Here is a 56,227-nt window from a genome sequence, read left to right on the forward strand (position 1 = left end):
CCGGCGCCGACCGAGACCAGCAGACCGGAGACGCCCAGGATCACGCCCGCGAGCGCCATCGCCCGGTTGGTCGCCAGGCCCTTGCGGACGTAGCCCAGCCCGATGACGCCGAAGACCACGGCGAGCAGGGCCGGCAGCCAGGACAGCCAGAAGAAGATGACGGCCAGGCTGAGGACGCCACCGACGATCCCGAGCACCATGGCCGCGGTGCCCAGGCCGTTGCGGGGCTGCGGCGCCGGCATCGGGTACGCGTACGGCGGCCAGTACGGGACGCCCGGGGCCACGGCAGGGGGCACGGTAGGGGGCGCGCCGGGGGCAGCGGCAGGAGGCGCGACAGCGGTGGCGGTAGCGGTGGCGGCGGGCGCCGGGGCCTCGCCCTGACCCGGGCCCTCACCCTCACCTTGACCTTGACCTTGACCTTGACTCAGGCTCGGCGCCGCCCATGCGTCGGTGTCGGCCGACCCCTCGGCGGACTGCGGTCTGTCGGGCGGGGCGGGAACGGTCATGCGCAATCCTTCGAGCACTTGAGATGATCAGCGGCTGTTCAGCCTAGACGCCAAAGGATCTCCTGATCCCCCCGACGACAGCGACCCGATTTCCGCGAAGCGGTCACCGCCCCGGGCCGGACCCGCACGTCGACACCCCGGGAACGGCGAACCGACCGTCGAACCCGCCCCCGGCGGCGGCGCCGCCCAAACCCTCGACCTCACCTGGACGGTCAGACCTGGTTGAGGCCGCCGTCGACGAAGAGTTCGGCTCCCGTGGTGAAGGAGCTCTGGTCCGAGGCGAGGAAGAGGGCCGCGGCGGCGACCTCGTCGGGGCGTCCGATCCGGCCCAGCGGAATCCTGGCGATGAGCTCGTCCACCCCGGGCGCCTCCTGCGCGCTCAGACCGCGGATGGCGGGAGTCTCGATCGGGCCGGGGCTGATGGCGTTGACCCGGATGCCGCGGCCCGCGAGCTCGGCGGCCCACGTGCGGACGAGGTTGCGGTCGGCGGCCTTGGTGGCGCTGTAGACGCTCATCGCCCGGACGCCCGTCGACGCGTTGGTGGAGGAGAGCACGATCACCGAGGCGCCGTCCGGCAACAGGGGCAGCGCCTTCTGGACGGTGAAGACCACGCCCCTGACGTTGATGTCGAAGACCCGGTCGTAGTGCTCCTCGGTGATCTTCCCGAGCGGGGCGAACTCGCCGACGCCGGCATTGGCCACCACGACGTCCAGCCGTCCGCTGCGGGCCTCGATCGCCGCGAAGAGCCGGTCGAGGTCGTCGAGGTTCGACACGTCGCTCTGGACGCCGACGGCCCGTTCGCCGACGGCTTCCACGGCCTCGTCCAGCTCGGCCTTGCGCCGGCCGGTGAGGTAGACGGTGGCACCTTCGGTGGCGAACCGACGCACGACGGCGAGACCGATCCCGGCCGAGCCCCCGGTCACCAGGGCGACCTTCCCATCCAGCTGTCCCATGGTTTCCACTCCCTTGACCAGCACTGCTTCGACCATCACTGGAGTCACTGCCTCCCGTGGGAGCGCCGAAGCCCCCGCCGGGAATTCCCCCGGGCGTCCCGTGCCCACCGGCGCCGCCCGGCCCCGGAAGCCGTCCGAGGCGGCTTTCCCGGCTCGTTCTCCTCGGCCGCGTGGCCGGTGAGGAAGAGGAAGACGTCGTCGAGGGTGGGCCTGCGCAGGCCGATGTCGTCGATGAGGACGCCCAGCCCGTCCAGCTCGCGGATGACGTCGGCGAGCACCCGGGCGCCCCCGCCCACCGGCACGAGGATGCGCCGGGTGTGCTGCTCCACGCTGAGCGGGCCCCCGCCGTACGGGGTGAGCGCCGCGACGGCCGCACCGATCTGCTCACGGTCGTGGACCACCACCTCCACCCGCTCGCCGCCGGTCCTGGTCTTGAGGTCGTCGGCGGACCCGCGGGCGATCACCCGGCCGTGGTCGACCACGACGATGTCGTGCGCCAGCCGGTCGGCCTCCTCCAGGTACTGGGTGGTGAGCAGCAACGTGGTGCCCTCCGCCGCCAGCATCTCGACGACCTCCCACAGCGCCAGCCGGTTGCGCGGGTCCAGACCGGTGGTCGGCTCGTCGAGGAACATCACCGGCGGCCGCACCACCAGCGCGGCCGCCAGGTCGAGCCGGCGGCGCATGCCACCGGAGTAGGTCCTGGCCGGCCGGTCGGCCGCCTCGGCGAGGTCGAACCACTCCAGCAGCTCCCGGGCGCGCACCTTGGCGTCCCTGCTCCGCATCTGGTAGAGCTCGCCGACCATCTGGAGGTTCTCCCGGCCGGTGAGGTACTCGTCGACCGCCGCGTACTGGCCGCACAGGCCCAGCAGGCTGCGGACCCGGCCGGGGTGCTTGAGCACGTCCACCCCCGCCACGTGGGCGCTGCCCGCGTCGGGCCGCACCAGGGTGGTGAGCACCCGCACCGTGGTGCTCTTGCCGGCGCCGTTGGGGCCGAGCAGGCCCAGCACCGTCCCCTCCGGCACGTCCAGGTCGACCCCGTCCAGGGCCCGTACGTCGCCGAAGTCCTTCACCAGGCCCTCGGCCCGGATGGCCGCCCTCATGTGCCCCTCCTCCTCCTGGAACCGGCCGGGAACCACCTGACGGCCGGCACTGGCAGGATCCCCCCGCAGCGCCCGTCGTGCTCCTCGGCGGGGCAGCGGGGGCACCGCGTGCGCGGCCGCCGGGATGCGAGCCACCCGGGTGTGGTGGAAACGTGGAGGAGAGAGCCCGGCCCCGGCCCTGCCCCGGCCGCCCCACCGGGTTCCCGAAGGCCGTGCGCACCGGACGAGAAGGACCGAGGACCCGCACCGACCTGCGGCGGTCACGCGCCGGCCGCCCGGAGGCCCCCGCCGGCTCACGCTCCCTCGCGCGGATCGATACCGGATGCGTCTCCTGCCGAATCGAGGCGGTACCAGTGGATCTCAGGATGTCGGTCGAAGCCCGGGAGGCGTTCCTCGCCGCCCCGCACGTGGGAATCCTGGGGGTGGACGACGCGCGCGACGGCGGCGGACCGCTGCTCGTCCCGCTCTGGTACTCCTACCGGCCCGGCGGGCTGGTGACGATCCAGACCGGGCGCACGACGCTGAAGGCCCGGCTCATCCGCAGCGCGGGCCGGTTCAGCCTCTGCGCGCAGGTCGAGTCGGCGCCCTACCGCTACGTCAGCGTGGAGGGGCCGGTGGTGGCCGTCGAGGACCCGCTGCCGCCGGACGCACGCGAGGAGCTGGCCCGCCGGTACCTGGACGCGGACACGGCGGCGGCGTACCTGGACGCCAACCGGGGGCAGCTGGCCGACGACGTCCTCATCCGCATGAGGCCCGAGAGATGGCGGACCGCCGACTTCGCCGCCTTCGCCAAGGAGTTCGAACCGTAGCCACCCGCGCGCGGTCCGTGTGCGGCAGAGAGCGTGACGTCCCGATGAAGACCCGAACGACGACGCATCAGGAGACGGCCGAGCACGCCGCGGCGGTGCCCTATCCACGCGATCGCTGCCTCCACGAGCTGTTCGACGCCCGGGCGGTGCACCGCCCGCGGGCCATCGCCTCCGTCCAGCACGGCCGCGGCATCAGCTACGGCGAACTCAAGCTCCGCTCCGACGCGGTGGCGGCCCGGCTGCACGACTCCGGCGTGCGGCACGGCGACACCGTCGGGGTGTGCGGGGCCCGCTCCCCGGAGGCGCTGGTCGCGTTCCTGGGCATCCTCAAGACCGGTGCGGCCTACGTCCCGCTCGACGACGCCTCGCCACCCGCGCGTCTGCAGGCGATGGCCGAGGACGCGGGAGTGCACACCGTCGTCACGCTGCCCGGCAGCTCCCGCCGCATCCGGCGCGTGCGCTCCCGCATCGACCTGGGCGGCCCGGCCCCGACCGCCCCGGCCGCGGTGCCGCAGCCCCGGGTGCTCCCCGCGGACTGCGCCTACGTGATGTTCACCTCCGGCTCGACCGGCCGCCCCAAACCCGTGGCGATCCCGCACCGCGGAATCGTCCGCCTCGCCGCCTCCGACCTGGTCCGGCAGCGGCCGCGGCCCGGTGAGCGGGTCCTGCACGCCTACGGCCTCTCCTCGGACGCCTCCACGATCGAGATCTGGCCCGCGCTGCTCGCCGGCGCCTGCGTCGTGATCGCCGACCAGGAGGAACTGCTCTCGCCGACCGCCCTGGAATCGCTGCTGCTCTCCGAGCGGGTCAGCATCGCCTACCTGACCACCGGGGTGTTCCACCACATCGCGCGCACCAGGCCCTCGGCGCTGCGGTCCCTGCGGTTCGCCTCGGCCGGAGGCGAGGCGATGGACGCGGAACTGGCCCGCGCGATACTGGCGGCCTGCCCGGACACCACCGTGGTCAACTTCTACGGGCCGACCGAGAACAGCGTGGTGTCCACCGCACACGCGCTGCACGACCTGCCCCCCGAGGCGACGGCCGTGCCGATCGGCCTCCCCCTGGAGCACTCCACCTGCCACGTGCTGCGCCCGGACGGCACGCTCGCCGACACCGGCGAGGAAGGCGAGCTCCTCGTCGGCGGGGACGGGCTCGCCCTGGGGTACCTCGGCGACCCCGGGCTGACCGCCGAGCGCTTCGTCGACGACCTCGTCGGGCCCGGTACGCGCCTCTACCGCACCGGTGACCGCGTGGTCCGGCACCCGGACGGCGTACTGGAGTACCGGGCCCGGGTCGACCGGCAGATCAAACTGCGCGGACACCGCATCGAACCGGACGAGGTGGAGGCGCGGCTGCGCGCGGACGACGCGGTGGGCGAGGCCGTCGTCGAACGCGAGGGCGACGCCCTGATCGGGTACGTGACCCCGGCCCGCCCCGGCCAGGCACTGACCCTGGACCGCATCCGCAGCGGCCTCGCCGCCTGGCTGCCCGCACCCGCGGTGCCCGCGCGGCTGGTCGAACTCGCGCGGTTCCCCGTGACGGCCGGGGGCAAGGTCGACCGCGCCCGGCTACACAGGGTGGCGGCGACCGAGCAGGCTGCCGTCCCGGCGGCGGTGAACGGCACCGCGGCCGGCCCGCAGGACACGGTGGCCCGGATCTGGCAGGTGGTGCTGGGCGTGCACCCGGCGCCGGGCGACAACTTCTTCGACATCGGCGGCGACTCCCTGCTGGCAGCCGAGGCCGTCACCCGTACGCTGGCCGCCTTCGAGCTCGACGCCCGGCACGGCCGCACCCTCGTCCACAGCCTGCTGCGCTCCCCGACCCTGGAGGACTTCACCGCCGCCGTCGCCGCCCTCCAGGGCCCGCACGGCAGGGTGAACGCCGACGCGGGCCCGGTGGACTTCCGCGCCGAGGCACGGCTGGGCTTCACCCTCCCGCCACCGCGCGGGCCGGAACCGGACTGGCACCACCCCGCCGAGGTGCTGCTCACCGGCGCCTCCGGCTTCGTCGGCGCCTTCCTCCTGGACGCGCTGCTGCGCCGAACCGACGCCCGGGTGTGCTGCCCGGTGCGCAGCCGGGCCCCCGCCCACGCCCGGCAGAAGGTGATGCGCAACCTCGCCCGCTTCGGCCTCGCCACCCCCGAAGCCGCCGACCGCATCGTGTGCCTCCCCGCCGACCTCGCCGAGCCCGGCCTCGGACTGGAACCGGGCCGCGCCGACGAACTCGCCGACACCGTCGACCTGGTGATCCACTCGGCCGCGCAGGTCAACTTCATCTATCCGTACGACGCGCTGCGCCGCACCAACGTGGAAGGCACCAGGGAGCTCGTCCGACTGGCGGCCGGGCGCCGGGTGCCGGTGCACTTCCTCTCCACCATCGCGGTGCTCGCCGGCTTCGGGACCGCCGGCGTACGGCACGTCGACGAGGACCTGCCGCTCGACCACGCCGACGGGCTCACCATGGGCTACGCCGAGAGCAAGTGGGTCGCCGAGGAGGTGCTGCGCGACGCCGCGGACCAGGACCAGGGCCTGCCGGTGGCGGTCTACCGTCCGTACGAGATCACCGGCGACCGGCACACCGGCGCGTGCAACACCGACACCGCGATCTGCTCGCTGTTCAGGACCATCAGCGAGACCGGGCTCGCCCCCGACATCCGGCTGCCGCTGGACTTCGTCCCGGTGGACTTCCTCTCCGACGCCGTGGTGCACATCGCCACCACCCACCGCGCCACCCGCCGGACCTACCACCTGACCAACCCCCGCGCCGCGAGCCTGTGCGACATGCTCGACCGGATGGACATCGCCGGCCACCGGATCTCCCGGCTCCCCTACGAGGAGTGGGTGGGCGAGCTCGTCCGCCACGTCGCGCAGCACCCCACGAGCCCCACGGCCCCGTTCGTCTCACTGTGCGTGGACCGCTGCAAGCGGGCCGACATGTCCGTCAAGGAGATGTACTTCGAGGGCACCTTCCCGACCGTCGGGCGGGCCAACGTCGAACACGACCTGGCCGCCTCGGGCCTGCACTGCCCTCCCGTCGACGCGGAGTTGCTGGACCGCTACCTGGAGTACTTCTACACCACCGGTTACATCGAACGCCCCTGCCCCCGCCACCGCCCCCGTCACCCGGAAGGGGCGCGGGCATGAGCGCACCGCCGCCCGGTGCGCGGGGGGACGGCGCCGAGCCGGACGTCCTGAACTTCCCGCTCCCGCCGCCGGGCACCATGGGGCCGCCCGAGGAGTCCGCGCGGCTGCGCGAGACCTGCCCCCTGGCCAGGGTCAGGCTGCCGATGGACGCGACCGCCTGGTACGCCACCCGGCACGAGGACGTCCGGATGCTCTTCGCGGACGCCCGGCTGATCAGACCGACCATCAACGACTGGCCGCCACGTCCCGGGCAACCCGCGGACGACGGGCCGCGCCTGGTCACGATCGCCGAACTCGACGGCCCCCGGCACGCGGCCCTGCGCCGGGCGCTGGCCGAGCCGTTCAGCTCCCGGGCCGTGCGCGACCACCTGCCGCGCATCCGCGAGCTCGCCGGGCGACTGCTGCGGACGTTCGAGGACGACGGCCCGCCCGGCGACCTCGTCGCCGGCTTCACCGACCCCTTCCCCCTGCTCGTGCTCTGCGACCTGGTCGGCATCCCCTTCGAGGACCGGGACTGGTTCCTCCCGGTGCTGGACGCGGCCCTCGGCGGCATGGTGACCTCCCAGGAGGGGCGCCGGGTCACCGACCTGCTGCGCGAGTACGTCGCCGCACTGATCGCCCGGAAGCGGGACCGGCCCGGCGACGACGTCCTGACCCGGCTGGTCCGCCGGTGCGACGACGGCGAGCTGACCCACGACGACGTGATGGCCTTCGGGCTGTCCATGCTCACCGTCGGCTTCGGCATCAGCAGCTTCTTCCTGGCCGACACCGTGCACACCCTGCTCGCCCGGCCGGGCCTGTGGGCCCGTCTGCGCGACGACCGGGAGCTGATGCCCGGCGCGGTGGAGGAGTTCCTGCGCTACATGCCGGTGATGAACGGCACCGTGATCCTCCTGGCGACCGAGGACATCGAACTGCACGGGCGGACGATCCGCCAGGGCGACGCCGTCATCCCCGTACCGGCCTCCGCCAACCGCGACGAGCGGGTGTTCGCCGACGCCGACCGGCTCGACCTGGAGCGGGCCGGCGCGACCACGGGCCGCGGAGGCCACCTCGCCTTCGGACGCGGAGCCCACAACTGCCTCGGCGCCCACCTGGCCCGCGCCGAACTGTCCGCAGGGGTCGAGGCGTTGCTCGACCGCTTCCCGCGGCTGCGCCTCGCCGAAGGACAGGAACCCGCCTGGGACGACGAATCCGTGACCAAGTCACCGCTGACCCTCCCGGTCAGCTGGTGAGCCCCGACCGGCCACCTCGCACGTGACCGCCTCGCACGCGATCACGTCGCACTCGGCCACCTCGCACGCGATCAGCTCGTACCCGACCACCTCGCACGCGATCAGCTCGTACCCGACCACCTCGTACGCGACCAGGGAGCACCGCCAGTGAGCAGCTCACCGCCGCAACCCGCCGCCGACCCGCCCGCCATCGACCTGCCCCTGCCGCCGCCGGGCACCATGGGCCCGCCCACGCAGTACGGGTGGCTGCGCCGGGAGTGCCCGCTCGCGCAGGTCCGGCTGCCGATCGGCGCCACCGCCTGGTACGCCACCCGCTACGAGGACGTCCGGGACCTGATCGCGGACCCCCGGCTGGTCCGGCCGACCATCAACGACTGGCCGCCCCGACCCGACCGGGCCGCCGACGACGAGCCGGGCCTGATCACGATGATGGAACTGAACGGCACCCGCCACGAGGCCCTGCGCCGCGCTCTGGCCGAGCCGTTCAGCGTCCGTTCCGTCCGGCGCCGGCTGCCGCGACTGCGCCGGTCGGCCGACGGGCTGCTGGACGACTTCACGGCCGCCGGGCAGCCCGGCGACCTGGTCGGCGGCTTCCTGGAGCCCTTCCCGCTGCTGGCCATGTGCGAGCTGGTGGGCATCCCCTACGAGGACCGCGAGTACTTCCTGCCCAGGGCGGACGCCGCCCTCGGGGCGATGGTCACCCTGGACGAGGGCCGCGAGGTCACCTCCGAACTGCGCGAGTACATCACGTCACTGCTCGACCGCAAGCGGCGCGAGCCCGCCGACGACGTCCTCACCGGGCTGGTCCACGCGTGCGGGACCGGCACCCTGGACGGGGAGAGCGTGGTGACCTTCGGGCTCTCGATGCTGGTCGCCGGCTACCGCACGAGCACCATGTTCCTGGCCGACGCCGTGGTGGCCCTGCTGACCGCTCCCGACCGGTACGCCCGGCTCCGCGACGACCGCGGCCTCCTCCCCGGCGCGGTGGAGGAACTCCTGCGCTACGTACCGGTCATGAACGGCGTCGTGGTCCTCCAGGCCGTCGAGGACATCGAGTTGCACGACCGCAGGATCCGCGCGGGAGACGCCGTCCTGCCCGTCCTCGCCTCGGCCAACCGCGACGAGCGGGTGTTCACCGACGCCGACCGGCTCGACCTGTGCCGGGCGGAGAACCCGCACCTCGCCTTCGGCCGGGGTGCGCACAACTGCATCGGCGCGCACCTGGCCCGGGCCCAGATGACCGTGGGACTGGAAGCCCTGCTCGACCGCTTCCCGCGACTGCGCCTCGCCGAAGGACAGGAACCCACCTGGGACGACGAATCCCCGAGCAAGTCACCGCTCACCCTCCCCGTCAGCTGGCACGTCACCACCGCTGCCGCTCAAGGGGTCGGCGATCCACCGGAACGACCGCGAAGCCGCCGGCCCCCGCCGCCGTGAGGACACCGCCGGGCGTTGCGCTCACCGCCGTCCCTGGCTGGGGGTGAAGCAGCAGAACGGGCCCCGCGAGTACGGCGGCGTCATGTGGAACGAGCAGACCTTCGGGATGCCGCCGCGGGCGACCGAGCGACACCGTGCACCCAATTCCCAACCTCAGTCGCTTCAGTCCCTGCCATCGCCCTGACCTGCGCAAATGCGCAGCGACCGAAGGGTCCGGACAGCCCGTGGAAGCCGACAGTCGCTCGACCCGCCCCGGACGACTCCACATCAGGCCCCTGAGCGAAGACAGTCAGAGCCCGAGCGGAGTCGGTTCAGGGGGCCGTCGCGGGAACGAGGTGGTCGAGTCCCTGCGCGCTGTCCGTCGCGGCCTCGACCGAGCGCGGCAACATGACGCTCTCGTAGGCGCGGACGGCGTCGTCGACGCCGGGTTCGGTGGCGAGGGCGTGGGCGAGGTCGGCGCCGTCGAGCATGGCGAGATTGGCGCCCAGTCCGACCGGGGGCATCAGGTGCGCGGCGTCGCCGAGCAGCGTGACGCCGGGGACGTGCTGCCAGGTGTGCGGGGCGGGCAGGACGAACAGGGGCCGGCTGACGAACCCGCTGTCGTTGTTGCGCAGGACGTAGCGCAGGCTCTCGTCCCAGCCGTCGAACGCCCTCAGCAGGTGCGTTCGCACGGCCCGCTGGTCGCCGAGGTCGACACCGGCGGCCATGTGCCAGTCCTCCGGCACGCGCAGCGCGATGTAGGCGCGGATGTGGCCGTTGCTGTTGCGCTGGGCGACCAGGGACCTGCCGGCGCCCTTCACCAGCATCGATCCGTCGCCGACCAGCCGCGCGAGGTCGGGGTGGTGGGTGTCGCAGTGGTCGAATCCGGTCTCGACGAAGGTGACGCCGGTGTAGCGGGGTGCGGCGGGCGACAGGGCCGGGCGGACCCGCGACCAGGCGCCGTCGGCGCCGACCACCAGGTCGAAGTCCTCGGCGGTGCCGTCACCGAAGCGCAGCCGGCAGGTGCCGTCCGCCAGCGGGGTGACCTCGCTGACGGCGCGGTCCCATCGCACCGTGCCCTCGGCGATCGAGTCCAGGAGCAGGCCGCGCAGTTGGCCACGGTCGATCTCCGGCCGGCCGCCGTCGGCGGAAGGCCCCTGCTGCGCCACGAGCGCGGCGGTGGCGAAGTCGAGCACGCGCCACGCGTCTCCTTCGGGGCGGGCGAGGGCGTGGAACCGGTCGAGGAGCCCCGCCGCGCGCAGGGCGGCCTGGCCGCTGTCGGCGTGCAGGTCGAGGGTGCCGCCCTGCGGGCGGGCGTCGGCGGATGCCTCGCGCTCGAAGACGGTGACGGAGCGGCCGTGCTGCTGCAGGACCCGGGCGCAGGTGAGGCCGCCGAGGCCGGCGCCGACGATCGCGATGCGGGGATGCCGGGGATCACGGGAAGTGCGGGCGGAGTTCATGGGAGTCCCCCTCGGGAAGTGGGTGGGCCACTGGGAGGCCCGACACCACCAAGAAAGCACACTCGCTAAATAAGCGCAACGACTAAACTTTTGCAGCGGGTGCACTATGCCGATATGGTGGGCACGTGACCGAACCGACCGGGCGCCGCGAGCGCAAGAAGGCCCAGACCCGCCAGTCCCTGGCCGACGCCGCACTCGACCTCTTCCTCGAACGCGGCTACGACCAGGTCGGCGTCAAGGACGTCGCCGACGCCGCCGACGTCTCGGTGACCACCCTGTTCAAGCACTTCTCCGGCAAGGAAGCCCTGGTCTTCGACCAGGAGGACGACATCGAGGCAACACTCGTCGCCGCCGTCCGCGAACGAACCCCCGGCACGTCGATCCCGCAGGCACTGCGCGATCACCTCCTGCTGGCGCAGACCCAGTTCGCCGTCCACACCGCGGACCCCCGGTTCGCCGACTTCACGCGCATGGTCCAGGAGACCCCCGCACTGCGCGACTACGCCCACCGCATGTGGACGCGCCACGAAACCGCCCTGGCCCGAGCCATCGCCGAGGCCGTCAACGCCCCCGAGGACGACGTCAGCTGCGCCGCCCTCGCCCGTTTCGCCCTTGAGGCCCGCGGCCTCATCCTGCAGCACGCCGACCCGCGCCGAGCCGCCGACGAGGCCTTCGCGCTGCTCGAACACGGCTGGTCAGCCTCCCACCCGGGCACCTGACCCGGCCGGCGCCGCGGTCAGGTCAGTGCTCGGTGGAGGAGGTGAGTGGCGCTCACCACAGGACGGCCTCCGCGACGCCGGCGTGGACGATGACGTCCTCGCCCCCGCGCCTGCCGTCGATCGGTCGATCGACGGCTGGCGCGGGGGCGAGGGGCCACCGGTCAGGGCGTGGTGGTGAGGGCGGGCCAGAGGGTGGCGGCCGTGACGGACCGGGCCAGGGCGGGCGCCCAGGTGGCCTCGTTGCCGTCCTCGTCGCGCCAGGACCACAGGCGGGTGGTGGCGAGGTGGAGCGGGCTGAGCTGGGTGATGCCGATGGCGCCGTGGAGTTGGTGGGCGATGCGGGCGATCTCGGCGGCCGAGGCGGATGCCTGGGTCTTGGCGGCGGCGACGGCGAAGTGGGCGGCCGCCCCGCCGGTGTCCAGGGGGGTGGCGGCGGCCTGGACGGCGGCGCGGACCAGGGCGGCCTCCTCGATGAGCCGTGCCTCCTCCTGCTTGACGGCCTGGAAGCGGCTGAGCGGGCGGCCGAACTGGGTGCGGGCGGTGGTGTGGGCGACCGTCAGTTCGACGCAGCGTTCGGCGGCTCCGGCGATCAGGGCGGCCCGGGCCAGGGCCGCGCGGAGCCGGGCCTCGTCGAGCAGTTCCGGGGAGATCCGGCGGACGTGGGAGGCGGGGATCTCCAGGGCGGCGAGGTGCAGGTCGTCGCGGGGCTCCTCGGCGAGGTTGCCGCCGGGGGTGAGGACGGCCTGGTCCGGGGTGAGGGTGAACAGGACGGGGCCGGAGGGGGCGGCGGCCAGGACGATGACGGCGGTGGCGGTGCGGGCCCAGGGGACGCGGCGCAGGGTGCCGGTGACCAGCAGGGTGTCGTCGTCGCCCAGACAGCCGGCCGAGCCGACGGAGGAGGCAGCCGGACGGGCGTAGCGGACCGTCAGCTCGGCGGCGATGGCGTAGCTGAGCGGGCCGTCGGGGACGGGGAGGCCGACGCGGCGCAGCAGCGGGCGGGCGACCAGGGCGGTCTCCGCGAGAGGGGTGGGGACGGCGCGGCGTCCTGCCTCCTGGGCGGTGGCGAGGAGTTCGGCGGTCGGGGCGTCCGGGGCGGGGAGGGCCACGGCGTCCGGGGCGGTCGCGTTGGCGACGACGGCGATGGAGTCCGCATCGGCGTAGAAGGCGGTGGTGTCGTAGGCGTCGGCGGAGATGACGGGGGCACTGGTGTCGATCGTGTGGGTGTTCATCGGTGCTGCTCCAGACCGCGAGTGATGATGCCGCGAAGGATTTCGTTGGTGCCGCCGCGCAGCGTGTAGCCAGGGCTGTGCAGCAGGGCGAAGGCGAGCAGTTCCGGGTGGGTACCGGGGGTGGCGTGCGGGTCGGCGGGAGTCGGCAGGACGCTGCGGACGATGTCGACCAGGGTGCCCTCCAGACGGGTGCCGAGGTCCTTGACCAGGGCGGCCTGGGTGTCGGGCGAGGCTTCGGTGTCCAGAGCGGCGGCCACGCCGAGGGACAGTCGGCGGATGCCGTGCAGGCGTGCCACCAGAATCCCGACCTGGGTGAGCTGTTCGCCTGTCGCGGAGCGCTGCTCCAGTTCGCGGAGCAGGGAGATCAGCAGCGGGAAGGTGGACAGGTAGCGTTCGGGGCCGCTGCGTTCGAAGGCGAGTTCGCCGGTGACCTGCTTCCAGCCGTCGCCCCGCTGCCCGAGCAGCATGCCGTCGGGGACGTCGACGCCTTCGAGGTGGAGGGCGTTGAAACGGTGCTCGCCGCTCATCAGCCGGATCGGCTCGACCCGCGCGCCCGGGGCACGCAGGTCGACGATGAACTGGCTGAGGCCGGCATGCCTGTCCTCGGCCTCATCGGTGCGGGCAAGGACGATGGCGTAGTCGTTGACGTGAGCGCCGCCGGTCCACATCTTGGTGCCGGTCAACCGCCAGCCGTCGGCGGTCCGTTCGGCGCGGGTGGCGACCGAGGCGAGATCGGAGCCGCTGCTCTTCTCGCTCATGCCGATGGAGAAGAAGCACCGCCCGGCGGCGATCCGGGGCAGGAAGAAGCGGCGCTGCTCCTCGGTGCCGTGCTGGAGGACGGACGGGCCGGCCTGCCGGTCGGAGACCCAGTGGGCACTGACCGGTGCACCGGCGGCGAGCAGTTCCTCGATCACCACGTAGCGCTCCAGGAAGCCGCGACCGGCGCCGCCGTACTCGACGGGCAGGGCCATGCCGACCCAGCCGCGCTCGGCCAGGCGGCGGCTGAAGTCGGGGTCCCAGCCGGCCAGCCAGGAGTCGGGGCGGCCGAGCACGGTGCCGCGGGCGCGCTCCTCGTCGAGGAAGGCGCGGACCTCGGCACGGAGCCGGTGGGCCGATTCGGGCAGGATGACGTCGGGGAATGCCATCGGCGAAAGCGTTGAAGGCGACATGGTTTGTTCGCTCCTGGGCTGGTGAATGGGCGTTCTCTTCGACACGGGAGTCCGGTCAGCCTGCGCGGTGCAGCAGGGAAGCATCGAAGCCGGCTTCGCCAAGGACCTCCTCGGTGTGCTGACCGATGGCCGGGCAGGGCCGTAGCTCCGGCTCCGGGTAGGCCGAGTAGCGCACCGGGCTGCCGATGACCCGGTAGCGGCCCTCGGTGGGGTGCTCGGCCTCGTACAACAGGCCGCCCTCGCGGGCGTAGGCGGTGGTGGCGGCGGAGGCCAGGTCGAGCACGGGAGCGGCTGCGATGCCCGCCCGGTCGCAGAACTCCTGCCATTGGCCGTTGGTGTGACGCGGCGTCAGCTCCGCGAGCAGCGGATAGAACGCGTCGGCGTTGCGGGCCCGGTCGGGGCCGGTGGCGAAGCGTGGGTCGGCGGCCAGTTCGGGGCGGCCCACGAAGGCGGTGAAGTCCCGCCAGTTGCGGTCGCTCTGCGGCAGGATGCACATCCAGCCGTCGGCGGTGCGCAGGGCGCGGCGCTGTGGGCTGAGCGAGCGCGGCGAGCCGAACGCCCCGTCGGCCTCCAGGGCGGCCGCGCCCAGGTGCTCGACCAGGTTGAAGGCGAGCATGGTGTCGGCCATCGGGACCTCGATGTGTTGTCCGGTGCCGCCGTGCTCCCGGTAGTGCAGCGCGGCCAGGACCGACTGGGCGATCTGCATGCCGCAGATCTTGTCGGCCAGCACGGTGGGAACGTAGTGGGGCTGGCCGGAGACCTGGTGGTTGAGCCAGACCAGGCCGCTGGCCGCCTGGATGATGTCGTCGTACGCGGCGTGGGTGCCGTAGCGGCTGTCGCTGCGGAAGCCCTGGGCGTTGGCGTAGATCAGGCCGGGGTTGACGGCCGTGACGTCGTGGTAGCCGAGGCGGAGTTTCTCCAGGGCCTGCGGGCGCAGGTTGGTGATGAGGACGTCGGCGGTGCGCAGCAGGGCGAGCAGGGCGTCGCGGCCGTGCGGGGCCTTGAGGTCGATGGCGGCGCTGCGCTTGTTGCGGTTCAGGTTGAGTGCCGCGCCGCCCATGCCGGGGTGGCGCTGTGGCGGGTAGTGGCGCGTCATGTCACCGGTGGGCGGCTCGACCTTGATCACGTCGGCGCCCAGGTCTCCCAGTTGCTGGGCGGCGTACGGAGCCATGATCACGCTGGCCAGTTCGATGACACGGACTCCGGCGAGGAGTCCTCGGCCGGACGGGCCGCTCGGCTGCTCGGACATCTTCCTGTGCCTCCTGGGGCATCGGGTGGGGTGGGTGGACGGTGGTCCGGTACGGGCGGCCGCGGACACGTGCTGCCGAAGAGGCGGATGCGGTGGAACTCGCCGCGTTCGCCGCCATGAGCAGCTGTTTCGGTCGCCAGGGCCGGCTGCCCGGAAGTGGTCTAGCGCCACCGGAGCGCAGCGGACCCGAGCGGGGACCGCCGGCCGGTCTGGGGGACCGTGCGCCCGCTGTACGCGAACGGTGTCGCCGGTTCGGTGAGCGGGCCGAAGTCGGTCCCCGTGGTCGACAGCGCGGCGAGCGGCGCGCGCCCGGGCCGGGGCAGGCCGAGTACGTCCTCCCGCGCGAGCAGACCGAGTTCCTGCACCCAGTGGCACACCCCGGCCAAGGTCACGCGGATCCGCCACGAGCCGCCCTCCGCCGCACGTCGGCGCAGGACCGTTGCGACGGCGGCGGCCCCGAGGTAGGCGGCGAGGTAGTCATTGAGCAGGTACGTCGGCGGCAGCGATGGCCGGTCGGTCCACTCCTCGACGGCGAATCCGGTTGCCGAGCAGGCGAGTTGGTCGAACCCGCCGCGTTCGCCCCAGGGGCCGTCGGCGCCCCAGGCGTGGTATTCGAGGGTGATGAGTCCGGGGCGGCGCCGGACGAGTTCCTCGGTCGACGCCCCGTGCCGGGCAAGTCCCCGGTAGGCGTGGACGAAGACGTCCGCGTCCTGGAGCGCGTCGTGGAAGGCCGCACGGTCGTGATCGTCGCGCAGGTCGCAGTAGGCGTTGCGCTTGCCGCCGCCGGTCATCGCGATCATCGGGATCGGGTCGGGGCGGTCGGGACGCGACAGGTGCAGCACGTCGGCGCCGAACTGGGCGAGGAGCCGCGCCGCGACGGGACCTGCGATGACATGGGTGAGATCGAGCACCCGTACGCCCGCAAGCGCCTCATCCGCCGCGCCGATCGGCTCCAGCGGCCGGGCCGGTCCGTCACCGACGCGTTCGATCTCGACGACCGGGCGCTGCGCGACATGGCGCCCCGCGGGGTGCGCGAGCCACTCGTCCCGGCTGCGCACCACGCAGGCGACGCCGCCCCGCGCGCAGACGGCCTCCTCCAGCGTGAAGGCATCCCAGCCGGCCACGGCCTGCGCGATCCCCACCTTGTCGAGCCCGCACCTCAGCACGGAGTGGACCGCGTCCCGCAGATGCGGATAGGTGGTGATGATGAAGATCCACCGGCCGTCGCGCGCCCGGTAGAAGTCGCTGTTGCCGAGCAGGGTCGGATCGTCGAGGAGGGAGACGAGCGGGCGTCCCGAGAGCGTCGTGTGATACGTCGCCATGAGCTGGTCGATCGCACCCCCGGCCTGCACCTCGACCCTCTGGTGCGGGTGGCCGCGCTGTTCGCCGACCGCCGCCGTCTGCCGCCCGAAGACACCGATCGCGGCCGACATGGCATCGGCGAGGCGATGCACCGAGGGCACCAGGGGATCCGCCCCGACGACGGTGACGTCCTCGGCTCCCCGGGCCGGATCGGGCTCGCCGAGAGTGTGCAGCAGCCTGGAGACGATCTCGGCGGTGGACGGCGGAGGTGTCGGCTCGGCCGTGGTCATCGTGTTCGAAGTCATGCCGGGATGCTCGTTCCCCGCACCGCACGAGCGCCCGCGTTCACGGATATCCGTGAACCGATGCGGACGTCACGTCCGCCCCTCCTGGATGTGCGCGAGGAGCCGGGCCGCCGCCCGGTCCAGACTCAGCCGCTCCGAGCGGCCACGGCGCCGGTGCGTCAGAACGAGGGCACCCGTGACGACGGGGCCGTCAGTGACGGGGATCGCGAGCGCGCTGACCTCGGGATCAGCCAGACCCTCGCTGCGGCTGATCCGCGACGCACGGATCCCCGGAAGGGCGCGGCGGAACTCGTCGACCGCCTCGGGGTCGTGGCGGGCGAGCTCGTCGAGCAGCCCACGGCGCTCCGCCTCGTCGGTGAGAGCCAGCAGCAGACGGCCCGCGGCGGTGCGCAGGAGCGGCCGGGCCATGTGCTCGTCGGCGAGCGGCAGGAGGCGGGGGATCTCGTCCTCGCCGCCGCGCGCCAGGTGCACGGCATCGAGCCCGACCCGCACCGTGAGCAGCACCGGGGTGCCCGCGACGCGGCTCAGCTCGTTGAGCTCGGCCTGGCCGATCCGCGGGACGACCCGACCGGCGATGAGGTTGAGGACGTGCGGGGCGGGCCCGAGCCGGAAGCGCCGGCCCTGTTCCAGCAGAAAACCTGTCGCGACAAGTCCGTTGACCAGATCCTGCACCGAACTCGCCGGCGCCCCGGCCGCCCGCGCCAGCTCGGCCACGGTCACCCCGCCCGGCGCCCGCGCGGCGGCCTCCAGGATCCACACGACCCGGTCCACCGTACGGTGAGGCCGCCGTCGGCCGTGCTCGCTCATCCCGCCCGCCTTGTCCCTGTCGTACGTCGCCGGCCGATCACGCCGACACGGCCCGCCGATTCTCCCCCACCATCCGGTGAGCAAGCCGGCTCCGGCCCGTTGCCGACGTCACCGGCCCGGCACCTGCACCTGCACCTGCACCTGCACCTGATCCACGCCGTCATGCCGAGGATCGTACGAACGGACGGGGCCGCGTCGGGCCCTACCGTGCCGCGAAGGCTCCGACCTTGAAGTCGGTGCCGCAGACGCTGAAGACTCCGCCCGGCGAGCCGTTCGCCTTCATCACGTTCACCGTGGTGCCCGCGTCCTTGGGCAACGCGACCTTGACGTGGGACGCCTGCACCGGGCAGGTGTAACGGGCCGACTTGGTGCCCTCGCCGTTCACATCGTTGTACAGCACGTCCGCCACCACCGCGGCGCCCGCCGGGACGTCGACCGCCTCCGAGCCCTCCTTGGAGTTGTCCCCCGAGACCGGGCTCGCCTTGCCCTGGTCGTCGTCGGCGACCACGGTCGTCGGGCCGACGATGGTGCAGGGGGCACCCGAGCTGTTGGTGATCTTGAGGGTGGCCGCGGCGGCCTGCGCGTCACCGGCGTGGCCCGCGGACTGGAGGAACGTCACCGAGGTGTTCTTGGTCGTGCAGGCCACGGTGATGCCGCCTCCGCCGGCGTGGGAGGGCGAGCTGCCTCCAGCACTCGCGCTCGCCTTGCCCCCGGACGGCGCCGAGGCCGAGGTGGACGCCGAGGTGGAGGCCGACGCCGGGGCGGGGGTGGAACCCGACGGGGCGGCTGATGATGCGCTGCTGCCGGCGGCGGCGCTGTCCTGCGTGCCGCTGACGTCGTTGCAGGCGGTCAGGGACAGGGCGAGCGCGGCGACGGCGCCGACGGCGAGCAGGGCGGGACGGGCGGGACGGGTGGTGGTGCGCATGGCTGTTTCCCCCGGTTATCGTTCGTGGGTCGCGATCCTGCACGAGGTCGTTTCCCCCTGACCTGAACGAGGGTGTTGCGGCACGCTGGCAGATCACTAACGAGCGCAGCGGCGGCGCTAACGCCCGGCTAACGCTCCCGGATCCTGGCGTGTGCCGCCGCGTGCCGGCGCCGCAGTTCGGGCAGTGCGTCCTGGTCGGCGATGTGCAGCAGGGCGTCGAGCGCGGTGACGGCGCCCGCATCGAAGCCGGTCTGCTCGGCCTCGAGCGCGGCCTGCGCGAGGCGGCGCCGCCCGGCCATGGTGTCGCCGAGCCCGGCCAGCGCCTCGCCCTGCCAGGTACGCAGGAGCACGCGCCGGGCGACCGCCTCGTGCTCCGGGCCGAGGCCGAGCGCCACCTCGGCCGCCTCGTACGCCTGCCGGTGGCGGCCCGCGCCGAGGTGGATGCGGGCCAGGTGCTGGAGCGCGAGCATCCGGGTGTGTGCGTCGTCGGCCTCGGTGGCGAGGGCGAGGGCTCGGGTGCAGGCCGTTTCGGCGGCGCCGGGTTCGTCGTCGGGGAGGGCCGCGGCGAGGTTGACCAGGGCGGTGGCCTCACCGAGTATGTCGCCGGCGCGGGCCGCGAGTTCGGGTGCGACGCGCAGGTGCCGGACAGCCTCGGCGGTACGGCCCTCCTCGGCGAGCACCCAGCCGAGCAGGGTCAGGACGCGGGCCTCCGCATAGGGGTCGGCGCAGGCGCGGGCGTCGGCGAGGGCGGCCTCCAGGGTGGGCGCCCAGTCGGCGAGGACCCGCCAGACCACGAACGGCCACTGGGTCACGGCGATCCGCCAGGCCCGATCGGGCCGGTCCTCGGCGCGGGCCGCGGCGGCGATCAGGGCGAGGTCGTCGCGTTCGGCGGCGAACCAACCGAGCGCCTCCTCGCGACTGGTGAAGTCGCGCACTGCGGGCGGCTGTTGAAAGTCGTCAGGTTGCACGAAGGCGGGCTCCCCGCCAGGTTCCGCGGCCTCGGACGCGGACAGCGCGGTCGCCACGCAGTGGTCGTACAGGCGGAGCCGGGCCGCGCTGCGGGCGGCCGGGTCGTGGCTCTGGCCGCGCGCGTAGAGCCGGACCAGATCGTGCAGGACGTAGCAGCCGGGGGCGGTCTCGGTGAGCAGGTGCGCGGCGACCAGGCGGTCGAGGGCGCGGGCCGCATCCGGCGGGGTCGTGCCGGCGAGCGCGGCGGCGCTGAACCGGTCGACGTGTGTGCCCGGGTGATGGCCGAGCGAGGTGAACAACTGCGCCGCGTCGGCGGGAAGGTGGGCGGTGGAGAGCCGCAACGCGGAGGCGACACCGATGTCCTCGGCGGCGAGCAACGCGAGCCGCTGGCGCTCGTCGGCGAGCCGGTCGGCGAGCGAGGCGAGGCCGAGGGCGGGGAGTTCCACGAGCCGAGCGGCGGCGACCCGCAGCGCGAGCGGCAGCCCGCCGCACAGCTCGGCGGTACGGCGGGCCGCTTGGGGCTCTGCGGCGGTTCGGTGCTCGCCGAGCACACGGGCGAGCAGGGCCACGCTGTCGTCGGTGGCGAGGACGTCGAGGGCGACGACGCGGGCGGCGTCGGAGGCGACGAGGCCGGCGAGGCGGGCCCGGCTGGTGACGACGGTGACGCAGCCGGGCCCCGAGGGCAGCAGCGGGCGCACCTGGGCGGAGGTACGGGCGTTGTCGAGGACGACGAGCAGCCGCAGTTCGGCGGTGAGCGAGCGGAACAGGGCACCGGCGGCGTCCGCCGACTCGGGCATCCGGCGCGGTGGAACGTCGAGAGCGACGAGGAACTCCCGCAGCAGCTCGGCCGGTTCGGGGTCCGAGGTGTCGCTGAACCCGCGCAGATCGGCGTAGAGCGTCCCGTCGGGGAAGTCGGAGCGCCGGCCGGCCGCCCAGTGCACGGCCAGTGCGGTCTTGCCGACCCCGGCGGGCCCGGTGACGACGACGACCGGCCCGTCAGGTCCGGCCGCGGCCGCGGTCAGCGCGGCGCTCTCGGCTGTACGGCCGTGGAACCCACGCGGGGTACGAGGCAGCAGGCTGGGCCGGACCCGCACCGGTTCCAGGGCGGGTTGGGGCGCATCGGCCCGGCCCGCGGGGGCACTGTCGGGGCCGAGGGCGAGGGTGAAGGCCCCGGTCAGCTCGGCGCCCGGACGGACGCCGAGCTCGTCGGCGAGAACCTGGCGGGCGCGGTGGTAGGCGTCCAGAGCCTCCGGGGACCGCCCCGCGTGGTGCAGCGCCTCGACCAGCCGGGCGGCCAGCGGCTCGCGCAGCGGATGGGCCCCGGTCTCCGGCCGCAACAGCTGGACAGCGCGCTCGTGTTCACCGCCCACGACGTACGTGTCCGAGAGCAGCTCGACCGCGGCGAGCCGCGCCTCGTCCAAGGTGTGCGCGGCGGAGCGCAGCAGCGGCGACTGGTAGGCGCCGGCCAGGGCGGGACCCTGCCACAGGGCGAGGGCCTCGATGAGCAGCGCGGCCCCGTCACCGGGGTCGGCGGCGCGGCGGGCCAGCGCCACCAGACCCTCGAAGCGGTGGGCGTCGAGCAGCGTCTCCGGCAGTTCCAGGTGGTACGCGGCGCCGCGCGTACTCAGCTCGACGCCGTATGCCGATGCGCCGACGCCCGCCAACAGTGCCCGCAGGCGCGAGACATGGCCCTGGATCACGGTGCGGGCGTGCAAGGGGGGTTCGTCGTCCCACAGCGCCTCGGTGAGCGTGTCGACGGAGACCGCGGTATTGGCCCGCAGCAACAGCATCGCGAGCAGGCTGCGCCGCTTGGCGGGCCCGAGCGGCAACGGCCCGTCGCTCCCGCTGACCGACACGGGGCCGAGGACCTGGAACTCCATGAACCGAAGCCTATCTTCCGGGGGCTACTGGGGATCGGGACATGGAACAGTACGGATACCGCACTGCTCCGCCACCGACCGGGTCGGGCCGGTAAGCATCGGCGGCATGCTGCTCGTCGGCCTTCGGCCTTCGGCCCGAGCACATCGACGCCTGGGTGAGCACGCAGCTCGCCGCCGGCCGCTGGAGCACCACCGTCCACCACGCGGCGGCCATGCTCCGCAACGCCCTGAACCACGCGGTGCGGAGGTGGCGGTTGCGCTTCAAGCCGGCCAAGCACTCCGTTCCCGTCAAGCCCCGTGCGCCGAACGCGTCTGCCGGACCCGCACGCCGCCGTCTCTCGCGACCGGGATCTCACCGCGCTGGTTCACGGCGCGCTGGATCACGGCACAGGCGATCATGCCGCCATCGAACGCCAGTCCACGCCGGCCGGCCCGCCCGCGCGAGCCCGGTCGCTGGACGGCGTGACTTGTTCAGGGATCCCTGATGGCCAATGATAATGCTCAACCATTGCCGTACCCGGTCCTGTTGCATGCACCTCGGACCCGACACCGGAGTTGCGTTATGAAGAGTCTGCACCGCAAGGTCGCCGTCGTCACCGGGGCAACAAGCGGTATCGGAGCCCGAATTGCGGAGGTGTTCGCCGCCGAGGGCGCATACGTCGTCCTCGCCGGCCGCCGCGAACGGGAAGGACACCAGCGGGCCGCGGCACTGGGCGGGTCGGCGACCTTCGTGCGCTGCGACGTGTCGGTCGAGGCAGACGTCGAGGCACTGGTCGGCCACGCCGTCGAACGCTACGGCCGGCTCGACGTCATGGTCAACAATGCAGGCGGGCCGGGGAACATGGCGTCGGTGACCGACTTCGACTCGGCCGTGTTCACCCGGACACTGGCGGTCCATGTCGCGGGCGTCATGCACGGCATCAAGCACGCCGGACGGCAGATGGTGGCCCAGCGCTCGGGAAGCATCATCAACGTGGCAAGCCTGGCGGGAAAGATCGCCGGCTGGTCCGGCCTGGACTATTCGACCGCGAAGGCCGCGGCACTCCACCTCACCCGCTGCGCGGCAGTGGACCTGGGTGAGCACGAGGTCCGCGTGAACAGCGTCTCCCCCGGTTTCGTGCCGACGGGCATCTTCGCCAAGGGCGCCGGAGCCGACGCATCGGCTGCTGACGCCTCGGCCGCGTCAGTGGCCGAGGCGTTCAAGCCACTGCTGGACTCCAGCCAACCGCTCCCCGGCACCGTCCGGACCGACGACATCGCCGCGGCAGTACTGTGGCTCGCCGGAGACGCCAGCCGCCTGGTCACCGGGCAGGATCTCGCAGTCGACGGTGGCATGACGGCCGGACGCCCCGCCACGGCTGCCCGAGCCGAACGGACCCGCATGCGCGACCTTCTCTCCCCCTGACCTTGAGGGAGCGCATCCGCCTCTACAGGTGATCTCGACGGTCGATTGCTCAAGTCGACCGCCTGGTCGCGCTGTCCGACGCAGACTTCGAGTCACGATCCTCAGCCGCCCCAGGGAGCGACCGCCACCAGTGGATGCACCGCTGAGCACACTCAACTCATGCCGTGGGAAACCACGTTGATTGCCGCGTCTTGCAGTGTCGGCAGAGTCCGCGAACGAAGATGGGGCGGCGCTCGGTGATGCCCTCACCAGCTGACCAACACCCGCCCCGCGTCGAATCCGGCGCTGGCAGGGTCCGGCCCTTGGCCGCCCGCCCCAGTTGGATCGAAAGCAGAGCTCAGGCACCACTCGTGACTGTGCGACCACCTTGAGTGTCAGAGACGTCTCCTACAGTCACTGATGAACGGTCAATCAAGGAGACACGCACATGACTTCACCGAAGAAGCCGAAGCCGCGGCGCTACTACAGGCCCGGCACCGTCGCCGGGCTCCTCACCCTGGCGCCCGGGATGTCCTTCAGGCCGCCGAGGCCCTGAACGAGGCTCGCCGCCGCAACCGGTAGCAAACCCCGCCGGCCTCTGAGTGCCTCAAGCTTCTCTGGTCGTAGATGCCCTGGTGGACCGCTGACCTCGGTCATGTCGCCGGGGCCAAGCATGCCCGACACCTGAAGCCGGATCGTCGAGGGTAGGGCCTCCGCCGCTCGCGGTGAACCGGCTCCACGAGTCGTGAGCCCCCTTGCGAGCCCTTTCCGCACCGGCCGCCAGGCGGTTGCCTGGTGCTCCGGGCCTCCGCCGGGGCTGGGGAAACCTCCTCCCGGCGGGGCCGCCACCGATTCACGCTCAGGGGTGACAACCGGATGCGCGGAATCGCAGGACCGGCGGGCGCGGACGCCGCCCGCTCCCTTCGGAAGGACACGTTCGTGAAGCTCACCGTGATCGGCTGCGGCTACCTCGGCGCGACCCACGCCGCCGCGATGGCCGAGCTCGGCCACCAGGTCCTCGGCATGGACACCGACACCGACAAGGTCGACGCGCTGAACAAGGGCCAGGCCCCGTTCACCGAGCGTGGCCTGGACGACCTGCTCGCCAAGCACACCGCCACCGGACGGCTCCGTTTCACCTCCTCCTACGCGGAGGCCGCCGACTTCGCCGACGTCCACTTCCTGGGCGTCGGCACCCCGCAGCGGGACGGCAGCGGCGCCTACGACCTCACCCACCTCCACACCGCCGTGCGGCGCCTGGCCCCCGGGCTCGGCGACGGCGCGGTGATCATCGGCAAATCGACCGTCCCGGTCGGCACGGTCAGGGAGTTGCGGCAGACCCTGGACGAGCACCTCCGCGCCGGGGTGGGCGTCGGCCTGGCCTGGTCGCCGGAGTTCCTGCGCGAGTCGTTCGCCCTCCTGGACACCCTGGAGCCGACCCGGATCGTGCTCGGCGTCGAGGACGGTGACACCGTCAGCGAGGCCGTCTTCCGGCAGGTCTACGCCGACGTCCTGGCCGCCGGCTCCCCGCTGATCGTCACCGGCATCGCGACGGCCGAGCTGATCAAGGGCGCCGCGAACGCCTTCCTCGCCACCAAGATCTCCTTCATCAACGCGATGGCCGAGCTCTGCGAGCTGACCGGCGCCGACGTCCGGCAGATCGTCCTCGCCCTGGGCTACGACCACCGGATCGGCGCCGAGGGCATGCGGCCCGGCCTCGGGTTCGGCGGCGGCTGCCTGCCCAAGGACCTGGCCGGGTTCACCTACCGCGCCGAAGAGCTCGGCGCCGACACCGGCCTGCTCCGCCAGGTCGCGGCGATCAACCGGCGCCGGCGCGAGCACACCGTCGACCTCGCCCGCGAAGCCCTCGGCAACGCCGTGGCCGGCAAGCGGATCGCGGTCTGGGGCGCCGCCTTCAAGGCCCACACCGACGACATCCGCGACTCCCCGGCCCTGGCCGTCGCCGACGCCCTCCGGCGGGCCGGCGCCGAGGTCACCGTCCACGACCCCGCCGCCATGGACAACGCCCGCAGGACCTACCCCCGGCTCGACTACGCCGACGACCCCACCCAGGCCGTCACCGGCGCCGAACTGCTGCTGCACCTGACCGACTGGCCCCAGTACTCCGACGCCGACCCGGCCGACCTCGCCCGGCGCATCGCCGTCCCCCAGGTCATCGACGCCCGCGGCACCCTCGACGCCGCTCGCTGGCGCGCGGCCGGCTGGACCTTCCGCGCCCTCGGCCGCCCCTGACCCGTACTGATGGCTCGCACGGAGCCCCGGCAGCCACGTCGGTCCCGTCCGACTCTCGCGAACCTGCCGATCGAGCACCGCCCCACCCCTTGGCCATCACACGCAGCCGACGACCCTGGCGGCCCGACGCCGCACCCGGCAGGATGGGCCCGTGCCGAAGAACCCAGCGGAATCGGTGGACGCCCTCGGCCGCGCCTGCGCTGCGCACCCGGGCGACCCCGCCGGTCCGCCCCCGGCTGACGCAGCAGCCCGGAGGACGCGGGCATGATTGCTCTCCCTGCGCTGCCCCCGGGGACCACGTGGTGCGGCACCGGCACAGGTGTCTTCCGCTACGCGGCCCGGGTCGAAGGGCACTGGTGGGTCCTGCGACTCAACGACTTTCCCGAGCATCCCCTCTACACCTTGTTCATCGACGCACAGGTCATCGGTGACGTGGCCGACGATCCGGCCGTCTGGCAGCAGTTGCCGAACTCTGCGACGCTCCCCGTTCTCCCCGTCCTCTCAGCGCCGGAGCGCACGGAGGTACTCCGCCTCATGGCCGGCCTCGGCCCCTACGGCGCCGAGGCCGGAGCCCCGTGCACGGGCGACTGGTGCACCTGCAGCATCCTCACGGACGAATACGCGGCCGAGCCCAACACCCCTCCAGCGACTTCTGCGGAGCAGCAGTAGGACGATCGGCGGCCGCAGGGCGTTGCGGACCGGCGCCGTCCGCGCCGACCGGGTCTGCTCTTCTCCGCACCTCGACGGTCCGGGGCCACCAGAGTGCCCGTGGACCCGGGCGCCTATGATCGGCCGGGGGCGGATCCGCCCGTTCGCGCACCACCCGCCGGATGCCACCGTCGGGGCCGGCCCGCGGGAACGGGCCACGGGGGTGGACCAAGGGGTGGGGGCACGGAGGGCTTTCGGGTCCGGCTGCCGCCCTGCGGACGGGGCTCCCCCGCGGGGGCGCGGTACCGGCCTCGCCGTCCGACCCATGGCACGCACCCCGGCCGGCCCACCGCACCGCCGACCCGAATGGAGACCGATGTCCGAGATAACCGCCGAGGAGCCGCGTCAGAGCACGGCCGACCCCACGGTCCTGATTCTGACCGCGATGGCGGCGGTGATGGCCGCGCTCTCGATCCGCATCCTGATGCTGGACAACGAGTCGACGGACTTCTACTACTTCCTCGGGCCCTGGTACCAGTACATCGCGAACAACGGCGGGTTCCACGCTCTCAGCGGCACCGGCTTCTCGGACTACAACGTCCCCTACCTGTACCTGATGGCCGCGCTCACCTACCTTCCGGTGGCCGCGCTGACGGGCATCAAGTGCATCTCGATCCTGTTCGACCTGGCGCTGGCGTACTACACGTTCCGCATCGTCGCTCTGCGGTCGCCGCAGCGGCCCTGGCGGGCCCTCGGCGCGGCGGTGATCGTCCTCTTCCTCCCCACGGTCGTGACCAACAGCGGTTGGTGGGGCCAGGCCGACGCGATCTTCACGACCTTCCTGGTCGGCGGCGTCTACCACATCCTGCGCGACCGGCCCTGGTGGGCCTGCTCGTTCTTCGGGATCGCGCTGGCGTTCAAGCTCCAGGCGGTCTTCCTGTTCCCGCTCCTGCTCGTCCTGGTGCTGGCGCGACGGATCCCGTGGCGAAGCCTGCTCGCCATTCCGGCGGTGTACGTGGCCCTCGACATCCCCGCCATGCTGCTCGGCTCCGACCCGTGGCAGTTGCTGACGGTGTACGCCCGGCAGCCGGACACGTACAAGGACCTCACGCTCAACGCGCCGTCGGTCTACCAGTTCGTCTCGGTGCCGTTCGAGGAGCAGGACGGCGTACGGCACGCAGGTGTGCTGGTCGCGGGCGCGCTGGTGCTGGTGCTGATCGGGCTGGCGGTCTGGGCCATCCGCCGCGCCGGGCAGGCGGTGGCGCTGGAGAACGGACCGACGGTACGGGAGGGGCGGCCGAAGCTCACGGACACGGGGCTCCTGCTGCTGGCCGCCGTCTTCGCGATCGCGGTGCCGTTCCTGCTGCCGTCCATGCACGAGCGCTACTTCTACGTGGCGGACGTGATCAGCGTGATCATCGCCTTCCAGCTGCCCGGGCGGCTCTGGTACGTGCCGGTCCTGGTCCAGCTGTCGTCCTTCGGCAGTTACCTCAAGTTCATCGCCCCCAGCGTGTCGCCGTACCTGTCGATGCCGGCCCACGGCGTGCTGATGCTGCTGGCGCTGATGGCCGTACTCCGGGCCGCCATCGGGGAGTTCCGGCGCTCGTGGACTCCGGGCGGCCTCGAACCGGCCCCGGAGTCGGCGGCGCTGACCGCGTAGGTCCGCCGCAGCGCCCGGTCACGCGCCCTCGGGCGGTGGCCTTCCTCCCCGGCGGGGGCTCCCGCGACATGATGGCCCCCTCTCGCGTCAAGCTCGGTTGACGCGAGAGGGGGCCATCATGCCGTGGCGGCACGGGAGTTGACCACGGGCGCTCTACCCTTGGGGGCATGAAACAGCAGTACGTCACCATGGTCCTCGCAGGCCTCCTGATCGGAATCCTCGCGTTCGGCGCCGGCTGGTACACGGCGCGCGCCCGGGAGACCGCTCCGGCCCCGACCTACATCACGGTCACGCCGGAGCCGGTCACCGCGGGCACGATCTCCCCTCCCGCCTCGGAACGTGTTCGGTAACCGATCGACATCGTGGCGTGATGCGCTAACGGTGATCTTCGCGGCAGGGTGTCCGCGAAGATCACCGCCATGTGCGCCTGTTCGTGCAGGCCTTCGCATGACTCGTCGTCGGCGGATCCCCAGTGGGCGGCCGGCCATCCGCGCGGACATCAGAACCGGCGAGATCCGGCCCCGGTGCGCCTATGGAAAGATCGCCGGATTCCACGGCCGGTACCCCGGCATTCTCGGGATCATCCGGCCCTGCCCCGACCTCGTCGCTCGCTGTCCGCAGCTGCACGACGAATGGATCTCCGCCCCGCGCCCTCACCAGGCCTTTCGTTCTTCGAGAATCGGTCGAGAATCGGCTGAACCCGACAGAAACCCTGCGCCGTGTTTCTCATTAGGACGTGCACCGAGGAGGGGACGCCTCCGGAGCAGAACGGAGAAAGTCCAGCCTCGTCGGCCGCACATCTGTACGACCTCTCGAATGGCCAACAGTCGGCTGTCGTGGCGTCATATCCGGTCGATCTGCAAGGAGTCATTTCAATGTCTGCTCACCCCCTCCACGGCACCGGATCGTCGGGGATTTCCCGGAGGTCGGTCCTGACCGCCGCCGGACTCGCGGCCACCGGACTGGTGCTCGACAGCGCACTGGCCGCGCCCGGCGCCCACGCGGCAACGGCTCCCGCGATCTTCTACTCGCCGCACCAGGACGACGAGGCGATCGGGCTCGCCGGTTCGATCCTGGAGCACAAGGCCGCCGGGCGACCGGTCTATCTCGTGCTGGTGACCCGGGGCGAGAACGGCGGGCTCGCCGAGTACATGAATCAGGGCGCATGCAAGAGCCTGGGCAACAACTGCTCCGCCCCCGGGCACTACCACTCCCTCGGCTGGGACGAGACCTGGCCGACCCCCGAGGTCGTCGCCGGCCGTACGGCCGAGTTCAAGCTCTCCGCCAAGGCCCTGGGCGTCGACAAGGTCATCAACTTCGACCTCTCCGACGAGGCGGACGGCGACTTCGACGGCTTCGTGCCGAAGGTCATCGCCAAGGTCCGCTCGCTCGCCAAGCAGTACCCGGGCGCCTCGCACAAGTTCGCCGCGGGCTGGCTCGACGGGAACCCCACGCACAAGGCGTGCAGCGACGCCGCCTACTGGTTGATGAAGAACGGCGAGCTCACCGACGTCCGGTTCAACCACATCTACACCTACCAGCAGTATCCCAACCCCGCCGACCGCAACCGGGGCGCCTCCTACGTCCTCAACATCCCGGACGACCACATGAAGAAGAAGCGTGCCTCGATCCACGCCTACAACACCTGGGACCCCGCGCGGAACCTCTACAGCCTCGGCTACCACAGCGTGCCCGTCTGGCTGGAACAGTCGCTTGCCGACCCGCGGGAGTTCGTCTACACGCTCCCCTCGAACTACAAGCCGGGGCCGGTGAAATAGCCGGGTAGCCGGGCAGCCGGTCGGGGCCACGAGCTCGACCGGCGCGCGGTGGGGCTACTGACGGACGGCCCAGAAACGGTCGGCCATGTCGTCGTAGCCGACCGACGAGGACAGGGACTCCGGCGGCTCCTTCCAGAGCATCTGCCACTGGCCGTCGCCCGGGTCGTTGTCCACGATCACCTCCAGCCCGCGGGCGGTGTTGACCCAGCTGCTGGTCTGGTCGCGGAACCCGTAGTCGGCGAAGTACACCGGCTTGTCCTCGTGGAAGAGGTTGAACTGCAGCCTCCTACCGCCCCAGTTCTTGTCGGCGTAGAAGCAGTAGTAGGAGGGTTCGCTGGTCGGGGCCGGGCACTTCTTCCAGTCCGCGCCCCTGGCGGACCGGCGGTGGTGGTCCCCGCTCCACGGCGGAGCTTGTGACTCCCCGGGCAGCGGCAGGACCACCACCGCCCCGTCCGGGTAGGTGATCTCGTTGGCGGCGGTCTGCTTACCGTCCTTGCTCGCGGCGAGTTGGGCGTCCACTGCCTGCTGCAGCAGGTCGCGGTCACCGCGGGCCAGGTTTCTGATGGCGGGCCGCGCGTCCTCGCCCGTACTGGGCGCGGCGGCGGCCCGCGCCCCGAGGGGCGCAGCCAGGAGCACGAAGGCCACGACCCCACGAACGAGGAGACTGCGGACTCGAGAGTGCGTCATATTCCAACGGTAGCGATACGCATACGATATGTGATGCTCGCGCCTCAATCAGGGGGCGTGAAACGGCACGCACGCGCTGATCGCTCGAAACCTGCGCCTGGGAGTGCACCTGTTGCTCGCCGCGCCCGTCCGGGTTCGGGTCACGGGCAGCCGGTGGCTGGTGGCCGGTGGGCCGGCCAACTGCGAACGTTCGACCTCACCTCGCCTCGACTGGTCACGTCCGGATGCGGAACTTCCGTGTGACATAGCCAATTTGGGTGAAGGTGCGCCCACCGATCGACGGCGGGGGGACGGGGCGCCGTAGCCTCGGTGGCGACCCGTCGCCGCCGAGGTGCGCGATCCGTTCGGGGCCACGGGAATTCGTCGACTCGGAAAGGCCATCGACAGAAATGACACTCTCATCGGGCTCATCGGGCGGGAACGACGCGACGGCCGGCGGGCCCTCCCGCCGGAAGCTCCTCAAGATCGGCATCGGCGTCGCCGTGGGGGCGGGGGCCATCGGCTCGGGCGCCCCCGCGGCGGTCGCCGGCGGTCCGAACGACCCTCCGAGCCCGACGGTCGCGACCAAGGTGAAGAACCTCAGCGGACCGGTCGAGACCGGGCCGTTCGCCTCGCCGTGGACCGACCTCGGCATCCCGGTGCTGTGTCCGGACGGCACGATGCTCTTCGTCTGCGGCGACACCTTCGACGGCGCCCAGGTGGGCGCCGCCGACTGGCGCGCCCCGGTCGGTCTGCGTTCCAGCAGCGCCGACCTGAACAACCTGCGCATCGACGGCAGCGTCGGCGGCAACCACGCCAACAGCCTGGTCGACGAACCGCACAACCCGGTCGGCGACAAGGCCACGACCGCGATCCCGTCCGACGTGTTCGTCGTCGACGGCGTGATGTACATGCACCTCATGCGCGGTGTCATCTACGACACCCACCACACCGACTTCTGGCGCTCCACCGACAACGGTGAGACCTGGCAGTACCTGTGCCAGTGGCCGGGCGACCTGTACGGCGGCCAGTTCCAGCAGAAGACGTACGCCGTGGCCGACGACGGCTACTGCTACGTCCTGTCCACGGTCTTCAACCGCGACGTGGAATCGGGAATGCTGCTGCACCGGGTACGAAAGGAGAGCCTCGGCAATCCGGACGCCTACGAGCCGTGGGGCTACGCGGACGGCGGCTGGCGGTGGGACGCGCCCGCCCCGACGACCGTCTTCGGCACCCGCAAGTGGGGCGAGATGTGCTTCCGCGCCATGGACGGCAAGTACGTCCTCACGTGGCTGAACATGGACGCACTGTCGATCAGGGCGATGGTCTTCGCCCTTCCGACCTCGGACCTGACCACGACGCTGGAGCAGGCCATGATCCTCCCCTGCGCACCGGGCCAGGAGATCGCCAACCTGGTCGCCAGCCCGTACGGCGGTTTCGTCATCCCCGGCTCGACGTTCGGCAACTTCCACATCGTCGTCAGCCAGTGGTACGACCCGACGAACTACCGGATCATGCAGTACCGGATCAACATGCTGTCCTGAGCGCGTACCGGCTTCGGGCCGATGCCGGCGCCTCGCGTCGGCTCGGCGCACAGCCCGGCGCACGGCCCGGAAATCATGTCGACCGCGCTCGTCTCCTCCGGTACGGTCGCGGGGTTGTTTTCGCTACCGGGAGCCCGTGCGGTTCGCGTGTGGTCTCCCCGGCGGTTCCCCGGCTGAGAGCAGGTATTCGTCATGGCGTGTCGTATCGGTGAGCTCGTGCTCGGTTGCCGCGACCCCGAGGTGCTGGCGCGGTTCTGGTGCGAGGTCCTGGACTTCGTCGTGCTCGGTCGCGAGGACGACGGCTCGATGGAGATCGGGCCGCGCGAAGGGTTCGGCGGTGCGCAGCCGACGATCTTCCTCAGCCGCCGGGACGAGCCGGAGGCGGGCAAGTCCCGGCTGCACATCGACGTGAACGCCACCGACCGCGATCAGGACGCCGAGCTCGAACGCCTTCTGGCGCTCGGCGCGCGCCCGGCCGACATCGGCCAGACCGGGCAGGAGCAGTGGCACGTCCTGACCGACCCCGAGGGCAATGAGTTCTGTCTGCTCAAGGCCCGCATCGACCCGCTCTGATGTGCCGGTGAGGGTGAAGGCGGAGCAGCGAGCGGGCGGCGCCCGGATTCTGCTGGTGATCCCTGCCGCGGCGCTGCTCGCTTCTTGCTGCGCGTCGGCACCGGAGAGCGGTGCGGCCGGGCAGGGTGAGGACCGCCGCCCGACCGCCACCGCGACGACCCCGGCGCTGGTGCGGACGGACGTCGACCCGTTGAAGCGCCGCTTCCCGCAGCTGGGCGAGCTGTCCGCGACGAAGTGGGTCGGCCGGGTGCTGACGAAGAACTCGGTGCCGGAGGTCCCCGGTCCGACCGACGTGAGCCTGGACGGGGTGGCGCAGCTCGATCCGGCGACGCTGGCGGCGATCACGGGCAGCGGGACGTGGCGGGAGGGTGGCATCGGGTGCGGTGTCCCGCAGGAGATCGCCGCCGAGGTCGGGGACACGACGGCGTGGCTCCACAGTGAGGCCTTCGACACGTCAGTCACGCGGACCGAGTACACGGGGAGCTTCTACTTCGACAGGCAGGCCAACCGCGTGTACTTCTGCACGGTGAACCCGAAGGAACGAACCGGCTGATTCCACCGCTCGGTGGTTCGCTGCTCGCAGGATGGCGCGGGGCCGCTGACGGGCCGCCAGCAGTAAGACGCCCAGATCAAGGTGTGTGCTGCTACTCCGTGTGGCTCCGGAGCGCGGCGAGGGTCTCCTCGACCAGCAGCCGTGCCTCGGCCACGGTGGCCGTCAGCACTTCGGCGCTCTCTCCGGGCGCCCCCAAGAGGTGGCGGACTCGCGGGCCGAAGCCGGCTGGCGCGGCCGGAAGTTTCTCGGCGACGGCCAGTGCGCCCTTCTCGTTGAGGCACCAGCGCCGGTCGTCGGCGAACATCGCTTGCACGAGTACGCCGACGGCCCGGGAGAGGCAGAGCGCGACGTACAGCGTGTCCGCCCGTGCCACGCCCTTCGCTGCGGCGCCGACCAGGAATTCCGCTTCCCAGGCTCCCGCCGTCAGGGCCTCTCGCAACGGCTCGGGGTAGGTCGCGGCCTCCTGCTGGAGGTTCGTCAGCTCGCGGGCGGGGTCGGCAAGGACCTGGCCGAGCGCCACCTCGCCCGCGTAGCAGGGCGACCAGAAGCCGAGGGGATGTCCCGCCTGCACGCCGACTTCGTACCGGCCCTCGCGGCAGTCCGCCCACACCTGCTCGACCCGGTCCACCTCCCGCAGGATCCAGTCCACCGCCACGCCGTCGACGTGCAGCCACGCGCCGCCGTTCACCCACGGCCCCCAGCCGCCCGGGCCGGCCACCTCCACCCCAGGGCCGGCCAGCGCGCGCAACGCGGCGAGATCGAGCCCGCCACGGTAGTAGACGCCGAGGTCCCAGTCCGAATCCGGCCGGTGCTCTCCGCGGGCCCGGCTGCCGCCGAGCATGACTCCGACGACGCCCGGCACCTCGGCCAGGCGGTTGGCCATCTCCTCGATGATCGCTCGCACGGGACGAGTCTGGCAGTCACCGACGTGTCGGGCCAGCCGTTTCCGCCGGTGCTCACCGGATGCGGGGGCTTCGGGGGCGGGTGCGCCCGTCGGACCGGATCGGGGTCCTGGCGCCGGAGCCGACGGGTGGGCTCCGGCGCCAGGACCTCTTCCTGATGGGGCGGTTGGCCGCGAGGGGGCGGCGTCAGACCTGGTAGCGGTCCGGGGCGAGGAGGTGCAGGTGTTCGGCGACCCAGTCGGAGGTGTGGCGCAAGCCCTCGTCCAGGCCGACCTGGGGCTGCCAGCCGGCCAGGTCGCGCGCCTTGCGGTTGTCGGAGAGCAGCCGTTCGACCTCGCTGCCGCCGGGGCGCAGCCGGGTCGGGTCGACGACGATGTCGGCGTCCCGGCCGGAGGCGACGATCAGGGCCTTGGCCAGGTCGCCGATGGACACCTCGCTGCCGGTGCCGAGGTTGACGGTCTCGCCGAGCGTGCGGTCGGCGCGGGCGATGGCCAGGAAGCCCTCCGCGGTGTCGGTGGCGTAGGTGAAGTCCCGGGTGGGGGTGGTCGAGCCGAGCCTGATCTCCCGTGCGCCGGAGTGGAGTTGGGCCAGGATGGTGGGGATGACGGCGCGGGCGGACTGGCGCGGGCCGTAGGTGTTGAACGGGCGGACGACGGCGACCGGCAGTTCGAAGGCGTGCCAGTAGGAGAGTGCCATCATGTCCGCGCCGATCTTCGAGGCGGAGTAGGGCGACTGCGGCTGGAGCGGGTGGCGCTCGTCGATGGGTGCGGTGATCGCGGTCCCGTACACCTCGCTGGTGGAGGTGTGCACCAGGCGGGCGCCGTGCCGCAGGCAGGCGGCGGCGACGTTCTGGGTGCCGACGACGTTGGTCTGCACGTAGGCCTCGGGGGCCTGGTAGCTGTAGGGGATGCCGATGAGCGCGGCGAGGTGGAAGACGGTGTCGCAGCCGGCGACGGCGTCCAGGACCCGGCCGGCGTCGCGGACGTCGCCGGCGAGCATCTCGACGGGGCTGTCGGGGTCGGCCAGGTAGTGGGCGAGGTATCCGCGCTCGGCGTACGGCTTGTAGTGGACCAGGGCCCGGACGCGGGCGCCGCGGGCGACCAGCAGGTCGACGAGGGTGCTGCCGATGAAGCCTTCGGCGCCGGTGACCAGGACGGTCCGGCCGGTCCAGTCCTGGTGGGCGGCGGGGGTGGTCGGGGCGGTGCGGTGGTTCATGGTGGTCCTCCGATGGTTCGGGGCGGGTGGTCGGCGGTCAAGCGGTCGAGCGGTCAGCGGTCGTACGGGGCGGGGCCGGGGACGGGGGCCGGGACGACGGGCGGCGCGGGCGCCGGGGTCCGGCCGATGACGCGCAGCACCTTGGCGGCCAGCAGGTCGGCGGCGCGCGCGTGGTCGCCCGGGTCGGCGGCCTGTGCCATCGCGGCGAGCCGGGCCGGGTCGGCGAGCAGGGGTTCCACGAGGGCGGCCAGCCGTTCGCCGGTGCACTCGCCGTCCGGCAGCAGCAGGCCGGCGCCCGCGTCGGAGAGGACGCGTGCGTTGTGGGTCTGGTGGTCGTGCGGCGCGTGCGGGTAGGGCACCAGCACGGCGGGCATCCGGAGGCTGGAGAGTTCGGCGACGGTGGCCGCGCCGGCCCGGCACACCATGAGGTCGGCGGCCGCGTAGGCGAAGTCCATCCGGTCCAGGTAGGCGACGGCGTGCGCCACCGGGTTGCCGTCCAGCGCCGCCCGGACCTGTGCCAGCGCGGCCGGGCCGGTCTTGATCAGCAGCCGCCGGTCGGTGCGGTGGCGCCAGCGTCCGGCCAGTTCGACGGCGGCCTCGGTGAGCCGGGCGGCGCCGAGGCTGCCGCCGTTGAAGACCAGCAGCCGGACGCCGTCCGGGACGGCGAAGTGCCGACGGGCCTCGGCGCGCAGCGCCGCCCGGTCGAGCTGGGCGACGGCGCCGACCAGCGGCATCCCGACGGTCTGCGCGGAGCGGCCGGCGGGCAGGTGCTCGCGGGTGCGGTCGAAGGCGAGCGCGATGTGCGGGGTGAGCCGGGCGGCGAAGCGGTTGGCCCGCCCGGGCACCGCGTTCGACTCGTGCACCACGCTCGGCAGACCGGCCATCCTGGCGCCGACGATCACCGGCGCGCTCGGGTAGCCGCCCATGCCGACCGCGACCTGCGCGCCCTGGGCCCACAGGATCTCCCGGCAGTCCCGGCCGGAGCGCAGCAGCGCCGCAGGCAGCAGGTAGCGGCGCGCGCCGAGGGAGGCGTCGAAGGGGATCATGTCGACGGTGTGCAGCCGGTAGCCGGCCTGCGGGATGAGGGTGGTCTCCAGCCCGCGTTCGGTGCCGACGAAGGAGATCACGGCCCGCGGGTCGGCTCTGCGCAGCGCCTCGGCCAGTGCGAGGCCCGGGTAGATGTGTCCGCCGGTGCCGCCGGCGCCGATCACCACCGACAGGGGGCGGGCCGGATCGTGGTTGGCGTGGGTGCCGTGGTTGCCGTGTTCTGTCCGCATGCCGTCGAGCTTGCTGAGGCGGCCTAAGAGACTTCTCAGAGCCGCTTGGCGGGGGTCGTCGGCATGGGCGACGGACGAGCTAAGAGGCTTCTCAGATTCGTTCTGAGAGGGTTGTCCGCATGAGCAACGGGCAGAGAGTGCTGGTCGTCGACGACGATCCGGAGGTGCGGGCCGCCGTCGAGGACGGGCTGGCCGTCGAGGGCTATCAGGTGCGCGGCGCCGCCGACGGGCTGGCGGCGCTGAGCGAGGTGGCCGGCTGGCAGCCCGACGCGATGGTCCTCGACCTGATGATGCCCGTCCTCGACGGGCTGGCCGTCTGCCGCCGGCTGCGGGCCCTGGGCGACCGGCTCCCGATCCTGGTGCTGACCGCGCGCGACTCGGTGAGCGACCGCGTCGACGGCCTCGACGCGGGGGCCGACGACTACCTGATCAAGCCGTTCGCCCTGGACGAGCTGACCGCCCGGCTGCGCGCCCTGCTGCGGCGCAGCGCCCCGGCCGCCGAGGAGCCCGGCTACCGCTTCGCCGACCTGGAGGTCGACCCGGCCACCCGGACCGGGAGCAGGGCCGGGCGGCCGGTGGAGTTCTCGCGCACCGAGTTCGCGCTGCTGGAGGTGCTGCTGCGCCACCCCGGCCAGGTGCTCCCGCGCGAGGTGATCATGGAGCGGGTGTGGGGCGCCGACTTCGGCCCCGACTCCAACTCCCTCGCCGTCTACGTCGGTTACCTGCGCCGCAAGCTGGAGGCCGGCGGCGAACCCCGGCTGGTGCACACGGTGCACGGGGTCGGCTACCGGCTGGACCGGGCTTGAGGGCGCACGCGCGCTGGCGGCGCCGGCGCCCGTTGCGCACCCGACTGGCCCTCGCCTGCACGGCCGCGGTCGCCGTGGTGGCGCTCGGGATCAGCGCGGCCGCGTTCAGCATCGTCCGCTACGAGCTCAACCACCAGCTCGACCAGCACCTCACCCAGCAGGCGACCCTGGTGCAGCAGCAGCACCGCGACCAGGGGCCGCAGGTCGTCTACGGCGAGTGCAACTTCCTGGCCGCCCCGGCGTGCGCGCAGATCGTCTCCGCCGACCCCGGCAAGGCGCCGACCGAGCAGTACCTGCTGCCCGTCACACCGGACACCCGCCAGGTCGCGAACCGGCAGCGGGCCGGCTACTTCACCGACCTCACCATCGGCGGCCACCCGGCCCGGATGCTCACCACCCCGATGATCGCGGCGCCGCCGGGCACCCGGCAGGCCGTCCAGGTCGCGCTGCGCGCCGACAGCGTCCAGGAGGGGGTGCGGCAGGCCGGCGCGCTGATGGCGGCCGTCGCGGCGGCGGGCCTGCTGCTGGCCGCCGTACTCGGGCGCGCCGTGGCCCGCACCGCCCTCGCCCCGGTCGCCCGGCTGACCCGCACCGCCGAGCGGATCGCCGACACCCGGGACGCGGGGCTGCGGATCGAGCTGCCGCCCGGGCGCCGGGAGGACGAACTGACCAGGCTGGCGGGCAGTTTCAACACCATGCTGGGCGAACTGGAGCAGTCCGTGGCCGCCCAGCGCCGGCTCGTCGCCGACGCCTCGCACGAGCTGCGCACCCCGCTGACGGCGCTGCGCACCAACGCCGAACTGCTCGCCCGCGCCGACCGGTTGACCGAGGGCCAGCGGGAGCGGGCGGCGGCCGCGCTGCACCGCCAGCTGCGCGAGGTGACCGGGATGGTGAACGACCTCATCGAGCTGGCCCGCGACGAGGAGCCGCAGCCGCTGCTGGAACAGGTCGCGGTCGGCCGGCTCGTCGAGCACTGCGTCGACACCGCGCGCGGCCACTGGCCGGCGATCGCCTTCGCCCTGGACAACGACGCGGACGGCGCCGCGGGCCATGGCTCCGCCGAGCGCACCGTCCCCGGCGTGCCGGCCCGGCTGGCCCGGCTGGTCTCCAACCTCCTCGACAACGCGGCCAAGTTCAGCCCGCCGGGCGCCACGGTCGAGGTCCGGCTCACCGCCGGGCTGGAACTGACCGTCCGCGACCACGGCCCCGGCATCTCACCCGAGGACCTGCCGTACGTCTTCGACCGCTTCTACCGGGCCTCCGCCGCCCGCGCCCTGCCCGGCTCCGGACTCGGGCTCGCCATGGCGCGGCAGATCGCCCACGCGCACGGCGCCACCCTGACCGCCGAGGCCGCCCCCGGCGGCGGGGCGCTGTTCCGCCTGCGGCTGCCGGGCTGAACGGGACGGCCCGGCCGAGGTCGGTCGGATTCCTCGACAGGAGGCGTCGATGCGTCGGATGGAGCATCCATCCGAGCTGTTCGAGGTCGGCCAGGAGATCGACGTTGCGGGATTCCCTCACCTCTCCGAGCTGACCGGCGAACCGGCCGAGACTCCGGATCTGCTTGTCGATGAAGGCGAGCTGATCACGGTGAAGGTAGCCGAGGTCGACCTCCAGCGTCACCGGGTACGGCAACGCGCGGCCGGCGGAGCGGACACATCTCACGACTGGTCGCAAGAAGCGTGACCACCCGGTGCCAACAATCACGCACCGCTGATCAGAAGACGCCAGCTCGCCTGGTCCTACTGGTTCCAAATCCTGTGTCCTGGCTCATGACCGCGCCGGAGTTCAGTGGTTGCCACCGAGAGGGATTCCTGTGAAAGTCTGATTGTTTCATCTGTTGTTTCGAACTCACCTTATGCTTACGAGGGTTGACGTCCATCGGGGATGCGGCCCGCTGTGGGCACGGGCGAGGGCAGGGCCTACCCGGGCGATCCTTTGCCAGGCCCGTACCGGCTGCCAGTGGCGCTACCCGCCCCCCAACTCAAGCTGAAATCCGACAAAGGTTCGCAGAACGCCCTCGCTGGGCGAGAAGTTCGCCAGAGGCCACCTCCAGCGCCCGGTGAAGTTCGGTCACAAATGAACTCAAACGGACGTTCTCGGGCTGGCTCGCAGCGGTGACGGTCAAAGCGAGGATCAGGCCGATGGTTTCTGTGAGAATGCCGCGCTTTCGGTACGAAGTGGCGTTTCACCCAACGGCGTTGCGGGGATGAAAGGGTCAATTCAACCGCCGGGCTGCCTATCCCTCCTCAGGGTGAGCGGCCCGTGGCTATGCCCAGTGTGCGGTCAGTCGTCGATGTGCCCCAGGGCGGGATCTGCGGTCCTGGGCGATTTCCACCCGACGGCTCGACGGGACGAGGGCAGCCCCCACCGAAGGGGTCCGCATGAGTACGGACGTTCAGATAGCAGCGCAGGAACTGCTGCCGATCCCCAGCCCTGTCGGCCACGCCGCCACCGGCCAGGTGGCGGCGGCAGGCCCCGAAGACCCTACGATCGCTGTCGGCACCAGTCCTGTCGGGCTGGCGTTCACCCCCGGCGGTGACCTCTACGTCACCAACAGCGGCTCGAACAGTGTGACGCTGATCGACACCAGCACCGACACCGTCACCATCGCGAGCATCCCCGAAGGCGGCACCACCCCGAGCTGGCTGACCGCCGCCCCCAACGGCAACGCCTACATCCCCAACAACGGCTCGGCCAACGTGTCGGTGCTGAACACCGCCACCAACACCCTCGTGGGCGCCCCGATCCCGCTGTCCGGCGGTCCGGCCGCGGCGGTGGTCGTTCCCAGCGGCAACGTCTATGTCAGCCAGTTCTTCGCGAACAGCGTGTCCCTGATCAACACCACCACCAACACCGTTACGGGCGGGCCCATCGCCGTCGGCTCCAACCCGGTCGGAATGGCCGTCGCACCCAACGGCAACGCCTACGTCGCCAACCGAGGGTCGAACAACGTCACGGTGATCGACACCGCCACCAACACCGTGGTGGGCGCCGCCATCCCCGTCGGCACCCAGCCGAACTTCATCGCGATCGCCCCCAACGGCAACGCCTACGTCGCCAACATCGCATCCAGCAACGTGACGGTCATCGACACCACCACCAACACCGTCCTGGTCCCCAGCATCCCCGTCGGCTCCAGCCCTTGGGGAATCGCGGCCGCCCCCAACGGCATCGTCTACACGGCCAACCTCGGGGCCAACAACGTGACGGTGATCGACACCAGCACCAACACCGTGGTGGGCGCCGCCATCCCCGTCGGCACCGAGCCGATCGACGTGGCGGTCGCCCCCAACGGCAAGGTCTATGTCGCCAACTTCGGGTCGAACAGCGTCAGCGTCTTTCAGGGCGCGCCCACGCTGAGCGGCATCAGTCCCAACCACGGATCCACCGCCGGCGGCACCGTGGTGACCATCACCGGCACCAACCTGACCGGCGCCAGCGTCACCATCGGCGGCAACCCCGCCACCAACGTCATCGTCAATGCCGCGGGCACGCAGATCACCGCCACCACCCCGCCCGGGGCGGCCGGACCGGCCACCGTCACCGTCGCCACCCCCAGTGGCACCGCCAGTCTGGTCAACGGCTTCACCTACGTGGCCGACGCCACCTCGCTGACCGCGACCCCAGCGCTGGCCAAGCTGTTCCCGCCGCACGTGTTCTACCCGTTCCTCAACGCCACCCTGGTCGACCTCGTCACCGGACTGCCGGTGCCCGGCCAGACCATCACCTTCAGCACCGGCAACCGGGCCCTGGGCACCGCCATCACCAACGCCGAAGGCACCGCCCAGCTTTCCGAGGCGATCACCTTCCCGCTGATCCTCGCCAACGACGGCTACACCGCCGCCTTCGCCGGCACCGCCGGCCTGCTGCCCTCCACCGCCAACGCAGGCGTCATCATCCCGTAGCCGGCGAGGAGGCAGAAGACGAAGACGGAGATCGCCCGGCCCGGTCCCTGACCGCGGCCGGGACGTGACCACCTCCGACGGAACCGTCTCTCCGTCCCGGGCTACCGACTCGGAGCCAGAACGCCTTCCCACCCGGCACTACGTCGGCACTGTCCAGCGGGTGAAACGCTGGACGTCCGAACACTGATTGATCACGGAACACGCCGTGACGGCAGAAGGTGCGGCCTCAGGCCATCGCCTGGCGCTCGCGCAGGACGACGACCCCTTCGCCGTCGAGCTGGTCGCAGTAGGGCGCGCGGCCGGCCATCGCCATGACCAGGGCCAGGGTGGTGCCGGACACCCGTGGGCCGTCACCGGCGACGAAGGGGCCGTCGGTGGCCGCCAGCCGCAGGCCGGCGGCACGCTTCTTGGAGAGGACGGGCAGGTCGGAGCCCTGGTAGTAGGCGGCCAGGGCGGTCAGGACGTCCACCGGGTAGTCCCGCTCGATGCCGAGCGGTCGGCGGATGTCCTCCGCGTGCACGACGGTCTCCCCGAGCATCGCCACTTTCGGCAGGGGCGGCTTGGTCGTACTGGTGATCACCTGGCGGAACCGCGCGAGCGTCTCGGTCGGAGCGGCGCCCATGTGCTCGGCCAGCCGCAGGGCGACCTGCCGGTCGAAGTCGAAGCGGCAGCGGATCACACCCGCCATCCACCGCACCGGGCCGAGGCTCGCCCCGGCGGTCATGTGCGCGAGCACCTCGCGGACGGTGAACCGGTCGCAGAGGGAGCGGGTGGCCCACTGCCCCTCGTCCAGTCCCGCCAGGTCGGCGGCCAGGGCCGCCCGTTCGGCGTGGACCTGCGCCCAGGTGCCCGTCGCGGGTCGAGGACTGTCGTTCGGTGTCGACGGTGGCATGCGGGCACTGCTCCTGTGCGGTAGTCGGGCGGGCGCCGAACCGGGCATCGGCGAAGCGAAGCCTCGCACGCGTGGAGCCACTGCGCATCCGCCCATCACCGCTGTACAAGGCGCGGGGCTTTGATCCGGGGGTGGCGACTTCGCCCTGCCGGCCCTCGGAGTCGCCCGCCGTGGACACGGTCCCGGAAGCGAACGCGCCCGTGGGCAGGGCCGTGGGGTTCCCGTCGACCGGGAGCGGGTAGGGACCGGTCCGCGTGTTGCCCGCGCACCAGGGTGGGCTGCCCGTACGGTGGGGCTCCCCATGTACGCCCGAGCGGGTACGGCCGTTGGCGCCCGCACACCGGGGCGCGGTGGCCAACTCCCCTGTGAGCGGTACGAGTCACGGAGGTGCAGGCGTGGAGCAGTGGTCCAGGCGCGAGGACGAACGGCTGCTCACCGGCCGGGGCCGCTTCGTCGCCGACATCGAGGTGCCCGGTTGCCTGGACGCGGCGTTCGTGCGCAGCGGCGTGGCCCACGGTGTGCTGCGCGGGGTGGACTGCGCTGCCGCCCGGGAGGTGCCGGGGGTGGTGGGGGCCTGGTCCGGCGCGGATCTGTCGGAGCCGGGCCCGGCCGGGACGGCGGCCTCCGGCTTCCAGGGGCTTCCGTCGGTGCCGTACACCTTGTTGGCCGGGCTGTCCTCGGAGGAGGCCGTGGCGGGCCGGGAGTGGCCGGCGCTGGCGAGGGACCGGGTGCGGTACGTGGGCGAGGCGGTGGCGGTGGTACTGGGCGAGGATCGCTACCGGGCCGAGGACGGGGCGGCGGCGGTGTCCGTCCGGGTCGACCCGCTGCCCGCAGCAGTCACTGCGGGCGCGGCGGCGGCGGACTCGGTCCGGTTGTTCGACGGTCTGAGCAACACCGTCTTCCGTGGGGAGGCCGGTCAGCCGATCGACGAGTCGGTGTGGCGGCGGGCCTCGGTGGTGGTGGAGGGCCGCTACCGCCAGCAGCTCCTGCTGCCGTCCCCGATGGAGTGCCGGACGATCCTCGCCGTGCCCGAAGGGGACCGGCTGACGGTCTGGTCGGGGCACCAGATGCCGCACCGGCTGCGGCGTGAACTGGCGGCGCTGCTGGGGTGGCCGGTCGACCGGGTGCGGGTGGTGGTCCCGGACACCGGCGGGGCGTTCGGGTCGAAGAGCGCGGCGTGGCCGGAGTTCGTCGTGGTCGCCCACCTGGCGGTGCGGCTGGGCCGGCCGGTGCGGTGGATCGAGGACCGGCTGGAGTCGATGACGGCCGCGCCCCGGGGCCGGGGGCAGGACCAGCGGGTGCGGCTCGCCGCCGACGCCGAAGGACGGCTGCTCGCCTACGAGTTGGAGGTCGACGCCGACGTGGGCGCCTACCCCCACCTCGGGGCCGGGCTGCCGATGCAGACCGCCCGGATGGCCACCGGCCCGTACGCGACCCCGCAGGTGCACGCGACCGTCCGCTCGGTGCTGACCAACACGATGGTGACGTACCCGTACCGCGGTGCCGGACGGCCGGAGGCGGCGATCGCGCTGGAGCGGGCCATGGACCTGCTGGCTCGTGAACTCGCCATGGATCCGGCCGAGTTGCGGCGTCGCAACCTCATCCCGCCGCACCGGTTCCCGTACCGGACGCCCACCGGCCGGTGCTACGACAGCGGGAACTACGCCGCCGCGCTGGACCTGGCGCTGGAGACCCTGGACTACGACGGTTGGCGGGCCGAGCAGGCCCGGCGCCGAACGGACCCTGACGCCCTGCCGCTGGGCATCGGCCTGTCCTGCTACGTGGAACGCTCCGGCGGGGAGCCGGGCGGGCTCCACGAGTTCGGCGGCGTCGAGGCCACGGCGGACGGCGCGGTCCTCGCCCGCTGCGGCGCGGCCTCCGCCGGCCAGGGGCACGAGACGGTCTTCCCCGCGCTGGTGGCCGAGGCCCTGGGCGTGGACGCGGGCCGGGTCCGGCTGGTCGAGGGGGACACCGACGAGCAGCCCGAGGGAATGGGCTCCTTCGGCAGCCGCTCCGCCCAGGTCGCCGGCGCGATGCTGCGGCACGCCGCGCAGTTGCTGCTCGACGAGGCGCGGGAGCGGGCCGCGCGGCTGTGGGGCGTTCCCGCCGAGGCCGTGGACTGGTCCGACGGCGCCGCGCGCCTCGCCCGTGGCGGCTCACCGGCGATCGGGCTGGCCGAGCTGGTGCGGGCGACCGGGCCGCTGCGGGTGGACGACCGGTTCGAGGCGGGCATGGCCTTCCCCTTCGGCGCCCACGCGGTGGTGGCCGAGGTCGATCCCGAGCTGGGCACCGTACGGCTGCTGCGGGTGGTGGCCGTGGACGACTGCGGCGTGCAGCTCGATCCGGTGATCGTGCGCGGGCAGGCCTTCGGGTCGGCGGTGCAGGGCATCGGCCAGGCCCTGTACGAGGGGATCCCCTACCGGGACGACGGCGTACCGCTGTTGGCCACCGGGCTGCTGGACTACCTGCTGCCGACCTTCACCGAAGTGCCGTCCATCGAGGTCAGGGACACCTGCACCCCGGGCACGGGCACGCCGCTGGGTGCCAAGGGCGCGGGCGAGTCGGGCTGCATCGGTACTCCGGCCGCGGTCGTCAACGCCGTGGCCGACGCCCTGCGGATCGCCGACCCCGACCTGTTGCAGATGCCGCTCACCCCGGACGCGGTCTGGCGGGCGGCCCGTGCCCCGAAGCTTGCGGAGGCGGCCCGGTGAAGCCCGCCGCCTTCGACTACGCCGTACCGCGCACGGTGGCCGAGGCCGTCGAGGCGCTCGGCTCCGCGGACAGGACGGCCCAGGTGCTCGCCGGCGGGCAGAGCCTGATCCTCGACATGCGGCTGCACCGCGTGCGCCCCGGGCTGGTGGTGGACATCAACCGGCTCCCGGGACTCGACCAAATCGACCCGGACGGCGGCACGCTGCGGATCGGCGCCCTGGTACGGCACCGCGCGTTCGAATCGGCACAGGCCGTCCCCGGCCCGCTCGGTGCGCTGTTCGCCCGCGCGGCGGTCCACATCGCCCACCCTCCCATCCGCTCGCGCGGCACGATGGCGGGCAGCTTCGCCTGGGCGCACCCCGCCTCCGAGTGGTGCGCCGTGGGCGCCGCCCTGGACGCCGACGTCGAGCTGTCCGGCCCGCGGGGCACGCGCACGGTCGCGGCCCGGGACTACTTCCGGGGGCCGCACCTGACCGCGCGCCGACCGGACGAACTGCTCACCTCGGTGGCCTTCCCGCTGCTCGGCGAGGACACCGGGGTCGGCTTCACCGAGCACCGCCGTACGCACTTCTGCTTCTCCCAGGTCGCGGTCGCCGCCGCCCTGACGGTGCGGGACGGGGTGGTCTCCGAGGCCCGGATCGGGCTGGCCAACTGCGCCGACCGGCCGGTGCGGGCCCGCGCTGCCGAGCAGGCGCTGACCGGCGCCGAGGCCTGGGCACCCACCGACGGACACCGGCTGCCCGACGGGCACCCGTTCGTCCGGGCCGGCGGGATCGCGGCGCAGCAGGACGCCGCACCCGTGCCGGAGCCGTACGCCGACGTCGAGTACAAGCGTCACGCCGTCGCGGTGCTGGTCGCCAGGACGCTGCACCAGGCGGCACGGGACCTGCGATCCCGCCGCGCCGAGCCGGACGGAGACCGCGTATGAGGATCACCCTGACCGTCAACGGCGAGACGCAACGCCTCGACGTGGAGCCCCGCCGCATCCTCGCCGACGTGCTGCGGGAGGACTGCCGGCTGACCGGCACCCACCTGGGGTGCGAGCACGGCGTCTGCGGGGCGTGCACGGTGCTGGTGGACGGCGAGGCGGTCCGCTCCTGCCTCGTGTTCGCCGTGCAGTGCGACGGGAGTTCGGTGGGCACCGTGGAGGGCCTCGCCGGGCCCGGCGGCGATCCCCACCCCCTCCAGCGGGCGTTCTCCGCCGAACACGCCCTGCAGTGCGGCTTCTGTACCCCGGGGTTCCTCATGGTCGCCGCCGGCGCCCTGGCGGCCGACTCCGATCTCGCGGACTCCCCCGAGAAGGTCGACGCCCTGGTCGGCTCCAACCTCTGCCGGTGCACCGGCTACGAACCCATCCGCCGTGCGATCCTGCGGGCCGCCCGCGAGCAGAACGCGCCGCGCCCGGACGACATGCCGGATGCGCGGCAGCAACCGTCCGCTCACGACCGCCCGTAGAAGACGATCACCCAGCGGTGCCGGCCGAGGCGTTGCCCGCGGCCCGGCACAGGCTCGCCCGGTTGGTCAGAGGAAGGAGCCGCCGGAGACCTCGATGCGCTGGGCGGTCACCCAGCGCAGGCCCTCGGAGGCCAGCGTGGCGATGGCGTCGCCGATCTCCTCGGGTTCGCCGACGCGGCCGAGCGCGGTCTGCCCGGCCAGCCCCTGGCGCATCTCGGCGTCATCCCGCATGGCACCGCCGTTGAAGTCGGTGGCGGTCGGCCCCGGGGCGATGGAGTTGACCCGGATGCCGCGGGGGCCGAGTTCTGCGGCCAGAGTGCGGCTCAGCGCCTCGACGGCGGCCTTCGAGGCGGAGTAGACCGAGGTCGCGGGACTGGTGTGGCGGGTCAACGACGACGAGACGTTGATGACGTGGGCGCCCTGCGCCAGCAGCGGCACGAGCGACTGGACGAGGAAGAACGTGCCCCGCACGTTCGTGCCGAACACCGTGTCGAAGTCGTCGGCCGTGACAGCTTCCAGCGGGCCGAAGACGCCCACCCCCGCGTTGTTGACCACGACATCGAGCCGCGAAGCCCCCCAGCGCTCGAGCAGTCCGCTCAGTTCGGAAGTGAAGGCTCCGAAGGAGGAGACGTCGCTGATGTCGAGGCGCGCGACAGCGGCGGTACCGCCCGCGGCTTGCACTTGCCGCGCCGTCTCCTCGGCCCCGGCCGCATCACCGCGATGGGTGACCACGACCCGCACCCCGCGCGCCGCCAGCGCAAGAGCCGTGCTCCGGCCCAGACCACGGTTCGCACCGGTCACCAAAGCGATCCTGTCGGCTGTCATCGGCTGCTCCCTCATCGCACGGCACCAGGGGGACATCGGGCACCGCCATCAGAGGCGAGTCGGTTGACTCGCCTCTCCATCGCACCGTAGGCGCGCCAAAGGTGGCGAGTCAAGTGACTCGCCTCGGAGCTAGGGCATACTGCACCCATGGCAGCAGAGCTCTCCGCGCATCACCGCCGTCTCGCCCAGCAGAAGCGCGACGCGATCATCTCCGCGGCCACGGACCTCTTCCTGAACCGCGGTTACGACGGCACCTCCCTCGCCCGCATTGCCGAAGGTGCGGCAGTCTCGAAGTCCACCCTGTTCAAGCAGTTCCCCACCAAGGCAGCCCTCTTCGAGGCCATCGTCACCGAGTCCTGGCAGCGTGACGCCGCAGGCGCCGTCGCACGACCTCAGGCCGGAGACCTGCGTTCCGGCCTGACCTCCATCGGCCACCGCTACGCCGACCTGATCGGCCGGCCCGGCATGACAGCCCTGTTCCGCATCGTCATCGCCGAGCTGCCCCGCTTCCCCGAACTGGGACGGATGCAGTTCCAGCTCGGCAAGCTGCCCTACTTCGCCTCGGTCCAGCACTACCTGGAGTCGGAGCACGAGGCCGGCAACGCCGACGTCCCGGACGCCGAGAGCGCCGCCAACCAGTTCCTCGGGATGATCGCCAACTACGTCCTGTGGCCCCGCATGCTGCTGACCGACTGGAACCCCGCAGCCCCTGACATCCGCTACGCCGTCGAGCAGGCGGTGGAGACCATGCTCGCCCGCTACGCCTCCGATCGACCAGCCTGATCCGAAACCGGAATTCGCACGCCGCCGCCCCGGTGCCGGAGGGGCCCGCGGAGGTGCGACCGTGCGGGCCATCGCTGTCGGCAAACGACGGCGAGCTCAAGCGGTCAGCACATCACCGCTGTTGAGGAGGCGAGACGGCCGGCCGTGCGCCGGGAGGCAAGGACGGATGCGCGCGCAGTCCATCCCCCCGCCCCGCGCCGGGCTAGTTTCGGCCTCCCAGGCAGGCCAGGCGACCCCACGCGATCGTCGCGGGGCACGGAGGCCTGCCGCGACCCCACACCAGACGAAGGCCGGCACGACGATGACCGATCTCCGCGACGGGCAACCACACAGCACCCCGGACGCCTTGTGGTGCCCCTTCCCCTCCCTGACGAACCCCCACGCCGAACAGGCCGACCGGCAGAGCCTGGACTGGCTGGCGCGCCACCGGCTGCTGGACGGGCGGCTCCGGCAGTCCGACCGGATCGGGCGCCAGCGCAGCGGCCACCTGGCCGCCCGGACCAACCCCGAGGTCCCCGCCGAGATGCTGCGTCTGCTGTCCGACTGGTACGTGTGGCTCTTCGCCTTCGACGACGGGTACTGCGAGGACCGCGAACGCGGCGACCGCCCCGGGCCGCTGGCCCGCACGACCGCTCTCCTCGCCCGGGTGATCGACCCCGAGCCGCCCGGCGACGAGGTGCCCGGACCGGCCGGCGCCTACGCGGCGGCCCTGCGGGAGATCCGGGACCGGGTCGCCGCACAGGCCTCGCCGTCACAGCTGTTCCGGTGGGAGTGCACGGTCCGCGACTACCTCTCCGCCCAGGTGTGGGAGGCCGCCAACCGCGAGGCGGGCACCGTACCGGGCCCGTCCGAGTACGCCGCCATGCGCAGGCACGCCGGGGCGACGTACACCTGCCTCGCCCTGGTCGACATCGCCGCCGGTTACGAAGTCCCGGCCGCGGAGGCGGACGGGCCTTCGCTGCGCAGGCTCAGGGACCTCACGGCGAACCTGGTGAGCTGGGACAACGACCTGTACTCCCACGCCAAGGAGACCGCGGGCGGCCAGGGCCGCCACAACCTGGTCGAGGTCCTCGCCCGCCACCACCACTGCTCTCCGGCCGAAGCCCGACGGTCCGCCGTCGCCATGCGTGACGCCGAGATGCGCGCGTTCATCGAGCTGAGCCGAACCATCCGCACGGACGGCAGCGACGCGGCCTCGACCTACGCCCGCAGCCTCGGGCTGTGGCTGCGCGGGCACATCGACTGGTCCCGCCACACCTCCCGGTTCGACGTGCCGGCCCCCGCGGCGGGGCACTGATGCGCGAGGAGGACACCCCGCCCGGCACCGCGCCGTGCGCACCGGGCCACCTGCCGCTGCTCGGGCACCTGCTCCCCCTGCTCACCCGCCCCGTGCCCTTCCTCCAGTCCCTCGCCGACCACGGCCCGGTCGTGCGGATCCACCTGTGGCGCAGACCGGTCCACGTCCTCACCGATCCCGAGCTGGTCCACCAGCTGCTCGTTCGGGACGCCGCGAAGACCGAGAAGGGATTCGTCTTCGACAAGGCCCGCGGCCTGCTGGGCAACGGCCTGTTCACCGCCGAGGGCGCGTTCCACCTCCGCCAGCGACGCCTGGTCCAACCGGCCTTCCACCGCGACAGCATCCACCGGTACGCCGCCCTGACCGCACGCGTGGCAGCGGCGGCGGTGTCCCGCTGGGAACCCGGGCAAGCCGCGCCGATCGAGCCTCGGATGCACCGACTCGCCCGGGACATCGTGGTCGAGGCACTGTTCGCCACCCGCCTGAGCCACGCCCAGAAGGCCCGGATCGACCGGGCCGTGCCCGTGGTCCTCACCGGATTCGTCCAGCGAGCCCTCTACCCGTCACCGCTGCTGGAAAAGCTGCCCGTACCGGCCAACCGGCGCTTCGACACGGCGGTCCGCGACCTGCGCACCGTCGTGGACGAGATCATCGCCCAGGCCGCCGCCCCGCAGCAGGCCCCGGACGACACGCTGCTGTCCCTGCTGCTGACCACCCGCGACAAGGAGACCGGCCTCGCCATGGCACCGGCCCAGGTCCGGGACGAAGCGGTCTCGCTGCTCCTGGCCGGCACCGAGACGACCGGCACCACGCTCGCCTGGTTCTTCCACGAACTCGCCCGGCACCAGGAGCTGCAGGACGAGCTGAGCGAGGAGGTGCGCGCCGTCGCCGCCGACGGCGCCGTGTCCCCTGGCGACCTGCCGCGCCTGGAGCGCACAGGCCACGCGCTCAGCGAGACCCTCCGCCTCCACACCCCCAACTGGATCCTGATGCGCCGGGCAGTGGCACCGCTCCGGTACGGCGGTGTCCTCCTGCCCCCGGGGACGGAGATCCTCTTCAGCCCGACCGCGCTGCACCGCTCCCCGAAGCTCCACCCCGACCCGCTGCGATTCGACCCCGACCGCTGGCGCCACCCCACGGACCGCACCCCGCCCAGGCTGTTCCTCCCCTTCGGCGCGGGCCGGCACAAGTGCGTCGGCGAGTCCTTCGCCTGGACCGAGCTGCTCGTCGTCGCCGCAGCCGTCCTCGCCCGCCTGCGGCTCAGGCCCGCCACCGCCACCCTCCTCCGGGAGAGCGCCACCGCCGCCACCATCCGCCCGTGCGGCCCGCTGCTCGTCGCCGAACCGCGATGAGCAGGGGCGCGCGGCGCGGGAGCACGAGTACGCCGCCGCGAGGGCATCGAGCCGGCTCGCCCCCTCCTGCTGGCCCACACACTCGCAGTCGCCGCCTCCCGCGCACCAGGAGCACCTGCTGGACCTGCGTGCCCGAGCCGGCACCGATCCGGGCGACCGCGAGGAACTACGGACCGCGCTGCAGGATCCGTCCATCCTCGACGGCTACGAGCACTCACCTACCCGCTGACGATCCGGATCGTTCCGTCCCCCCGGCAGCCGCGCCCTCCTGCCTGCCGAATCCCGAGCGGCGACCGCACCTCGCCTCGACCGCTTCCGTGCCGAGGCGGAGCAGTTGGGCGGTCCTGGACCAGGTGCGGCCCAAGTGGCCGCTCGGCCGCCGGACTCAGCGGACCTCCACCGTCACCGGCTCGGAGGTCCGTTCACGAACGGGGTGGCGGTCGTCCGGGCCGGTCAGGCCGAACAGCGCCGCGCGGTACTCCAGGACGCCGCCGTGTGCGGCCTTGACGTGCGCGGTGGCCTCCGCCTCGGTGCCCGTCTCGACCACGGCGCCACAGATGATCCGGGCCCACGTCGAACCGCTGCTGCGGCCCTCCAGGCACACCTGGAGGTAGGCGGCACCGTCGTCGTCCCCGTGCCCCGTGACCGTGAAGGTCGTGCCGACCCGCGCCGTGTGCGGAGCCGTGACCTCCACGTCGCCCTTGGCGAACGCCGGCCCGGCCGCCAGGGCCACCGAGGCCAGGCCCAGCGCACCGATCACGGCGGCCCGGCCGCCCCGCGTCGTCGTCCCGGTCCTCTTCGTACCGCTCATGGACTGACCTCCTCTGGAACTCCCCCGCCCGGGGGCTGCGCCCTGCGTGGGCGCCCGGTTGCGCCTCACCGATTATCGGGAGCAGCCGCCGCCCCGACCGGGTTACGACGCGGCCCGGCGTCGTCCAGGCGCGCGGCACGGGCGGCCACCGGCGGCCTCCGACAGCCCGGAGGGGGGTGCGCACGGCCCCGGGTCTGCCCTTTCGGCCCTCGCCCCACCGCCCCGCCACCCCTAGAGTCGACGGGGGCAGCCGAAGGACGGGGAGGGCGTGCGCGAGACACGGAGAGCCGTGGAGCGGCAGACGGCGGCGCCGGCCGCCGCCGGGCACGGGGCGCGCCTCACGGGCCTGGCCGCGCTCCAGCGGCAGGTGGGCAACGCCGCGGTGACACGCCAGGTGCAGCGCCAGAAGGGCGGCCTGGACGAGCACTACGCCACGAGGCCCACCGAGCATCCCGAGTGGGGGCCGTACCAGGAGCTGACGGAGGCCGCGGGCATTCCGCAGCCCCAGGCCGACGCCGCCTGGCAGCTGCTGCTCGGCGGGGTCGACTCGCAGGGCGCGCTGAACGACGAGGCCGTGGCGAAGACGAAGGACCGCCAGGAGCAGCGCGAGCTCCGGGCGTCGAACTCCTGGTACCAGGAGTTCGTCAAGCTCATCGCCGAGCACCTGGAGATCGAGACGCCCACCATGGCCCTGTGGGCGGGCGGCATCGAGACCAGCGACTACGCGTACGCGAAAGGCCACACGCCGCTGGGGCGGACCCGGATCGGCGGCGTGCTCAACGTCCTGGAGCTGCACCCGGACTGGAAGCTGACGGGGCCGATGTGGAGCGTCCTGTCCAAGGCCTTCGTGTCCCGCGCGACCGGCCCCGTGCACATCTTCGTCCGGGCCTACGCTCCGGAGAGCATCCTGATCAGGCTGGAGGTCCCGGAACTGCGGCTGGTCCAGCGGCTGAACCCGGACGTGAAGCTGATCTGGCACCCCGTGTACACCGCTCCCGGCGGGCAGATGAGGGAGGTCTCGAAGGACTGCCGACTCGTCGACAACGCGGAGTACGACGGGCGGGACAAGTGCGTGAGCGCCCTCGTCCAGTACCTCAGGCTGTTCCACGACGACAGCAACACGGAGGCCGCCCCCGCCCACAGGAGCATGGAGCAGCTGCTCGCGGCGAACGGCCACAAGGACGGCGTCTGAGGCTGCAGGGCACCCACAGACACCACCCGGGCGGTACGGCTACCGGACGACCACGGCGTCGGGGATGCGGGGCTTCCCCTCCCCCGCCGCGTTCCAGGTGCACACGAAGGCGACGTAGTGGTGCCCGGGGGTGAGCCCTTCCACGCGGGCGGAGTGGGTGGGCAGCGCCGCGGCCAGGGCGTTGTCGTAGTCGGTGGTGCGCTGCGGCAGTTGCGGGTTGGCGCTGCCCAGGGTGGTGCGCTGGGGGACGTTGCCCTCGACGATGCGCGCGTTCGGGTTGACGGCCCGGACGTTGTCGATGAACTGCTTCATCGTGGGGACAAGGCCGGGGCCTGCGCCGAGCCACCCGATGTCGTTGAACCCGAGTTCGACCAGGACGACGTCGGGGAGTTCCTGAAGGGAGGCGACGGCGAGCGCTAGCACCGCGCCGCACACCGCGAACCGGCGGCGCGGGCGCCCGCCCGACGGGCTGCCGAAGAGAGCGGAGCCCCGTAAGGCCCGGTCGCTCCTGTCGGGGGTCAAGTCCACCTGTACGTCCCCTTCTTCCTGGTCGGGCCTCTCGTCACAGCACCGTACCGAGCAGGATCGGTGCGGCCCCAGAGACGCGGGGGCAGACCAGCGGGCAGACACCGCCGCAGGAACCGCCGGCATACTCCGGCCCTGTGCGGGCGAGCCGTCAACTGTCCGACGGACGAAGCCCATCGGCTTCTGGGACAGGATCGGGATACTTCCCGCACCTGCCTGTGAACGACCCTCGCCTACGGTGATCACACCCGGTGAACCTCACCGGCCGAACGACATCGGGAGACCTCATGCGCACGCGCCGCCTCGCCCTCACCGCCGCCGCCGTCGCGGCGCTCGCCGCCACCGCGACGGCCTGCGGGCCGGACAACAGCGACACGGGCTCCACCGCCGCCAGCCCTGCGGCCACCGCCGCCGCGACCACCGGGGCCGCACCCGTTGGGGCCTCGCCGACGAAGGCCGCCGCCGCGCCCACGACGCCCGCCACCCCGAAGTCGTCCTCCACACCGAAGTCGCCCGACGCGGCCTCCTCCCCCGCCGCCGACAAGAGCGGCTACGGCCAGGCCTGCGGCGCCAACGACCTGGCCCTGACCGCCAAGGCCGAATCCCAGGCCGGCGGCTACCTGCTGATCACGGCCAAGGCCAAGCCGGGCATCACCTGCACGCTCCCCGCGACCCACCCCACCATCGCGTTCGGCTCGCGCGGCATCGAGGCCGCCAACGCCGAGCAGTCCACCGGCGAACCGATCACCCTGAGCGGCGCCAAGGTCGCGTACGCGGGCATCATGACGAAGACCACCAACACCAACCAGTCGATCCAGTTCACCGACGTCATCGTGGGCATCGGCAACGCCGACCCCAACCCGGTCAGCATCGCCGTCGGCACCACGCCGGTCGACAAGCCGATCGTCACCAACTGGCACACCGTCGCGAAGGACGCCGTCCCCGGCCTCTGACGACCGTTCTCCGGCGGGGCGCGGACCGGCCGTACGACGGCGACCGCCGTACGGCCTGTGCTGTCGTGCGTTGTTCAGCTCAGGAAGTCGACGCGGTCTATGAGGCCTTCGCGCACCCGGTAGGCCACCAGGACGCGGACCGGCTCGTCGGCCAGGCCGTGGGCGACTTCGTGGTCGACCACCCAGTCGCCTTCGCTGAGCCGTCCCACGATCTCCGCGCGGCAGCGGCCCTTGGCGAACTGTCCGGAATACCTGTCGCGCAGCGCCTGCCGGCCCTGGAGTCGGGTGCCGTCGGCCCGGTGGATCGTGATGTCCTCGGCGTAGGTGGCGACGAAGGCGTCGATGTCGTGGCTGTTGTAGGCGGCGAGCTGTTGCTCGACCACGTCGCGCGGTTCGGTCATGTGGTTGATCGTTCCTTCCGTGGCGGTACGGGTTCAGGCCGCAAGGCGGCGGGTGGCGAGTTCGGCGTAGAGCGCGGCCCCGTCGGGGAGCACCGCGTCGTCGAACTCCGCGTAGGGCGAGTGGTTGACCGGCAGATCGTCGGGGTCGGTCCCCTTCGGGGCGGCGCCGAGCCACACGAGCGATCCCGGCACGGCGTCCAGGACCCGGGAGAAGTCCTCCGACCCGGTCATCGGGTTCGGCATCGGCTGGAAGCGCTCCTCGCCGAAGGCCTCCCGGACGGTGTCCGCCAGGAAGTCGGTCTCGGCCCCGTCGGTCACGGTCACCGGGTACTGGGGAAGGCACTCGACCTCGGCCCGCAGGCCGTGGGCGGCCGCGATGGCCCTGACCAGCTCCACCGTGGTGTCCGCGACCTTGGACTGCGCCTCGGCGGAGAAGGTGCGCACGGTCGCCTCGAAGTAGGCGGTCTCGGGGATGATGTTGCGCTGGGTGCCGGCCTGGATCAGCCCGACGGTGACCACCACCGGATCGAACACGTCGAACTGGCGGGTCACCATGGTCTGCAGGGCGGTGACCATCTCGCAGGCCGCCGGAATGGGGTCCTTGGCCCGGTGCGGTACCGAGCCGTGGCCGCCCGCGCCGTGGACGGTGACGTTCAGCGCGGTGGAAGCGGCCATGATCGGCCCGCGCCGGGAGCTGAACTCCCCGTGCCGCATCACCGACGACACGTGCAGGGCGTAGGCGGCGACCGGGCGCCTGCCTGCCGCGTCGAGCACGCCCTCGGCCAGCATGGCCCCGGCTCCGTCCCACCCCTCCTCGCCCGGCTGGAACATGAAGACCACGTCGCCGTGGAGCTGTTCCCGCCGTGCGGCCAGCAGGTGTGCGGCACCCGCGAGCATGGTGGTGTGCAGGTCGTGTCCGCAGGCGTGCATGGCGCCGTTGTCGGCGGCGAACGGCAGCGGGGCCTTCTCGGCGACCGGCAGGCCGTCCATGTCGCCGCGCAGCAGCACCGCCGGCCCCGGTCGGCCGCCGCGCAGCACCGCGGTGACCGAACTCAGCGCGGAGCCCTGGCTCACCTCCAGCGGCAGTCCGTCCAGGGCCCGCAGCACCCGCTCCTGGGTGCGCGGGAGGGCCAGGCCCAACTCGGGGAACCGGTGCAGGTCGTGGCGCAGCCGGACCAGGTCCGGGGCCAGAGCGAGAGCGTCGTCGTGCAGGGACACGGGCACCTCCGTCGATCCCGCGCGTGGCGGGACCTTGTCGGGAACTTGTGCAGAGCGATCTTGTTCCGTGATTCTGGGTCTCGCGGCGGGATCTGCCCGCGATTTCGCAGGATCACGCCACCAGGAGGCCCTTCGATGAACGAATCCACCGGCAGCCGACGGCGATCGGGGCCGAGGTGACCGACACCGATGTGACCGACACCGAGACGACCGACACCGAGGCGACCGGCGCCGAGGTGACGGTGGACGAGCTGGACCTCGCCCTGGTGAACGCGCTGCAGCTGCGGCCCCGCGCACCCTGGTCACTGCTCGGCCAGACCCTCGGGATCAGCCCGGTCACCGCCGCCCGCCGCTGGCACCGGCTCTCCCAGGCCGGGATCGCCTGGGTGACCGCCTACGGTCTGCCGCACCCCGAGGACCGCGGGTGCGTCGCCTACCTCGACCTCGACTGCGCTCCCGGCCGGCTCCGGCAGATCGCCGACGAACTGGCCGAGGACCCGCACGTGATGAGCATCGAACACCTCGCCCAGGGCTGCGACCTCGCCGTCACCGTGGCCTTCACCGACCTGGCGATGGTCTCCCGGTACACCGCCGAACGGCTCGGCCGACTCCCCGGGGTCGACGCCGTCCGCGTCCACCTGGCGACCGGCTTCTACGCCGAGGGGATCCGCTGGCGATTGGACTCGCTGGACCCGGCCCAGCGCGTGGAACTGCACGACGACCACCCGGCGGGCCACGGGACGCCGTCCGGCGTACGAGCTGAAGTCCGCGAAGAAGAGCGGGAGTTGCTCCTCAGGCTGGGCGTCGACGGCCGCCTCGGCCAAGCCGAGCTGGCCGCCGCCACCGGGCTCAGCCCGTCCACGCTGCGCCGGCGCCTCGACCGGCTGGCCGCCTCCGATGCGATCCGCTTCCGCTGCGAGATCGCCGCCCGCGACGCCGGCCGGCCGATCCTGGCGACCTTCCGGGCCGACCTCCCCCCGGACCGGCTCGACGAGGTCGGCCCCCAGCTCGCCAGGCTCCCCGAGGTCCGGCTGTGCGTGTCCGTCACCGGCCCGCACAACCTCCTGCTCTCCGTCTGGCAGCGTTCCCTCGCCGACGTCCAGCGGCTGGAAACCGCTCTCGCCCGCAGGTTCCCCGACCTGCGGGTGGCCGAGCGCCGCGTGTCGCTGCGCACCGTGAAGCGGATGGGCCGGATCCTCGACGCGGACGGACGCGCGGTCCGCGCCGTTCCGCTGGACATCTGGCAGGACCCGATCCCGGTCTCCTGACGACCGTTCAGGTCGGTCCCTGCTGCAACGCGCCGCCGCCAGGCGCTGCGGGCCGCCTCGCGCAGGCCCGGCGGCCCGCCCGTGTGTTCCGGCCATTTCCGGGCGTAGGCGCCCGTACCGGTCGCCCCGGCGGGCAGGATGGCCGACGGCCCGCGTCACTGCCCGGCCGGGCCCCGCAGACAGATCGGAAGGCAGGGACCAGC

At 72.7% G+C, this 56,227-nt stretch carries 49 protein-coding genes (1 of these 49 only partly in view); 28 read left to right on the forward strand and 21 right to left on the reverse strand.

The genetic code is table 11. The features are described 5' to 3' along the window. From ACFVTF_RS06435 to ACFVTF_RS06445, 3 genes are all read right to left on the reverse strand, one after another. Positions 1 to 284: the start of a DUF4190 domain-containing protein gene (locus ACFVTF_RS06435; protein ID WP_387809846.1), read on the reverse strand. The gene continues 595 nt to the left of window position 1, outside the view; only the first 284 of its 879 coding nucleotides appear in the window; it begins with the start codon at positions 282 to 284; its stop codon lies beyond the left edge, outside the window. A 434-nt stretch (positions 285 to 718) separates the two neighbouring features. Next, entirely contained in the window at positions 719 to 1,459 is a 741-nt protein-coding gene (locus ACFVTF_RS06440; RefSeq protein ID WP_387809849.1) for an SDR family NAD(P)-dependent oxidoreductase, read from the reverse strand. A gap of 44 nt (positions 1,460 to 1,503) precedes the next feature. Beyond that, positions 1,504 to 2,559, reverse strand: a complete 1,056-nt coding sequence (locus ACFVTF_RS06445; protein WP_387809852.1) for an ATP-binding cassette domain-containing protein — start codon at positions 2,557 to 2,559, stop codon at positions 1,504 to 1,506. A 365-nt stretch (positions 2,560 to 2,924) separates the two neighbouring features. On the opposite strand from ACFVTF_RS06445, the gene ACFVTF_RS06450 reads away from it, so the two are divergent. The 5 genes from ACFVTF_RS06450 to ACFVTF_RS06470 are packed head-to-tail and all read left to right on the forward strand — an operon-like array spanning position 2,925 to position 9,183. Then, positions 2,925 to 3,368, forward strand: a complete 444-nt coding sequence (locus ACFVTF_RS06450; protein ID WP_387809855.1) for a pyridoxamine 5'-phosphate oxidase family protein — start codon at positions 2,925 to 2,927, stop codon at positions 3,366 to 3,368. A 44-nt stretch (positions 3,369 to 3,412) separates the two neighbouring features. Further along, positions 3,413 to 6,511, forward strand: coding sequence for an amino acid adenylation domain-containing protein (locus tag ACFVTF_RS06455; protein WP_387809857.1), 3,099 nt, complete (start codon positions 3,413 to 3,415; stop codon positions 6,509 to 6,511). Continuing rightward, positions 6,508 to 7,746, forward strand: a complete 1,239-nt coding sequence (locus tag ACFVTF_RS06460; protein ID WP_387809860.1) for a cytochrome P450 — start codon at positions 6,508 to 6,510, stop codon at positions 7,744 to 7,746. Before ACFVTF_RS06455 ends, ACFVTF_RS06460 begins: the two co-directional genes overlap by 4 nt. 22 nt (positions 7,747 to 7,768) lie before the next feature. Then, on the forward strand, positions 7,769 to 7,897 hold the full coding sequence (locus ACFVTF_RS06465; RefSeq protein WP_387809863.1) for a hypothetical protein: 129 nt from the start codon (positions 7,769 to 7,771) through the stop codon (positions 7,895 to 7,897). Further along, positions 7,894 to 9,183, forward strand: a complete 1,290-nt coding sequence (locus tag ACFVTF_RS06470; RefSeq protein WP_387809866.1) for a cytochrome P450 — start codon at positions 7,894 to 7,896, stop codon at positions 9,181 to 9,183. The genes ACFVTF_RS06465 and ACFVTF_RS06470 overlap by 4 nt, the downstream gene beginning before the upstream one ends. Before the next feature lie 311 nt (positions 9,184 to 9,494). Here ACFVTF_RS06470 and ACFVTF_RS06475 read toward each other — a convergent pair whose 3' ends face one another. Then, a complete protein-coding gene (locus ACFVTF_RS06475) occupies positions 9,495 to 10,622 on the reverse strand; it encodes an FAD-dependent oxidoreductase (protein ID WP_387809869.1) in 1,128 nt (375 codons plus the stop codon). A gap of 125 nt (positions 10,623 to 10,747) precedes the next feature. Here ACFVTF_RS06475 and ACFVTF_RS06480 point away from each other — a divergent pair, with 125 nt between their 5' ends. Next, positions 10,748 to 11,341 carry a TetR/AcrR family transcriptional regulator gene (locus ACFVTF_RS06480; RefSeq protein ID WP_387809872.1) on the forward strand — a complete coding sequence of 198 codons (594 nt, stop codon included), beginning with the start codon at positions 10,748 to 10,750 and terminating at the stop codon, positions 11,339 to 11,341. Between the two features lie 161 nt (positions 11,342 to 11,502). Here the strand turns inward: ACFVTF_RS06480 and ACFVTF_RS06485 are convergent, their stop codons facing one another. The 7 genes from ACFVTF_RS06485 to ACFVTF_RS06515 form a co-directional block, all read right to left on the reverse strand. Next, positions 11,503 to 12,570, reverse strand: a complete 1,068-nt coding sequence (locus ACFVTF_RS06485; protein ID WP_387809874.1) for an acyl-CoA dehydrogenase family protein — start codon at positions 12,568 to 12,570, stop codon at positions 11,503 to 11,505. After that, the gene (locus ACFVTF_RS06490; protein WP_387809877.1) at positions 12,567 to 13,715 is read right to left on the reverse strand and encodes an acyl-CoA dehydrogenase family protein; all 1,149 of its coding nucleotides are present in this window, start codon (positions 13,713 to 13,715) and stop codon (positions 12,567 to 12,569) included. The genes ACFVTF_RS06485 and ACFVTF_RS06490 overlap by 4 nt, the downstream gene beginning before the upstream one ends. A 79-nt stretch (positions 13,716 to 13,794) precedes the next feature. Then, a complete protein-coding gene (locus ACFVTF_RS06495) occupies positions 13,795 to 14,988 on the reverse strand; it encodes a CaiB/BaiF CoA transferase family protein (RefSeq protein ID WP_387809879.1) in 1,194 nt (397 codons plus the stop codon). 161 nt (positions 14,989 to 15,149) lie between these two features. Continuing rightward, positions 15,150 to 16,595: a CoA transferase gene (locus tag ACFVTF_RS06500; protein ID WP_387809882.1), complete on the reverse strand. Its 1,446-nt coding sequence runs from the start codon at positions 16,593 to 16,595 to the stop codon at positions 15,150 to 15,152. 69 nt (positions 16,596 to 16,664) lie between these two features. Then, entirely contained in the window at positions 16,665 to 17,402 is a 738-nt protein-coding gene (locus ACFVTF_RS06505; protein WP_387810751.1) for a helix-turn-helix domain-containing protein, read from the reverse strand. A 202-nt stretch (positions 17,403 to 17,604) separates the two neighbouring features. Next, on the reverse strand, positions 17,605 to 18,327 hold the full coding sequence (locus tag ACFVTF_RS06510; RefSeq protein ID WP_387809885.1) for a DUF4232 domain-containing protein: 723 nt from the start codon (positions 18,325 to 18,327) through the stop codon (positions 17,605 to 17,607). Positions 18,328 to 18,455: 128 nt separating this feature from the next. After that, positions 18,456 to 21,176 (reverse strand): BTAD domain-containing putative transcriptional regulator, encoded by a 2,721-nt coding sequence (locus ACFVTF_RS06515; protein WP_387809888.1) that lies wholly within the window; start codon positions 21,174 to 21,176, stop codon positions 18,456 to 18,458. A gap of 562 nt (positions 21,177 to 21,738) precedes the next feature. On the opposite strand from ACFVTF_RS06515, the gene ACFVTF_RS06520 reads away from it, so the two are divergent. The 6 genes from ACFVTF_RS06520 to ACFVTF_RS06545 all read left to right on the forward strand — a co-directional run bounded on the left by ACFVTF_RS06520 (position 21,739) and on the right by ACFVTF_RS06545 (position 28,899). Further along, the gene (locus ACFVTF_RS06520; RefSeq protein ID WP_387809890.1) at positions 21,739 to 22,581 is read left to right on the forward strand and encodes an SDR family NAD(P)-dependent oxidoreductase; all 843 of its coding nucleotides are present in this window, start codon (positions 21,739 to 21,741) and stop codon (positions 22,579 to 22,581) included. A 918-nt stretch (positions 22,582 to 23,499) separates the two neighbouring features. Next, on the forward strand, positions 23,500 to 24,813 hold the full coding sequence (locus ACFVTF_RS06525) for a UDP-glucose dehydrogenase family protein (protein WP_387809893.1): 1,314 nt from the start codon (positions 23,500 to 23,502) through the stop codon (positions 24,811 to 24,813). Between the two features lie 264 nt (positions 24,814 to 25,077). Further along, positions 25,078 to 25,482: a hypothetical protein gene (locus ACFVTF_RS06530; protein ID WP_387809896.1), complete on the forward strand. Its 405-nt coding sequence runs from the start codon at positions 25,078 to 25,080 to the stop codon at positions 25,480 to 25,482. A gap of 355 nt (positions 25,483 to 25,837) precedes the next feature. Next, positions 25,838 to 27,121 carry a glycosyltransferase 87 family protein gene (locus ACFVTF_RS06535; protein WP_387809899.1) on the forward strand — a complete coding sequence of 428 codons (1,284 nt, stop codon included), beginning with the start codon at positions 25,838 to 25,840 and terminating at the stop codon, positions 27,119 to 27,121. A gap of 167 nt (positions 27,122 to 27,288) precedes the next feature. Then, the gene (locus ACFVTF_RS06540; RefSeq protein WP_331743815.1) at positions 27,289 to 27,471 is read left to right on the forward strand and encodes a hypothetical protein; all 183 of its coding nucleotides are present in this window, start codon (positions 27,289 to 27,291) and stop codon (positions 27,469 to 27,471) included. A gap of 525 nt (positions 27,472 to 27,996) precedes the next feature. After that, positions 27,997 to 28,899 carry a PIG-L deacetylase family protein gene (locus tag ACFVTF_RS06545; protein WP_387809902.1) on the forward strand — a complete coding sequence of 301 codons (903 nt, stop codon included), beginning with the start codon at positions 27,997 to 27,999 and terminating at the stop codon, positions 28,897 to 28,899. Between the two features lie 54 nt (positions 28,900 to 28,953). Here ACFVTF_RS06545 and ACFVTF_RS06550 read toward each other — a convergent pair whose 3' ends face one another. Next, positions 28,954 to 29,586, reverse strand: coding sequence for a peptidase inhibitor family I36 protein (locus ACFVTF_RS06550; protein ID WP_387809905.1), 633 nt, complete (start codon positions 29,584 to 29,586; stop codon positions 28,954 to 28,956). Between the two features lie 389 nt (positions 29,587 to 29,975). On the opposite strand from ACFVTF_RS06550, the gene ACFVTF_RS06555 reads away from it, so the two are divergent. From ACFVTF_RS06555 to ACFVTF_RS06565, 3 genes are all read left to right on the forward strand, one after another. Next, positions 29,976 to 31,109, forward strand: coding sequence for a DUF4185 domain-containing protein (locus ACFVTF_RS06555; RefSeq protein ID WP_387809907.1), 1,134 nt, complete (start codon positions 29,976 to 29,978; stop codon positions 31,107 to 31,109). A gap of 192 nt (positions 31,110 to 31,301) precedes the next feature. Next, positions 31,302 to 31,682: a VOC family protein gene (locus tag ACFVTF_RS06560; RefSeq protein WP_063352049.1), complete on the forward strand. Its 381-nt coding sequence runs from the start codon at positions 31,302 to 31,304 to the stop codon at positions 31,680 to 31,682. Positions 31,683 to 31,689: 7 nt separating this feature from the next. Continuing rightward, entirely contained in the window at positions 31,690 to 32,235 is a 546-nt protein-coding gene (locus tag ACFVTF_RS06565) for a hypothetical protein (RefSeq protein ID WP_387809910.1), read from the forward strand. A 91-nt stretch (positions 32,236 to 32,326) separates the two neighbouring features. Here ACFVTF_RS06565 and ACFVTF_RS06570 read toward each other — a convergent pair whose 3' ends face one another. From ACFVTF_RS06570 to ACFVTF_RS06580, 3 genes are all read right to left on the reverse strand, one after another. Further along, positions 32,327 to 33,139: a nucleotidyltransferase domain-containing protein gene (locus tag ACFVTF_RS06570; protein ID WP_387809913.1), complete on the reverse strand. Its 813-nt coding sequence runs from the start codon at positions 33,137 to 33,139 to the stop codon at positions 32,327 to 32,329. A gap of 184 nt (positions 33,140 to 33,323) precedes the next feature. Then, positions 33,324 to 34,352: an SDR family NAD(P)-dependent oxidoreductase gene (locus ACFVTF_RS06575; protein WP_387809916.1), complete on the reverse strand. Its 1,029-nt coding sequence runs from the start codon at positions 34,350 to 34,352 to the stop codon at positions 33,324 to 33,326. A gap of 53 nt (positions 34,353 to 34,405) precedes the next feature. Next, positions 34,406 to 35,629, reverse strand: coding sequence for a glycosyltransferase (locus ACFVTF_RS06580; protein ID WP_387809919.1), 1,224 nt, complete (start codon positions 35,627 to 35,629; stop codon positions 34,406 to 34,408). A 119-nt stretch (positions 35,630 to 35,748) separates the two neighbouring features. Between ACFVTF_RS06580 and ACFVTF_RS06585 the strand changes: the two genes are divergently transcribed. From ACFVTF_RS06585 to ACFVTF_RS06600, 4 genes are all read left to right on the forward strand, one after another. After that, on the forward strand, positions 35,749 to 36,435 hold the full coding sequence (locus ACFVTF_RS06585) for a response regulator transcription factor (RefSeq protein ID WP_331743843.1): 687 nt from the start codon (positions 35,749 to 35,751) through the stop codon (positions 36,433 to 36,435). Next, positions 36,432 to 37,832 carry a sensor histidine kinase gene (locus ACFVTF_RS06590; RefSeq protein ID WP_387809922.1) on the forward strand — a complete coding sequence of 467 codons (1,401 nt, stop codon included), beginning with the start codon at positions 36,432 to 36,434 and terminating at the stop codon, positions 37,830 to 37,832. The genes ACFVTF_RS06585 and ACFVTF_RS06590 overlap by 4 nt, the downstream gene beginning before the upstream one ends. Before the next feature lie 49 nt (positions 37,833 to 37,881). After that, complete coding sequence (locus tag ACFVTF_RS06595; protein ID WP_387809925.1) at positions 37,882 to 38,118, forward strand: hypothetical protein; 237 nt, start codon at positions 37,882 to 37,884, stop codon at positions 38,116 to 38,118. Positions 38,119 to 38,816: 698 nt separating this feature from the next. Continuing rightward, the gene (locus ACFVTF_RS06600; RefSeq protein WP_387809928.1) at positions 38,817 to 40,340 is read left to right on the forward strand and encodes an IPT/TIG domain-containing protein; all 1,524 of its coding nucleotides are present in this window, start codon (positions 38,817 to 38,819) and stop codon (positions 40,338 to 40,340) included. Positions 40,341 to 40,566: 226 nt separating this feature from the next. On the opposite strand, the gene ACFVTF_RS06605 is transcribed toward ACFVTF_RS06600, so the two are convergent. Further along, positions 40,567 to 41,232: a maleylpyruvate isomerase family mycothiol-dependent enzyme gene (locus ACFVTF_RS06605; protein ID WP_387809930.1), complete on the reverse strand. Its 666-nt coding sequence runs from the start codon at positions 41,230 to 41,232 to the stop codon at positions 40,567 to 40,569. A gap of 395 nt (positions 41,233 to 41,627) precedes the next feature. Between ACFVTF_RS06605 and ACFVTF_RS06610 the strand changes: the two genes are divergently transcribed. The 3 genes from ACFVTF_RS06610 to ACFVTF_RS06620 are packed head-to-tail and all read left to right on the forward strand — an operon-like array spanning position 41,628 to position 45,399. Next, positions 41,628 to 43,943, forward strand: coding sequence for a xanthine dehydrogenase family protein molybdopterin-binding subunit (locus ACFVTF_RS06610; protein WP_387809933.1), 2,316 nt, complete (start codon positions 41,628 to 41,630; stop codon positions 43,941 to 43,943). Further along, positions 43,940 to 44,872 (forward strand): FAD binding domain-containing protein, encoded by a 933-nt coding sequence (locus tag ACFVTF_RS06615; RefSeq protein WP_387809936.1) that lies wholly within the window; start codon positions 43,940 to 43,942, stop codon positions 44,870 to 44,872. The genes ACFVTF_RS06610 and ACFVTF_RS06615 overlap by 4 nt, the downstream gene beginning before the upstream one ends. Continuing rightward, the gene (locus tag ACFVTF_RS06620; RefSeq protein WP_387809939.1) at positions 44,869 to 45,399 is read left to right on the forward strand and encodes a (2Fe-2S)-binding protein; all 531 of its coding nucleotides are present in this window, start codon (positions 44,869 to 44,871) and stop codon (positions 45,397 to 45,399) included. Before ACFVTF_RS06615 ends, ACFVTF_RS06620 begins: the two co-directional genes overlap by 4 nt. Positions 45,400 to 45,465: 66 nt before the next feature. On the opposite strand, the gene ACFVTF_RS06625 is transcribed toward ACFVTF_RS06620, so the two are convergent. Next, the gene (locus ACFVTF_RS06625; protein ID WP_387809942.1) at positions 45,466 to 46,224 is read right to left on the reverse strand and encodes an SDR family NAD(P)-dependent oxidoreductase; all 759 of its coding nucleotides are present in this window, start codon (positions 46,222 to 46,224) and stop codon (positions 45,466 to 45,468) included. A 147-nt stretch (positions 46,225 to 46,371) separates the two neighbouring features. On the opposite strand from ACFVTF_RS06625, the gene ACFVTF_RS06630 reads away from it, so the two are divergent. The 3 genes from ACFVTF_RS06630 (at position 46,372) to ACFVTF_RS06640 (ending at position 49,656) form a co-directional block, all read left to right on the forward strand. Next, a complete protein-coding gene (locus ACFVTF_RS06630) occupies positions 46,372 to 47,007 on the forward strand; it encodes a TetR/AcrR family transcriptional regulator (RefSeq protein ID WP_387809944.1) in 636 nt (211 codons plus the stop codon). A gap of 301 nt (positions 47,008 to 47,308) precedes the next feature. Further along, positions 47,309 to 48,304, forward strand: a complete 996-nt coding sequence (locus ACFVTF_RS06635; protein ID WP_387809947.1) for a hypothetical protein — start codon at positions 47,309 to 47,311, stop codon at positions 48,302 to 48,304. After that, entirely contained in the window at positions 48,304 to 49,656 is a 1,353-nt protein-coding gene (locus ACFVTF_RS06640) for a cytochrome P450 (protein ID WP_387809950.1), read from the forward strand. Before ACFVTF_RS06635 ends, ACFVTF_RS06640 begins: the two co-directional genes overlap by 1 nt. Positions 49,657 to 50,041: 385 nt before the next feature. Here the strand turns inward: ACFVTF_RS06640 and ACFVTF_RS06645 are convergent, their stop codons facing one another. Beyond that, complete coding sequence (locus ACFVTF_RS06645) at positions 50,042 to 50,467, reverse strand: hypothetical protein (RefSeq protein WP_387809953.1); 426 nt, start codon at positions 50,465 to 50,467, stop codon at positions 50,042 to 50,044. Positions 50,468 to 50,735: 268 nt separating this feature from the next. On the opposite strand from ACFVTF_RS06645, the gene ACFVTF_RS06650 reads away from it, so the two are divergent. Then, on the forward strand, positions 50,736 to 51,659 hold the full coding sequence (locus tag ACFVTF_RS06650; protein WP_387809956.1) for a hypothetical protein: 924 nt from the start codon (positions 50,736 to 50,738) through the stop codon (positions 51,657 to 51,659). Positions 51,660 to 51,698: 39 nt separating this feature from the next. Here the strand turns inward: ACFVTF_RS06650 and ACFVTF_RS06655 are convergent, their stop codons facing one another. After that, a complete protein-coding gene (locus tag ACFVTF_RS06655; RefSeq protein ID WP_387809959.1) occupies positions 51,699 to 52,187 on the reverse strand; it encodes a GDSL-type esterase/lipase family protein in 489 nt (162 codons plus the stop codon). Positions 52,188 to 52,471: 284 nt separating this feature from the next. Here ACFVTF_RS06655 and ACFVTF_RS06660 point away from each other — a divergent pair, with 284 nt between their 5' ends. Next, positions 52,472 to 53,137, forward strand: coding sequence for a hypothetical protein (locus tag ACFVTF_RS06660; protein WP_387809962.1), 666 nt, complete (start codon positions 52,472 to 52,474; stop codon positions 53,135 to 53,137). A gap of 74 nt (positions 53,138 to 53,211) precedes the next feature. On the opposite strand, the gene ACFVTF_RS06665 is transcribed toward ACFVTF_RS06660, so the two are convergent. Both ACFVTF_RS06665 and ACFVTF_RS06670 read right to left on the reverse strand, forming a co-directional pair. Continuing rightward, positions 53,212 to 53,538 (reverse strand): nuclear transport factor 2 family protein, encoded by a 327-nt coding sequence (locus tag ACFVTF_RS06665; protein WP_387809965.1) that lies wholly within the window; start codon positions 53,536 to 53,538, stop codon positions 53,212 to 53,214. 33 nt (positions 53,539 to 53,571) lie between these two features. Next, the gene (locus tag ACFVTF_RS06670; RefSeq protein WP_387809967.1) at positions 53,572 to 54,756 is read right to left on the reverse strand and encodes a M20 family metallopeptidase; all 1,185 of its coding nucleotides are present in this window, start codon (positions 54,754 to 54,756) and stop codon (positions 53,572 to 53,574) included. 176 nt (positions 54,757 to 54,932) lie between these two features. Between ACFVTF_RS06670 and ACFVTF_RS06675 the strand changes: the two genes are divergently transcribed. Then, positions 54,933 to 56,024, forward strand: coding sequence for an AsnC family transcriptional regulator (locus ACFVTF_RS06675; RefSeq protein ID WP_387809970.1), 1,092 nt, complete (start codon positions 54,933 to 54,935; stop codon positions 56,022 to 56,024). Positions 56,025 to 56,227 lie beyond the last annotated feature (203 nt).

Origin of the sequence: Kitasatospora sp. NPDC057940, assembly GCF_042887425.1 — a bacterium.
Classification (GTDB): domain Bacteria; phylum Actinomycetota; class Actinomycetes; order Streptomycetales; family Streptomycetaceae; genus Kitasatospora.

Excerpts from the sequence above, each read along its gene's own strand:
- ACFVTF_RS06580 (WP_387809919.1), bottom strand. The coding sequence starts at position 35,629 with ATGCGGACAGAACACGGCAACCACGGCACCCACGCCAACCACGATCCG.
- ACFVTF_RS06495 (WP_387809879.1), bottom strand. The coding sequence starts at position 14,988 with ATGTCCGAGCAGCCGAGCGGCCCGTCCGGCCGAGGACTCCTCGCCGGA.
- ACFVTF_RS06485 (WP_387809874.1), bottom strand. The coding sequence starts at position 12,570 with ATGAACACCCACACGATCGACACCAGTGCCCCCGTCATCTCCGCCGAC.
- ACFVTF_RS06630 (WP_387809944.1), top strand. The coding sequence starts at position 46,372 with ATGGCAGCAGAGCTCTCCGCGCATCACCGCCGTCTCGCCCAGCAGAAG.
- ACFVTF_RS06505 (WP_387810751.1), bottom strand. The coding sequence starts at position 17,402 with ATGAGCGAGCACGGCCGACGGCGGCCTCACCGTACGGTGGACCGGGTC.
- ACFVTF_RS06665 (WP_387809965.1), bottom strand. The coding sequence starts at position 53,538 with ATGACCGAACCGCGCGACGTGGTCGAGCAACAGCTCGCCGCCTACAAC.
- ACFVTF_RS06545 (WP_387809902.1), top strand. The coding sequence starts at position 27,997 with ATGTCTGCTCACCCCCTCCACGGCACCGGATCGTCGGGGATTTCCCGG.
- ACFVTF_RS06540 (WP_331743815.1), top strand. The coding sequence starts at position 27,289 with ATGAAACAGCAGTACGTCACCATGGTCCTCGCAGGCCTCCTGATCGGA.
- ACFVTF_RS06515 (WP_387809888.1), bottom strand. The coding sequence starts at position 21,176 with ATGGAGTTCCAGGTCCTCGGCCCCGTGTCGGTCAGCGGGAGCGACGGG.
- ACFVTF_RS06450 (WP_387809855.1), top strand. The coding sequence starts at position 2,925 with ATGTCGGTCGAAGCCCGGGAGGCGTTCCTCGCCGCCCCGCACGTGGGA.
- ACFVTF_RS06455 (WP_387809857.1), top strand. The coding sequence starts at position 3,413 with ATGAAGACCCGAACGACGACGCATCAGGAGACGGCCGAGCACGCCGCG.
- ACFVTF_RS06575 (WP_387809916.1), bottom strand. The coding sequence starts at position 34,352 with ATGAACCACCGCACCGCCCCGACCACCCCCGCCGCCCACCAGGACTGG.
- ACFVTF_RS06530 (WP_387809896.1), top strand. The coding sequence starts at position 25,078 with ATGATTGCTCTCCCTGCGCTGCCCCCGGGGACCACGTGGTGCGGCACC.
- ACFVTF_RS06600 (WP_387809928.1), top strand. The coding sequence starts at position 38,817 with ATGAGTACGGACGTTCAGATAGCAGCGCAGGAACTGCTGCCGATCCCC.
- ACFVTF_RS06550 (WP_387809905.1), bottom strand. The coding sequence starts at position 29,586 with ATGACGCACTCTCGAGTCCGCAGTCTCCTCGTTCGTGGGGTCGTGGCC.
- ACFVTF_RS06490 (WP_387809877.1), bottom strand. The coding sequence starts at position 13,715 with ATGGCATTCCCCGACGTCATCCTGCCCGAATCGGCCCACCGGCTCCGT.
- ACFVTF_RS06520 (WP_387809890.1), top strand. The coding sequence starts at position 21,739 with ATGAAGAGTCTGCACCGCAAGGTCGCCGTCGTCACCGGGGCAACAAGC.
- ACFVTF_RS06620 (WP_387809939.1), top strand. The coding sequence starts at position 44,869 with ATGAGGATCACCCTGACCGTCAACGGCGAGACGCAACGCCTCGACGTG.
- ACFVTF_RS06640 (WP_387809950.1), top strand. The coding sequence starts at position 48,304 with ATGCGCGAGGAGGACACCCCGCCCGGCACCGCGCCGTGCGCACCGGGC.
- ACFVTF_RS06585 (WP_331743843.1), top strand. The coding sequence starts at position 35,749 with ATGAGCAACGGGCAGAGAGTGCTGGTCGTCGACGACGATCCGGAGGTG.
- ACFVTF_RS06555 (WP_387809907.1), top strand. The coding sequence starts at position 29,976 with ATGACACTCTCATCGGGCTCATCGGGCGGGAACGACGCGACGGCCGGC.
- ACFVTF_RS06440 (WP_387809849.1), bottom strand. The coding sequence starts at position 1,459 with ATGGGACAGCTGGATGGGAAGGTCGCCCTGGTGACCGGGGGCTCGGCC.
- ACFVTF_RS06445 (WP_387809852.1), bottom strand. The coding sequence starts at position 2,559 with ATGAGGGCGGCCATCCGGGCCGAGGGCCTGGTGAAGGACTTCGGCGAC.
- ACFVTF_RS06625 (WP_387809942.1), bottom strand. The coding sequence starts at position 46,224 with ATGACAGCCGACAGGATCGCTTTGGTGACCGGTGCGAACCGTGGTCTG.
- ACFVTF_RS06510 (WP_387809885.1), bottom strand. The coding sequence starts at position 18,327 with ATGCGCACCACCACCCGTCCCGCCCGTCCCGCCCTGCTCGCCGTCGGC.
- ACFVTF_RS06560 (WP_063352049.1), top strand. The coding sequence starts at position 31,302 with ATGGCGTGTCGTATCGGTGAGCTCGTGCTCGGTTGCCGCGACCCCGAG.
- ACFVTF_RS06535 (WP_387809899.1), top strand. The coding sequence starts at position 25,838 with ATGTCCGAGATAACCGCCGAGGAGCCGCGTCAGAGCACGGCCGACCCC.
- ACFVTF_RS06500 (WP_387809882.1), bottom strand. The coding sequence starts at position 16,595 with ATGACTTCGAACACGATGACCACGGCCGAGCCGACACCTCCGCCGTCC.
- ACFVTF_RS06660 (WP_387809962.1), top strand. The coding sequence starts at position 52,472 with ATGCGCACGCGCCGCCTCGCCCTCACCGCCGCCGCCGTCGCGGCGCTC.
- ACFVTF_RS06605 (WP_387809930.1), bottom strand. The coding sequence starts at position 41,232 with ATGCCACCGTCGACACCGAACGACAGTCCTCGACCCGCGACGGGCACC.
- ACFVTF_RS06595 (WP_387809925.1), top strand. The coding sequence starts at position 37,882 with ATGCGTCGGATGGAGCATCCATCCGAGCTGTTCGAGGTCGGCCAGGAG.
- ACFVTF_RS06635 (WP_387809947.1), top strand. The coding sequence starts at position 47,309 with ATGACCGATCTCCGCGACGGGCAACCACACAGCACCCCGGACGCCTTG.
- ACFVTF_RS06475 (WP_387809869.1), bottom strand. The coding sequence starts at position 10,622 with ATGAACTCCGCCCGCACTTCCCGTGATCCCCGGCATCCCCGCATCGCG.
- ACFVTF_RS06645 (WP_387809953.1), bottom strand. The coding sequence starts at position 50,467 with ATGAGCGGTACGAAGAGGACCGGGACGACGACGCGGGGCGGCCGGGCC.
- ACFVTF_RS06460 (WP_387809860.1), top strand. The coding sequence starts at position 6,508 with ATGAGCGCACCGCCGCCCGGTGCGCGGGGGGACGGCGCCGAGCCGGAC.